The 55,565-nt window shown below is 64.1% G+C and carries 55 protein-coding genes and 1 tRNA gene (1 of these 56 cut by a window edge); 33 read left to right on the top strand and 23 right to left on the bottom strand.

All coding sequences use genetic code 11. The features are described from left to right. Together SR858_RS00500 and SR858_RS00505 are read right to left on the bottom strand one after the other, a co-directional pair. Nucleotides 1–476 carry the start of a hypothetical protein gene (locus tag SR858_RS00500; RefSeq protein ID WP_019923640.1) on the bottom strand. It extends 493 nt beyond the left edge of the window, so the window shows 476 of its 969 coding nt (coding positions 1–476); it begins with the start codon at nt 474–476; the stop codon falls past the left edge of the window. A gap of 12 nt (nt 477–488) precedes the next feature. Then, the gene (locus SR858_RS00505) at nt 489–1,436 is read right to left on the bottom strand and encodes a serine/threonine-protein kinase (protein ID WP_019923641.1); all 948 of its coding nucleotides are present in this window, start codon (nt 1,434–1,436) and stop codon (nt 489–491) included. Between the two features lie 178 nt (nt 1,437–1,614). Here SR858_RS00505 and SR858_RS00510 point away from each other — a divergent pair, with 178 nt between their 5' ends. Further along, nucleotides 1,615–2,286, top strand: a complete 672-nt coding sequence (locus SR858_RS00510) for a glutathione S-transferase family protein (protein WP_019923642.1) — start codon at nt 1,615–1,617, stop codon at nt 2,284–2,286. Nucleotides 2,287–2,298: 12 nt separating this feature from the next. Here the strand turns inward: SR858_RS00510 and SR858_RS00515 are convergent, their stop codons facing one another. Further along, nucleotides 2,299–2,694: a type II toxin-antitoxin system VapC family toxin gene (locus tag SR858_RS00515; RefSeq protein ID WP_019923643.1), complete on the bottom strand. Its 396-nt coding sequence runs from the start codon at nt 2,692–2,694 to the stop codon at nt 2,299–2,301. Continuing rightward, nucleotides 2,691–2,915, bottom strand: coding sequence for a hypothetical protein (locus SR858_RS00520; protein ID WP_019923644.1), 225 nt, complete (start codon nt 2,913–2,915; stop codon nt 2,691–2,693). The genes SR858_RS00515 and SR858_RS00520 overlap by 4 nt, the downstream gene beginning before the upstream one ends. Before the next feature lie 118 nt (nt 2,916–3,033). Between SR858_RS00520 and SR858_RS00525 the strand changes: the two genes are divergently transcribed. Continuing rightward, nucleotides 3,034–3,810: a 5'-3' exonuclease gene (locus SR858_RS00525; protein ID WP_019923645.1), complete on the top strand. Its 777-nt coding sequence runs from the start codon at nt 3,034–3,036 to the stop codon at nt 3,808–3,810. A gap of 1 nt (nt 3,811) precedes the next feature. Next, the gene (locus SR858_RS00530) at nt 3,812–4,243 is read left to right on the top strand and encodes a response regulator (RefSeq protein WP_019923646.1); all 432 of its coding nucleotides are present in this window, start codon (nt 3,812–3,814) and stop codon (nt 4,241–4,243) included. Nucleotides 4,244–4,255: 12 nt separating this feature from the next. Here the strand turns inward: SR858_RS00530 and mnmA are convergent, their stop codons facing one another. Both mnmA and SR858_RS00540 read right to left on the bottom strand, forming a co-directional pair. Then, the gene (gene mnmA / locus SR858_RS00535; protein WP_019923647.1) at nt 4,256–5,356 is read right to left on the bottom strand and encodes a tRNA 2-thiouridine(34) synthase MnmA; all 1,101 of its coding nucleotides are present in this window, start codon (nt 5,354–5,356) and stop codon (nt 4,256–4,258) included. Nucleotides 5,357–5,371: 15 nt separating this feature from the next. Beyond that, nucleotides 5,372–5,869 (bottom strand): NUDIX hydrolase, encoded by a 498-nt coding sequence (locus SR858_RS00540; RefSeq protein ID WP_019923648.1) that lies wholly within the window; start codon nt 5,867–5,869, stop codon nt 5,372–5,374. 188 nt (nt 5,870–6,057) lie between these two features. On the opposite strand from SR858_RS00540, the gene SR858_RS00545 reads away from it, so the two are divergent. From SR858_RS00545 to SR858_RS00555, 3 genes are read left to right on the top strand one after another with little or no spacing between them, the layout of a single operon-like run. Beyond that, complete coding sequence (locus SR858_RS00545; protein ID WP_026637604.1) at nt 6,058–7,170, top strand: Re/Si-specific NAD(P)(+) transhydrogenase subunit alpha; 1,113 nt, start codon at nt 6,058–6,060, stop codon at nt 7,168–7,170. A gap of 15 nt (nt 7,171–7,185) precedes the next feature. After that, a complete protein-coding gene (locus tag SR858_RS00550) occupies nt 7,186–7,500 on the top strand; it encodes an NAD(P) transhydrogenase subunit alpha (RefSeq protein WP_019923650.1) in 315 nt (104 codons plus the stop codon). After that, a complete protein-coding gene (locus SR858_RS00555; protein WP_019923651.1) occupies nt 7,497–8,966 on the top strand; it encodes an NAD(P)(+) transhydrogenase (Re/Si-specific) subunit beta in 1,470 nt (489 codons plus the stop codon). Before SR858_RS00550 ends, SR858_RS00555 begins: the two co-directional genes overlap by 4 nt. Nucleotides 8,967–8,969: 3 nt before the next feature. Here SR858_RS00555 and SR858_RS00560 read toward each other — a convergent pair whose 3' ends face one another. From SR858_RS00560 to SR858_RS00575, 4 genes are all read right to left on the bottom strand, one after another. Continuing rightward, nucleotides 8,970–10,196, bottom strand: a complete 1,227-nt coding sequence (locus SR858_RS00560) for an FAD-dependent monooxygenase (protein ID WP_019923652.1) — start codon at nt 10,194–10,196, stop codon at nt 8,970–8,972. Next, nucleotides 10,193–11,449, bottom strand: a complete 1,257-nt coding sequence (locus SR858_RS00565; RefSeq protein ID WP_084670125.1) for an aminopeptidase P N-terminal domain-containing protein — start codon at nt 11,447–11,449, stop codon at nt 10,193–10,195. Before SR858_RS00565 ends, SR858_RS00560 begins: the two co-directional genes overlap by 4 nt. 143 nt (nt 11,450–11,592) lie before the next feature. Continuing rightward, on the bottom strand, nt 11,593–12,327 hold the full coding sequence (gene murU, locus SR858_RS00570) for an N-acetylmuramate alpha-1-phosphate uridylyltransferase MurU (RefSeq protein WP_019923654.1): 735 nt from the start codon (nt 12,325–12,327) through the stop codon (nt 11,593–11,595). 10 nt (nt 12,328–12,337) lie between these two features. Continuing rightward, a complete protein-coding gene (locus SR858_RS00575) occupies nt 12,338–13,381 on the bottom strand; it encodes an aminoglycoside phosphotransferase family protein (protein WP_026637605.1) in 1,044 nt (347 codons plus the stop codon). 99 nt (nt 13,382–13,480) lie between these two features. Between SR858_RS00575 and SR858_RS00580 the strand changes: the two genes are divergently transcribed. From SR858_RS00580 to rsmA, 4 genes are all read left to right on the top strand, one after another. Continuing rightward, complete coding sequence (locus tag SR858_RS00580) at nt 13,481–15,760, top strand: LPS-assembly protein LptD (protein WP_026637606.1); 2,280 nt, start codon at nt 13,481–13,483, stop codon at nt 15,758–15,760. 143 nt (nt 15,761–15,903) lie between these two features. After that, nucleotides 15,904–17,343, top strand: a complete 1,440-nt coding sequence (locus SR858_RS00585; RefSeq protein ID WP_019923657.1) for a peptidylprolyl isomerase — start codon at nt 15,904–15,906, stop codon at nt 17,341–17,343. Between the two features lie 62 nt (nt 17,344–17,405). Continuing rightward, nucleotides 17,406–18,500: a 4-hydroxythreonine-4-phosphate dehydrogenase PdxA gene (pdxA, locus tag SR858_RS00590; protein WP_040378072.1), complete on the top strand. Its 1,095-nt coding sequence runs from the start codon at nt 17,406–17,408 to the stop codon at nt 18,498–18,500. Between the two features lie 12 nt (nt 18,501–18,512). Then, a complete protein-coding gene (gene rsmA / locus SR858_RS00595; protein WP_019923659.1) occupies nt 18,513–19,289 on the top strand; it encodes a 16S rRNA (adenine(1518)-N(6)/adenine(1519)-N(6))-dimethyltransferase RsmA in 777 nt (258 codons plus the stop codon). Between the two features lie 163 nt (nt 19,290–19,452). Here rsmA and SR858_RS00600 read toward each other — a convergent pair whose 3' ends face one another. Both SR858_RS00600 and SR858_RS00605 read right to left on the bottom strand, forming a co-directional pair. Continuing rightward, a complete protein-coding gene (locus tag SR858_RS00600) occupies nt 19,453–20,091 on the bottom strand; it encodes a hypothetical protein (RefSeq protein WP_019923660.1) in 639 nt (212 codons plus the stop codon). 42 nt (nt 20,092–20,133) lie between these two features. Beyond that, complete coding sequence (locus tag SR858_RS00605; RefSeq protein WP_019923661.1) at nt 20,134–20,754, bottom strand: hypothetical protein; 621 nt, start codon at nt 20,752–20,754, stop codon at nt 20,134–20,136. A gap of 217 nt (nt 20,755–20,971) precedes the next feature. On the opposite strand from SR858_RS00605, the gene SR858_RS00610 reads away from it, so the two are divergent. After that, nucleotides 20,972–21,706, top strand: coding sequence for an HAD family hydrolase (locus tag SR858_RS00610; RefSeq protein WP_040378055.1), 735 nt, complete (start codon nt 20,972–20,974; stop codon nt 21,704–21,706). An 11-nt stretch (nt 21,707–21,717) separates the two neighbouring features. After that, entirely contained in the window at nt 21,718–22,734 is a 1,017-nt protein-coding gene (gene hrcA, locus SR858_RS00615) for a heat-inducible transcriptional repressor HrcA (protein WP_019923663.1), read from the top strand. Here the strand turns inward: hrcA and fur are convergent, their stop codons facing one another. Continuing rightward, on the bottom strand, nt 22,735–23,166 hold the full coding sequence (fur, locus tag SR858_RS00620) for a ferric iron uptake transcriptional regulator (protein ID WP_019923664.1): 432 nt from the start codon (nt 23,164–23,166) through the stop codon (nt 22,735–22,737). Nucleotides 23,167–23,382: 216 nt separating this feature from the next. Here fur and SR858_RS00625 point away from each other — a divergent pair, with 216 nt between their 5' ends. Genes SR858_RS00625 through SR858_RS00645 form a run of 5 tightly spaced genes read left to right on the top strand, consistent with a single transcriptional unit; the run spans nt 23,383 to nt 26,275 of the window. After that, a complete protein-coding gene (locus SR858_RS00625; RefSeq protein ID WP_026637607.1) occupies nt 23,383–24,024 on the top strand; it encodes an outer membrane protein assembly factor BamE in 642 nt (213 codons plus the stop codon). Between the two features lie 13 nt (nt 24,025–24,037). Then, nucleotides 24,038–24,847 (top strand): 4-hydroxy-tetrahydrodipicolinate reductase, encoded by an 810-nt coding sequence (gene dapB / locus SR858_RS00630; protein WP_019923666.1) that lies wholly within the window; start codon nt 24,038–24,040, stop codon nt 24,845–24,847. A gap of 14 nt (nt 24,848–24,861) precedes the next feature. Next, entirely contained in the window at nt 24,862–25,521 is a 660-nt protein-coding gene (locus SR858_RS00635) for a MotA/TolQ/ExbB proton channel family protein (RefSeq protein WP_019923667.1), read from the top strand. Beyond that, nucleotides 25,518–25,949: an ExbD/TolR family protein gene (locus tag SR858_RS00640; RefSeq protein ID WP_019923668.1), complete on the top strand. Its 432-nt coding sequence runs from the start codon at nt 25,518–25,520 to the stop codon at nt 25,947–25,949. The genes SR858_RS00635 and SR858_RS00640 overlap by 4 nt, the downstream gene beginning before the upstream one ends. Next, nucleotides 25,949–26,275, top strand: coding sequence for a barstar family protein (locus tag SR858_RS00645; RefSeq protein WP_019923669.1), 327 nt, complete (start codon nt 25,949–25,951; stop codon nt 26,273–26,275). The genes SR858_RS00640 and SR858_RS00645 overlap by 1 nt, the downstream gene beginning before the upstream one ends. Nucleotides 26,276–26,422: 147 nt before the next feature. On the opposite strand, the gene map is transcribed toward SR858_RS00645, so the two are convergent. The 3 genes from map to SR858_RS00660 all read right to left on the bottom strand — a co-directional run bounded on the left by map (nt 26,423) and on the right by SR858_RS00660 (nt 28,484). After that, a complete protein-coding gene (map, locus tag SR858_RS00650; protein WP_019923670.1) occupies nt 26,423–27,232 on the bottom strand; it encodes a type I methionyl aminopeptidase in 810 nt (269 codons plus the stop codon). Between the two features lie 58 nt (nt 27,233–27,290). Further along, nucleotides 27,291–27,662, bottom strand: coding sequence for a VOC family protein (locus SR858_RS00655; RefSeq protein ID WP_019923671.1), 372 nt, complete (start codon nt 27,660–27,662; stop codon nt 27,291–27,293). Nucleotides 27,663–27,740: 78 nt separating this feature from the next. After that, nucleotides 27,741–28,484: an SDR family oxidoreductase gene (locus tag SR858_RS00660; RefSeq protein ID WP_026637608.1), complete on the bottom strand. Its 744-nt coding sequence runs from the start codon at nt 28,482–28,484 to the stop codon at nt 27,741–27,743. 105 nt (nt 28,485–28,589) lie between these two features. Between SR858_RS00660 and SR858_RS00665 the strand changes: the two genes are divergently transcribed. The 12 genes from SR858_RS00665 (at nt 28,590) to SR858_RS00720 (ending at nt 45,166) form a co-directional block, all read left to right on the top strand. After that, a complete protein-coding gene (locus SR858_RS00665) occupies nt 28,590–29,006 on the top strand; it encodes a winged helix-turn-helix transcriptional regulator (RefSeq protein ID WP_019923673.1) in 417 nt (138 codons plus the stop codon). A gap of 166 nt (nt 29,007–29,172) precedes the next feature. After that, a complete protein-coding gene (gene leuS / locus SR858_RS00670; RefSeq protein WP_019923674.1) occupies nt 29,173–31,791 on the top strand; it encodes a leucine--tRNA ligase in 2,619 nt (872 codons plus the stop codon). A 9-nt stretch (nt 31,792–31,800) separates the two neighbouring features. Beyond that, on the top strand, nt 31,801–32,403 hold the full coding sequence (locus tag SR858_RS00675) for an LPS-assembly lipoprotein LptE (RefSeq protein ID WP_026637609.1): 603 nt from the start codon (nt 31,801–31,803) through the stop codon (nt 32,401–32,403). A gap of 9 nt (nt 32,404–32,412) precedes the next feature. Then, on the top strand, nt 32,413–33,429 hold the full coding sequence (holA, locus tag SR858_RS00680; protein WP_019923676.1) for a DNA polymerase III subunit delta: 1,017 nt from the start codon (nt 32,413–32,415) through the stop codon (nt 33,427–33,429). A 39-nt stretch (nt 33,430–33,468) separates the two neighbouring features. Further along, nucleotides 33,469–34,734, top strand: a complete 1,266-nt coding sequence (locus SR858_RS00685; protein ID WP_026637610.1) for a glutamate-5-semialdehyde dehydrogenase — start codon at nt 33,469–33,471, stop codon at nt 34,732–34,734. 18 nt (nt 34,735–34,752) lie between these two features. Continuing rightward, on the top strand, nt 34,753–35,169 hold the full coding sequence (locus tag SR858_RS00690; protein ID WP_019923678.1) for a CopD family protein: 417 nt from the start codon (nt 34,753–34,755) through the stop codon (nt 35,167–35,169). Between the two features lie 41 nt (nt 35,170–35,210). Beyond that, on the top strand, nt 35,211–36,413 hold the full coding sequence (locus SR858_RS00695) for a THUMP domain-containing class I SAM-dependent RNA methyltransferase (protein WP_373922117.1): 1,203 nt from the start codon (nt 35,211–35,213) through the stop codon (nt 36,411–36,413). Between the two features lie 62 nt (nt 36,414–36,475). Next, complete coding sequence (locus SR858_RS00700; protein WP_019923680.1) at nt 36,476–37,756, top strand: multidrug effflux MFS transporter; 1,281 nt, start codon at nt 36,476–36,478, stop codon at nt 37,754–37,756. A gap of 137 nt (nt 37,757–37,893) precedes the next feature. Continuing rightward, on the top strand, nt 37,894–40,104 hold the full coding sequence (locus SR858_RS00705) for an HDOD domain-containing protein (RefSeq protein WP_051120380.1): 2,211 nt from the start codon (nt 37,894–37,896) through the stop codon (nt 40,102–40,104). A gap of 4 nt (nt 40,105–40,108) precedes the next feature. After that, nucleotides 40,109–42,349: a putative bifunctional diguanylate cyclase/phosphodiesterase gene (locus SR858_RS00710; RefSeq protein WP_019923682.1), complete on the top strand. Its 2,241-nt coding sequence runs from the start codon at nt 40,109–40,111 to the stop codon at nt 42,347–42,349. A 10-nt stretch (nt 42,350–42,359) separates the two neighbouring features. After that, nucleotides 42,360–44,000, top strand: a complete 1,641-nt coding sequence (locus tag SR858_RS00715) for a tetratricopeptide repeat protein (protein ID WP_019923683.1) — start codon at nt 42,360–42,362, stop codon at nt 43,998–44,000. 110 nt (nt 44,001–44,110) lie between these two features. After that, the gene (locus tag SR858_RS00720) at nt 44,111–45,166 is read left to right on the top strand and encodes a TraB/GumN family protein (RefSeq protein ID WP_019923684.1); all 1,056 of its coding nucleotides are present in this window, start codon (nt 44,111–44,113) and stop codon (nt 45,164–45,166) included. Between the two features lie 2 nt (nt 45,167–45,168). Here SR858_RS00720 and SR858_RS00725 read toward each other — a convergent pair whose 3' ends face one another. Both SR858_RS00725 and SR858_RS00730 read right to left on the bottom strand, forming a co-directional pair. Next, nucleotides 45,169–46,452 (bottom strand): M28 family peptidase, encoded by a 1,284-nt coding sequence (locus SR858_RS00725; protein WP_019923685.1) that lies wholly within the window; start codon nt 46,450–46,452, stop codon nt 45,169–45,171. Between the two features lie 80 nt (nt 46,453–46,532). Then, complete coding sequence (locus SR858_RS00730) at nt 46,533–46,943, bottom strand: tautomerase family protein (protein ID WP_019923686.1); 411 nt, start codon at nt 46,941–46,943, stop codon at nt 46,533–46,535. Nucleotides 46,944–47,042: 99 nt separating this feature from the next. On the opposite strand from SR858_RS00730, the gene SR858_RS00735 reads away from it, so the two are divergent. Continuing rightward, entirely contained in the window at nt 47,043–47,978 is a 936-nt protein-coding gene (locus tag SR858_RS00735) for a LysR substrate-binding domain-containing protein (protein WP_040378074.1), read from the top strand. On the opposite strand, the gene SR858_RS00740 is transcribed toward SR858_RS00735, so the two are convergent. Further along, complete coding sequence (locus SR858_RS00740) at nt 47,966–49,093, bottom strand: glycosyl hydrolase (RefSeq protein ID WP_019923688.1); 1,128 nt, start codon at nt 49,091–49,093, stop codon at nt 47,966–47,968. The genes SR858_RS00735 and SR858_RS00740 overlap by 13 nt on opposite strands. Before the next feature lie 136 nt (nt 49,094–49,229). On the opposite strand from SR858_RS00740, the gene SR858_RS00745 reads away from it, so the two are divergent. Beyond that, nucleotides 49,230–49,303: transfer RNA gene (locus SR858_RS00745), tRNA-Gly, on the top strand. Nucleotides 49,304–49,393: 90 nt separating this feature from the next. After that, a complete protein-coding gene (locus SR858_RS00750; RefSeq protein ID WP_019923689.1) occupies nt 49,394–50,014 on the top strand; it encodes a nucleotidyltransferase domain-containing protein in 621 nt (206 codons plus the stop codon). A gap of 549 nt (nt 50,015–50,563) precedes the next feature. Here the strand turns inward: SR858_RS00750 and SR858_RS00755 are convergent. From SR858_RS00755 to SR858_RS00770, 4 genes are all read right to left on the bottom strand, one after another. Further along, the gene (locus tag SR858_RS00755; protein ID WP_051120375.1) at nt 50,564–51,457 is read right to left on the bottom strand and encodes a hypothetical protein; all 894 of its coding nucleotides are present in this window, start codon (nt 51,455–51,457) and stop codon (nt 50,564–50,566) included. A 108-nt stretch (nt 51,458–51,565) separates the two neighbouring features. After that, on the bottom strand, nt 51,566–52,264 hold the full coding sequence (locus SR858_RS00760; protein ID WP_019923692.1) for a helix-turn-helix transcriptional regulator: 699 nt from the start codon (nt 52,262–52,264) through the stop codon (nt 51,566–51,568). After that, nucleotides 52,261–53,202 (bottom strand): NAD(P)-dependent alcohol dehydrogenase, encoded by a 942-nt coding sequence (locus SR858_RS00765; RefSeq protein ID WP_322534258.1) that lies wholly within the window; start codon nt 53,200–53,202, stop codon nt 52,261–52,263. The genes SR858_RS00760 and SR858_RS00765 overlap by 4 nt, the downstream gene beginning before the upstream one ends. Nucleotides 53,203–53,286: 84 nt before the next feature. After that, nucleotides 53,287–54,021 (bottom strand): SDR family oxidoreductase, encoded by a 735-nt coding sequence (locus SR858_RS00770; RefSeq protein ID WP_019923694.1) that lies wholly within the window; start codon nt 54,019–54,021, stop codon nt 53,287–53,289. A 269-nt stretch (nt 54,022–54,290) separates the two neighbouring features. On the opposite strand from SR858_RS00770, the gene SR858_RS00775 reads away from it, so the two are divergent. Continuing rightward, nucleotides 54,291–55,430 carry an MFS transporter gene (locus SR858_RS00775; RefSeq protein WP_019923695.1) on the top strand — a complete coding sequence of 380 codons (1,140 nt, stop codon included), beginning with the start codon at nt 54,291–54,293 and terminating at the stop codon, nt 55,428–55,430. Nucleotides 55,431–55,565 lie beyond the last annotated feature (135 nt).

The following is a 55,565-nucleotide window of genomic DNA, read 5'->3' on the forward strand; positions in this document are numbered from 1 at the left end:
TCCATTTCCATGTGCTGCGCCGCCACGTAGAACGCCAGCTCGTAGCTTTCTTCGCCGGTGCCACCGCCGCCGCCTTCGAGATAGCTCCAGGTCAGCCATTGGTCCATCAGCTGCGCGGTCGATTCGAACTGGCCCACTTGCAGCGCGGCGTCGTCGGACGTGGCGTCGCCAATTGCCATGAACAGCAGTTGCGGGTCGCGTACGCCGCACGCGGTAAGCAAGGCCATGAAGGTGGGCAGCTCGCGGGTGGCCAGGCTGTTGGGAATCGCACCCATCGACCCGGTGACGTCCAGCGCGAACACAATGCCGAGCGAGTGCGGGTGGTCGGCGCTGTCGCGCGCCTCGCGCACGCCCATGCCGTGCGGATTCATCAGCGGGTGGCACTGGCGCTGGGTAAATACTTCGCGGTGCGCGTCGTTGGCGCGGTCGGCGATGATGGCGGCGTGGGCCGCCTGCGAATAATTTCCGTGTCCCATGGAAGCTCCTTGTCAGCGAGGGGTGGGGGTAAAGTGGAGAAACCGCGGCGGGCCAAACGCGGCCACGGCGGCGGTCTTGAGCGCCTGGTCGATGCCGGCGGCGCCGTGCCGCGCGCACCAGTGGGCGTCTTCGCTGGCGCGGCGCAGCAGCGTGGCCAGCGGCGCCGGTACGGCGGCGGCAATCGGCGGCTCATTGCCATCGTCGCCGCTACCGTCAAGCAGGCTGCGGATCGACCACGCAGCCTGCATCAGGTCGCGCGCTGCCGTGGCTTTGACGCTTAGCCGCTGTGCGCCTGCCCAGCCGATGATCAGGATGCCGTGATCGGCGGGATGGACCAGCAGGTGTTCCGGGGCCAGGCGGCCATGCGCCCAGCCAGCGGCGTGCACATAGCCCAGCACTTCGAGCATGCGGCGCCACATCCACACGGCGTGGCGCGGGTCGATGCCGCCCGGGTAATGGCGCCGCACGTCGGCCAGGCTGCCCCAGTATCCGACCGGGTGGCGCAGCACCAGCGCCTGCGCGCCCGCTGCCACGTTGCCGGTGGCTGCGCCTTGCGCGACCAGTTGCGGCAGGCGCTGTGAAAAATACGCGGCGCCGGGAATGGCCGCAGCTTGCAGCTGGTGCAGGATCGCTGCTTCGTGTTGCAAGGCGTGCGGTGACTGCGACAGTTTGATCACGACCCGCTCCGGGCCGGCGCCGATACGCTGTGCCAGCAGCACGCTGGCGCTGGACGTCAGGGGAGTGATGATGCGGTAGCGCTGGCCGGCGCAGACGATGTGGCTGGCAGCGTTGTCGTCCGCCAGCGAACGCTCGTACGCGGCGCGGAAATCGGCCGCCAGGATGGTGCGGACCTGGGGCGAGACGATGGCCGAACAGTACAGGCATTGCACGGTGCGCCAGCGCGCCGAGGACGGCAACGAGGCGCCGCACTGCGGGCAATTGAGGGAGACAAAGATCATGCGACAACCCGGTACTGGATCACTGGTCGATCATACCTTGTTTTATCGGAAAGGGTTGCTCGTTTGCCAATCATCGGCCCGGAGCGCTGCATATTCTCCCGATCGGCCAGCAGTGCAATCGTGCCAGAAATGCTAAGCTAGGCATATCGCGGCACGGCCGTTCTTTTTTGGAATCCACATGATCGTCGTTCACCACCTCAATAATTCGCGCTCGCAGCGCGTGCTCTGGCTGCTGGAAGAACTGGGACTGGACTACGAGATCGTGCGCTACCAGCGCGACGCCAAGACCATGCTGGCACCGCCCGAACTGCGGGCCATCCACCCGCTGGGCAAGTCGCCGGTGATTGTCGACAACGGCGTGGTGGTGGCCGAATCGGGCGCCATCGTCGAGTACCTGGTCGATACCTACGGCAACGGCCGCCTGGTGCCGCCTGCCGGCACCGAGGATCGCCGCCGCTGGACCTATTTCCTCCACTACGCCGAAGGCTCGGCCATGGCGCCGCTGTTGATGAAGCTGGTGTTTGATCGCGTGGAAACCAGCCCGGCGCCGTTTTTTGTGAAGCCGATCACGCGCGGCATCGCCCGCAAGGTCAAGGGCACGTATATCGAACCGCAAATCGCTTCTCACCTCGACTACCTCGAAGCCGAACTGGCCAGGTCGCCATGGTTTGCCGGCGCCGAATTCACCGCCGCCGACATCCAGATGAGCTTCCCGCTGGAAGCAGCCGCCGCCCGCGCCGGCCTCGACAGCAGTCGCCCCCGGTTGATGAGCTTTCTCGAGCGCATTCATGCGCGTCCTGCCTATAAGCGGGCGATTGAGCGTGGTGGAGAGTATGCGTTGCTGAAGTAACTCGGGGTGTTATTACCAGATGGTGCGCACGTGAGGGTAGGCGCGGATTTTCTGATCGATTGTGACCAGTGGAATATTCATCGTCAGCGCGGTGGCGACGATGATGCGGTCGGCGGGATCTTTGTGAAACTGGCCTGGCAGTTCAACTGAGGCCACGGCGATGTGGTTGTCCACGGGAATGAAACGAACCCGTCGAAGCTTTTGGATCGCCTTAATCCAGTTGTGCAATTCGGTCGATAAATGGATTCTTCCGTGCGCGTTCAGTAGCGCAATTTCCCAGCACGATAGCGACGAAATCGTGACCCGGCTGAGCCGCTGGGCATTTTCAATCGCCGCTTTGGCGGCGAGAGAAAGCTTGGGGCTGCCTTCAAACCACCAAATCAACGCGTGAGTATCGAGCAGTATCATCGGAAGGGCGCATAGCCGTCAGCTTCAATCGGCGACACGATGTTGCCTTCGGCCAATACGCTGCCGCGCATTTTTTCGTTTGGCACCGAGCGGAAGGGACGGATATCGAGTATCGGCTTGCCGTTTTCGGTAATGAAATAGATGTCGCTGGACGCCGCGATTTTTTTAAGCGCCTTCTGCGGGTCTGCCAGAAACTCTTCCAAAGCAATGGTGGGCCACATGATCGCCTCCGTAGGATAGGTTGATGTTACGCTATCTGTCACCGATTTCAAGCAAGCGCTACCGCACCCCGCTCGGTTAAAATGGCGGCTTCACCAAGTAGCCCGGACCACGTTTAACATGGGTAGACTCCTTGCCATCGACGGCCTCAATATCGTGCGCCGTGTCTATGAAGCCAGCCCCGAACCTGACAGCCCCGAGAAGGCCGAGATCGCGCTGCGCCACGCGTTTTCTTCGCTGCGCAACCTGATCAACGACCACCAGCCCACCCACGTGCTGCCCGCGTTCGACTTCGGCGGACGCACCTGGCGCCACGACCTGTTTGCCGGCTACCGCGCGGGCCGGGCGCCGATGCCCGAGCCGCTGCGCGCGGCGCTGCCGGCGTTTTACGACAAGCTGCGCGGCATCGGCATGCACGTGGTGTGCGTACCCGAGGTGGAGGCCGACGACGTGATCGGCACCGTGGTGCTGCGCTGGCTGGCCGACAGCCGCGGCGACGCCACCGTCGCCAGCACCGACAAGGACCTGCACGGCCTGATCGCACACGGCGCCCGCGTGTGGGACCATTTCAAGGGCGAGTGGCACGACCACGCCTGGGTCGAGCGCAAGTGGGGCGTGCCGCCCGAGCAATTGCCCGATCTGCTGGCGCTGATGGGCGATGTCACCGATTCGATTCCCGGCGTGTCGAAGGTGGGCGTGAAAACCGCTGCCCGCCTGTTGCGTACTTACGGCACCCTGGACGCCATCATGGCCGGCGCCGGCATCCTTAAAGATTCTCTGGGTGAAACTTTACGAAAAGAACGTGAAATGCTGTATCTTTCTCGACAGTTGGTGGCGCTGAAAACCGACGTAACGGTCGGCGTCACCTGGAATATGCTGGCCTGGGAGCAGTTTTAAGATGTTAAAAGCGATAATTATCGATTCGAGCGCGGTCGCGCGCGGCCTGCTCAATACGGTGTTGCAGGATGGCGGTTACGACGTGGCGGGGCAGGCCCACACGTGCGCGGCCGGCGTGGCCTTGATGATCAAGCACAATCCGCACATCGTGTGCATCGCGCTGGAACAGGTGGAAAACGATCTCGACGGCATGCGCGAGATCAAGGCCAAGTGGCCCAAGGCGCTGGTATTCATGGTCTCGAGCCAGCTCGACGCGGCCACCATCCAGTCCGCCCACGCGATGGGCGTCAACGGCTTCATCGTCAAGCCGTTCAAGGCCGACACGGTCCTCAATACCATACGCAACGTGGTGATCGCGATGGTCAAGCGCCAGCGCGCCGCGATGGCAGCCCTGGCGCCCAAGCCGGAAGAAGACAGCGCCGCTACCGAATAACCAGAGGACGCTTTAAGTGGTGGAGCTGTCGATGATGCCGCCCCCGAGGCAAACATCGCCGTCATACAGCACGGCCGACTGCCCCGGCGTGACCGCCCACTGGGCTTCCATGAACCGCAACGCAAAGTCCGAGTCGCCCTCGGGCGCGACTTCGCACGCCACGTCGGCCTGGCGATAGCGGGTCTTGGCAGACAGCGCGCGCGGGGAGGGCACCTCGCCGGCAATCCAGCTGGCCTGGTCGGCGCGCAGCGTGGACGACAGCAGCCACGGATGGTCGTGGCCCTGCACGATGTACAGCGTGTTCTCGGCCACGTCCTTGCGCGCCACGTACCAGGCGTCGCTGCTGCCGTCGGGATTCTTGTACGCCTTCATGCCGCCCACGCCGATGCCCTTGCGCTGGCCCAGCGTGTAGAACGACAGGCCCACGTGTTCGCCCACCACCTTGCCGTCCGGGGTTTTCATCGGGCCCGGTTTGTACGACAGGTAGCGGTTCAGAAATTCGCGGAACGGGCGCTCGCCGATAAAACAGATACCGGTCGAATCCTTCTTGGCGGCGTTGGGCAGGGCCAGCTTTTCGGCGATCTGGCGCACTTCGGTTTTCGGGATTTCGCCAAGCGGGAACAGGGTGCGCGACAGCTGCGACTGGTTCAGACGATGCAGGAAGTAGCTCTGGTCCTTGGTGTGATCGACGGCTTTCAATAACTCGAACTTCTCGCCGTTCTGGCGCACGCGCGCATAGTGGCCGGTGGCGATCAGGTCCGCGCCGAGGTGCATGGCGTGATCGAGAAAAGCCTTGAACTTGATTTCGGCGTTGCACAGCACATCGGGATTCGGCGTGCGGCCGGCCTGGTATTCGCGCAGGAAGTCGGCGAACACGCGGTCCTTGTATTCGGCGGCGAAGTTGACCGCTTCGATGTCCACGCCGATCACGTCGGCCACGCTGGCCGCGTCGATCCAGTCCTGGCGCGTGGAGCAGTATTCGGAATCGTCGTCGTCTTCCCAGTTCTTCATGAACAGGCCCACCACGTCGTAGCCCTGCTCCTTGAGCATCCACGCCGCGACCGAGGAATCGACCCCGCCCGACATACCGATCACGACTTTTTTCTTGCTCATTACATCAATCCTTGTCTATCCAATAGCGGTACTCACGGCTTCTTTGTACACGGAAGCGTGGGTCTGTATCAATTCAAGCGGTGCGCGGATGCCGGCCAGGTATTCGTCCACGCATTGCAGTACCGTGGGGCTGCGGTGACGGTCGGCGCAGGCGGCCAGTTCGTCGCGCGTGAGCCACATGGTGCGCAGAATGCCTTCGTCGAGCGGGCGGTCGTGCTGCGCGCCCGGCACGCCGCAGAAGGTAAAGCGCAGGTACGTTACTTCCTCGCCGGTGCGGTTGGAGGTGTAGCGCGACATATACATGCCCACCAGCGCGGTGGGTGTGAAGTCGTACGCGGTTTCCTCCAGCGTCTCGCGGATCACGGCCTGTTCCAGCGATTCGTAGGGGTCGAGATGGCCGGCAGGCTGGTTGATGCGGATGCCGTCGCTGGTCTCTTCTTCGATCAGCAGGAACTTGCCGTCTTTTTCGACGATGGCGGCAACAGTAACAGAGGGTTTCCAGATACGCGGCATGAGTCATCCTTGAAAAGAGCCGACATTTTAGCCTGTTCCGCCGATTTGGTTTGAAACCACTGTCGTTAAAAACAGCATTTGCTTTGAACTTACGCAACGTTTCATGTGATAAACAACGCCAGATAACGACTTTTGCGCAAAAAACCGTGTTAGATTGGCTAGTCAGTTTATTAATCATTGGGGGCACCATGAGAATAGGCATACCGGCCGAGACCAGGCCGGGGGAGACCCGGGTGGCAGCAACCCCTGAAACCATCAAGAAGTTATCTGCGAAACATCAACTGATCGTGCAGGCGGGTGCCGGTCTGGCCGCCTCCATCACCGACGACGCCTACGCGGCGGCTGGCGCGCAAATCGCTGGCGCGGCCGAGGCCTTCGGCGCCGACGTGGTGCTCAAGGTACGCGCGCCCAGCGAGGAAGAGCGCGCGCTGATCAAGCCCGGCACGGTCGTCATCGGCATGCTCAACCCTTTTGACGCGGCCAACAATGCCGCCATGGCGTCCGCCGGCCTGCGCGCGCTGGCACTGGAAGCCGTGCCGCGCATCACGCGCGCGCAGTCGATGGACGTGCTGTCGTCGCAGGCGAACATCGCCGGCTACAAGGCGGTGATGATCGCGGCCAATACATACCAGCGCTTCATGCCCATGCTGATGACGGCCGCCGGCACGGTCAAGGCGGCGCGCGTGTTGATCATGGGCGTGGGCGTGGCCGGCCTGCAGGCGATTGCCACGGCCAAGCGCCTGGGCGCCGTGATCGAGGCGTCCGATGTGCGTCCGCCGGTGAAAGAGCAGGTGGAGTCGCTCGGCGCCAAGTTCATCGACGTGCCCTTTCTCACCGACGAGGAGCGCGAAATCGCCAAGGGCGTGGGCGGCTACGCGCGGTCAATGCCGCCCGACTGGATGGCGCGCCAGTCCGCATTGGTGCATGAACGCGCCAAGCTGGCCGACATCATCATCACCACCGCGCTGATCCCCGGTCGCCCGGCGCCGGTACTCATTTCCGAAGACACGGTCAAGGCGATGAAGCCCGGTTCCGTGATCGTCGATCTGGCGGTATCCCAGGGCGGCAACTGCCCGCTGTCGGAGCTGAACAAAACCGTGATCAAACACGGCGTGCACATCGTCGGCGAACCCGACCTGGCCACGCTGGTGGCGGCCGATGCCTCGGCGCTGTACGCGCGCAATGTGCTCGACTTCCTCAAGCTGATCATCGACAAGGACGATCAACTGGTCATCGACCGCGAGGACGAGATCATCAAGGCCACGCTGCTGTGCGCGGACGGCCAGCTGCTCAGAACATAACAAAGGGGACACGCCATGGAAGTGAGCCACACCATCATCAACCTGATTATCTTCGTGCTGGCCATCTATGTCGGCTACCACGTGGTCTGGACCGTGACCCCGGCGCTGCATACGCCGCTCATGGCGGTGACCAACGCCGTCTCGGCGATCATCATCGTCGGCGCCATGCTGGCCGCGGCGCTCACCGAAGGCATCGTGGGCCAGGTGGCCGGCACGGTGGCGGTGGCGCTGGCCGCTGTCAATGTGTTCGGCGGCTTCCTGGTCACGCAGCGCATGCTCGAGATGTTCCGCAAAAAAGAGCCGAAGGTGAAGAAGGGAGACCAGCCATGAGCTTCATCACCATGAACCTGGTGACGATGCTGTACCTGGTCGCCTCGGTGTGCTTCATCCAGGCGCTGAAAGGGCTGTCGTCGCCGGCCACGGCGCGTTCCGGTAATGCCTTCGGCATGGCCGGCATGGCCATCGCCTTTATTACCACCATCGCCCTGATACTCAAGCTGCGCGAGGAAGCCATGCAAGCCGGCCTCAATGGCGGCATGGGGCTGGCGCTGGTGGCCGTTGGCGTGGTGGTGGGCGGCGCGATTGGCGCCATCCTGGCGAAAAAAGTCGAGATGACCAAGATGCCGGAACTGGTGGCGGCAATGCACTCGCTGATCGGTCTCGCTGCCGTGTGCATCGCGGTTGCTGCCGTGTCGGAGCCGCACGCGTTCGGGATCGCCGCCGTGGGCGAGGCGCTGCCATTCGGTAACCGCATCGAACTGTTCATCGGCACCTTCGTGGGCGCCATCACGTTCTCGGGATCGGTGATCGCGTTCGGCAAGCTGTCGGGCAAATACAAATTCCGGCTGTTCCAGGGCGCGCCGGTCAGCTTCGCCGGCCAGCATGTGCTCAACCTGGTGCTGGCGCTGATCATGGTGGGCCTGGGCCTGGCATTCTGCTTGGCCGACGGCGTGGCGCCCGCGTGGACGCCGTTCCTGGTCATGACCGCGATCGCTTTCGTACTCGGCGTGTTGATCATCATCCCGATCGGCGGCGCCGACATGCCGGTGGTGGTGTCGATGCTGAACTCGTACTCCGGCTGGGCGGCGGCCGGTATCGGCTTCTCGCTCAACAATGCCATGCTGATCATCGCCGGCTCGCTGGTGGGTTCCTCGGGCGCGATCCTGTCGTACATCATGTGCAAGGCGATGAACCGCTCGTTCTTCAACGTCATCCTGGGCGGCTTTGGCGGTGCGCCAGCGGACGCCGGCGCCGGCGGCGCCAAGGAGCAGCGGCCTGTCAAATCCGGCTCGGCCGACGACGCGGCCTTCATCATGGCCAATGCCGAGAGCGTGATCATCGTGCCGGGCTACGGCCTGGCCGTCGCGCGCGCCCAGCACTCGTTGAAGGAACTGGTGGAAAAACTGACGCACAAGGGCGTGACCGTGAAGTATGCGATCCACCCGGTGGCCGGACGCATGCCGGGCCACATGAACGTGCTGCTGGCCGAAGCCGAGGTGCCGTACGACCAGGTATTCGAGATGGAGGACATCAACGGCGAATTCGGCCAGGCCGACGTCGCGCTGATCCTGGGCGCCAACGACGTGGTCAATCCGGCGGCCAAGGACCCGGGTTCGCCGATTGCCGGCATGCCGATCCTGGAAGCCTATAAAGCCAAGAGCATCATCGTCAACAAGCGGTCGATGGCGTCGGGGTACGCGGGGCTCGACAACGAGTTGTTTTACCAGCCTAATACCATGATGGTGTTTGGCGACGCCAAGAAGGTCATCGAGGATATGGTGAAGGCGGTCGAGTAAAGCCTAGCGCCGGCCGTACATCATCAATTCCGCCAGAACGCTGCGCGCCGGTCCCACCACGTCGATTGCCGCCAGCGACAGCCCCAGCAGTGCCTGCGCCGGCGAGTTGTTGGCAAATACGCGCGCCATGGTGTCGGTCAGGCGCACGGTGGTGCTGCGGTCTTGCTGGCGTGCGGCGGTGAACTGCGCCAGCATCTGCGGCGTGGCGCCTTGCGCCAGCAGGCGCGCCAGCACCGTCACGTCGCGCAGGCCCAGGTTCAGGCCCTGGCCCGCCACCGGGTGCAGCGTCTGCGCGGCATTGCCGATGGCGACCGTGCGGGCCGTGGTCCTTGCATCGGCATTCAGGCCGAGCGGGAAACCGAGGCGCGGCGAGGCGTACGTAAAACGTCCCACGCGGTCGCCGAATGCTTCGCCCAGTTGCGCCAGAAACGCCTGGTCGTCCAGTGCCAGCAATTGTTCGGCGCGGGCCGGCCGCACGCACCATACCAGCGAATACTCCCCCAGCCGGGCACCCGAATGCGCACCCACCTGCGCACTCAAATGAGCACCCAACTGCGGCTCGCCCTGCGGCAGCAGCGCCAGCGGGCCTTCGTCGGTGAAGCGTTCGTAGGCGCGGTGCGCGGTGGCGCGGCTGCTGCGCACCTGGGCGATGATCGCGGTCTGGCCGTAGTCGCGGCGCTGGGCGCGGTCCTGCTGTTCGTTGAACAGGCCGCCCTCGGCCTGCACCACCACGCCCGCGTGAAGCGAGCGCGCCGCGCCCGTCGCCAGGTCGGTAATGGTGAGCACCACCTCGTTATCGAGTTCGTCGAGCGCATCGACCCGCGCCGGGCGCTGGGTGGCGATGCCGGCCGCATCCACCACGGCGCCCAGCGCCTTGACGATGTCGCCGTAGCGGGTGACATAGCCGAGCGCCGGCACGCCTTGCTCGGTGCTGGTGATCATGCTGCGGCCGAACTGGCCGCGCCGCGAGACGTGGATTTCGTTGATTGCCGTGCCGGCGACGGGCCAGGCGCCTATGTCTTCCAGAATCTGGCGGCTGCCCCACGACAGCGCCAGCGAGCGCGGATCGGCGCTGGCCTGGGCCAGGGTCTTGGCGTCGATCAGGGCGATGCGGTGGGCAGGGATGCCGCGCTTGGCCAGCAGGGCGGCCAGCGCCATGCCGGCCGGGCCGGCGCCGCAAATGGCCACATCGCAGGACAGGGTAACGGGCGGGGTATCGTGGTCGGTCATGGCATCAGCTTTTCGATGTCGGCCACCGATTTGGGCGCGGCTGCGCTCAATACCGTGTGGCCGGTGGCGGTGACCAGCACATCGTCTTCGATGCGGATCCCCGTGTTCCAGAATTGTTCGGGCACACCGGCAGCAGGGCGCACGTAGATGCCCGGTTCCACCGTCAGCACCATGCCCGCCTGAAGCGCGCGCGAAGGTTGGTCGGCGGCGCCCAGGTCGCGGTAGGCCCCCACGTCGTGCACGTCCAGGCCCAGCCAGTGGCCGGTGCCGTGCATGTAGAACTGCAGGTGGCGCTTGTCGGCAATCACGTCGGCGGCGCTGCCGCAGGTGTTTTTATCGAGCAGGCCCAGGTCCAGCATGCCCTGCGCCAGCACATTCAATGCTGCCGCATGGATGCCGGCGTACGGGCGGCCCGGCGCCACGGCGTCCAGGGCGGCGCTTTGCGCGGCCAGCACCAGTTCGTACAGCTGGCGCTGGGACGCGGCAAAGCGGCCATTGACGGGCCAGGTACGGGTAATGTCCGAGGCATAGCCATCGAGCTCGCAGCCGGCGTCGATCAGTACCAGGTCGCCGTCGCGGGCCAGGGCGTTGTTGGCGCTGTAGTGCAGCACGCAGGCGTTGGCGCCGGCGGCCACGATCGGCGGATACGCCTGGCCCTGGGCGCCATGGCGGCGGAACTCGTACAGCAGTTCCGCTTCGATTTCATACTCGTGCATGCCCGCGCGCGCGTGTTGCATGGCCCGCACGTGGGCCAGCGCCGAGATGGTGGCGGCGCGCTGCATGATGGCTTGTTCGCTGTCGTCTTTCAGCAGGCGCATGTCGGCCAGCAGCGGCAGCAAGTCAACCGGCGCGGCCGCCGCACCAGCGCGCAGCTGTGCCAGTACGCCGTCGAGGTCCTCGATCGGGTATGCCTCGGCGAAACCGAAGGCGGCACGCGCGGCTTCCGGTCCATAACGAAAGCCATCCCAGATCTCGCGGTCAGGATTTTTTGCGCGGCAGAACAGCAGACTTCGGGCTGGCGCATCGCCGTGCGCGGCGACGAGCACCAGCGCGCTTTCCGGCTCCGTAAAACCGGTCAGGTAATAGAAATGGCTGTCGTGGCGGTAAGGGTAGTGGCTGTCGCCGTTGCGTACCACCTCGGGCGCCGTGTGCAGCACCGCCACCGCGCCCGGTGGCAGTTGCGCCAGCAGGCGCGTGCGCCTACTGGCGCAAGCTGCACGGACTTGATCGCCTGCGCCAGTGGAGGATGCAATCTGCCGACCGGCGCAAGCTGCGCGGACTTGATCGCCTGCGCCAGTGGAGGATGCAATCTGCCGATCGGCGCAAGCTGCGCCGACTTGAGCGCCCGCGCCGTCATCAGCGCCGCAGTCCGTGCGACGAGCAGCTGCCCCCCTGGTCACTGCGCAGCCCTGGGCCCCGGCGCCAGCGCGGCGCGCGGTGCGTTGAGCAACTCGAGCTGCTGCACCGTGCCCACGTTGTGCCACTCGCCCTCGTACACTTCGCCACCGACGAGTTTTTTGTCGATGAAGGCGCGCAGCAGCGGGCCCAGCTTGGCGTGGTCGCCCGGCGTGATGGCGTCGAACATTTCGGGCCGGTACACACCGATATTGCCGAACGTGAATTTCGGCGTACCGTCGTTGTTCAGCGTGTACATCGACAAGCCGAAGTCGCCTTCCGGGTGGAAGTCGGGATTCGGCACCAGGTACAGCCAGCAGATGTCGCGCTGGTCGGCCGGGTACGGGTTGCCCCACATGTCTTCGTCGTGCAGCACGTCCTTGACCTGCTCGAAGTCGAAATGCGGGCAGTAGATGTCGCCCGAGATCGCCACGAACGGCTCGTCGCCGAGCAGGTGGCGGGCGTTGGCGATGCCGCCGGCCGTCTCCAGCGCGGTGTCTTCGCGCGAGTACAGCAGTTTGGCGCCGTACTTGCTGCCGTCGCCGAGCGTCGCTTCGATCTGGTCGCCCAGGTGGGCATGGTTGATCACGATCTCGGTGATGCCGGCGCGCACCAGGCCGAGAATGTGCCAGACGATCAGCGGGCGGCCGCGCACCTTCAGTAGCGGCTTGGGGCAGGTGTCCGTTAACGGACGCATGCGCTCGCCGCGTCCGGCGGCAAAGATCATCGCCTTCATGGTCCCGGCCTCAGAACGTGTAGCCGACTTGCGGCTGCACGTCTTCAAGCAGGTCGAGCAGGCGCACCAGCGGTTTCAGGTCGCGGTAGCGGCCGGCCGTCTTGCGCACGTAGTCCATCACCGTGGGCAGGTCGGCCAGGTACTGGTCCTTGCCGTCGCGGTAGTGCAGGCGGCAGAAGATGCCGAGGATTTTCAGGTGGCGCTGCAAGCCCATGTACTCGAAGTCCTGGTAGAAACTGTCGATGTCCTTGTTGACCGGCAGGCCCAGCGACTTGGCGTGCTGCCAGTAGCGGATGGCCCAGTCCAGCACCAGTTCTTCGTCCCATTGCACGTAGGCGTCGCGCAGCAGCGAGACGACGTCGTAGGTGATCGGGCCGTACAGTGCATCCTGGAAGTCCAGCACGCCGGGGTTGCCGGCATCGATCTGCATCAGGTTGCGCGAATGGAAGTCGCGGTGCACATACACCTGCTGCTGGGCCGTGACGTTGGCCAGTATGGCGTCGAACACGGCTTTCAGCTCGGCCTGTTGTTTGTCGTTGAGCGTGGCCTTCAGGTGGCGGCCCAGGTACCACTCGGTGAAGATGCCCAGCTCGCGTTCCATGAAGGCGCGGTCGTACTCGGGCAGCACGTCCGGTTCGCTGGTGAGCTGGAACTTGACCAGCGCTTCCAGTGCGTCGGCGTACATGGCCGAGGCGTTGTCGTGGTCGAGCACCTGCAAATACGTGGTGTTGCCGAGGTCGGACATCAGCATGAAGCCGCGTTCGTAATCGGTGGCCACGATGCGCGGCACGGAAACGCCGGCATGAATGAGCATTTCGTCAACTTTGACGAAGCCCAGCACGTTTTCGCGCTCGGGCGGGGCGTCCATCACGATCAGGGTGGCGCCCAGGCTGGCCTGGTGTTCCGGCAAAACGTTGACACGGAAATAACGGCGGAAGCTGGCGTCGCTCGACGCGGGGCGTGCCGAGGCGGTATCGACGACGTTAAGAGTGGCCAGCCAGGCGGTCAGCGCCTCCAGGCGAACATCTGGCGTTAAATTCTGTAATAAAGACATGAAGCGAGCGGTTGAAACCGGCGTTGAGGATAGATTCCCATATAATAAGGGATTATTTTCAAATCGCCCGGTGTTTCCACCCTTCTTTTCATGAGTTGCATGCGCTGGCTTCTGCCCCCCACACCCTCGCACCGCTGGGCCACTGCCCTGACTGCCATCGTCACTGCTTCGGCAGTGCCCAGTTACGCCCAGACCCAGGTCCTGGTACCAGCCCAGGCTCCCGTGCCGGGCAAGCAGCGCGCACCCCGGATGGAGGACGTCAACGCGCCCACCGTCGTCAAGGCCGAGGAAATCAATGGCCGCCCCGAGCGTGAACTGAACCTGGTGCGCGACGCCGAGATCGTCAAGGACCAGACCAGGGTGCAATCGGACTCGGCCTGCTTCCGCCAGGTGGAGAATGAAGTCGAAGCCGATGGCAACGTCAAAATCTGGCGCTTCGGCGACTATTTCACCGGCGACCAGCTCAAGCTGAACATGGACAGCGGCAAGGGCTATATGCTCAACCCGACCTACAAGATGGAAGCAAACAATGCGCAGGGCAAGGCCGAGCGCATCAACTTCATCAACGCGGACGAGGCCCAGGTCATCAACGGCACGTACAGCACCTGCCAGGGTTCCGACCCCGACTGGTACTTGCGCTCGAACACGCTCAACCTCGATTCCGGCCGCGACGTGGGCACCGCCGGCCAGACCGTCATCTATTTCAAGGATGTGCCGATCCTGGGCACGCCGGCGCTGTCGTTCTCGCTGTCGGGCGCGCGCCGCTCGGGCTGGCTGTCGCCCACGCCGGGCTTCGGCTCCAAGGGTGAGGCCGAGCTGCTGGTGCCGTACTACGTCAACATTGCGCCGAACCGCGACCTGACCCTGTATCCGAAAGTGATCCTGCGCCGTGGCCTGCAAATGGGCGCCAAGGGCCGCTACATGGGCGAGACCGATGGTGGCCTGTACGCTGGTGAAACCTATCTGGAATACCTGCCGCACGACAAGAAATACGTGCCGGCGTCGCCAGGCGATTCGACTGACCGCTGGACCGTCAAGTCGGTGCACAAGCAGGCGCTGTCGGAAGACTGGTCGTATGGCTGGAATGTGCGCGCCTCGTCGGATAACAACTATCCCAACGATTTCTCCAAGACGGTGTCGAGCTCGACCGAGCGGCAACTGCTGCGCGAACTGCGCACCGACTACCACGGCGAATTCTGGACATTGACCGCGCGCGTGCAAAAATACCAGGTGCTGCAAGACCCGGAGGCGGCCACCGACAGCTCGCTGTTCGTCTCGCGGCCGTACGATCGCCTGCCGGCGATCAATTTCCACGCCGCGCAGTACGATGTGCTGGGTGGCTTCGACTGGGCGTTCGACAGCGAGCTCACGCGTTTCCACCATCCGACCCTGCTCAACGGCACCCGCCTGGTGGGCATTCCGCAACTGAGCTATCCGATCATCGGACCGAGTTACTTCATCACCCCCAAGGTGATGCTGAACGCGGCCAGCTACCAGCTCGACGGCCAGAGCGGCGGCGGTTCGAAAAACCTGTCGCGCGCGATTCCCACGGTGTCGATCGATTCGGGCCTGGTGTTCGAGCGCGACGCCAACTACCTTGGCAAGGAAATGACCCAGACGCTGGAGCCGCGCCTGTTCTACGTGCGCACGCCGTACCGCGACCAGACCCAGTTCCCCACCTTCGATACCGACGCGGCCACGTTCAACTTCAGCCAGATCTTCAGCGAAAACCGCTTCGTCGGCTCCGACCGTATCGGCGACGCCAACCAGCTGACCGCCGCACTGGTGTCGCGCTTCCTCGACAGTTCGGGCGCCGAGCAGTTGCGCCTGTCGTTCGGCCAGCGCTTCTACTTCGACGACCAGCGCGTGCAGCTCGATTCCTCCACGCCGGTGGTTGATGCCCACTCCGATATCTTGCTGGCCGCCAGCGGCCGCATTTCCGAGCACTGGACCTTCGACAGCGCGGTGCAATACAATCCGAGCGAAAGCCAGGTGTCGTCGCAAAGCTATACGTTCCAGTGGACGCCGGCGCAAAAGAAAGTGCTCAACCTCGGTTACCGCTACCTGCGCAACAGCTTCAAGAATATCGAGCTGTCGAGCCAGTGGCCGCTGTTCAAGCGCTGGTACGGCGTGGGCCGCGTCAGCTACTCGGCCCAGGACAAGAAGATCCTCGAAAGCCTGATCGGCCTCGAGTACAGCCATGATTGCTGGGTGTTCCGGATGGGCGCGCAGCGCTTCGTGACTACCTCGACCAAGGCATCCACGCCGATCTTCTTCCAGCTCGAACTCAACGGCCTGTCGCACCTGGGCGTGGGTAGTCCGCTCGATGCAATGAAGAACAGTATTCCCGGCTACCAACGCCTGAACGAAGGCCGTTAAGCGGCATTAAGCAGATGTAACAAAGCGCCCGCTACCTGGCGCTTTGCGATATTTTCCAGCAAGGCACACGGTGCGCGTTGTTCATGCCGTGTGATTTTTACTACCTGACTCATGAGCGTTCCACCATGCGTAATGCGTACCAAATGAAAGTCCTCGCCGTCTTGCTGTGCAGCGTAGCCCTGAGCGGTTGCAGCCTGTTCTCGAAAAAGCCTGAACCCGCAGCGCCAGCCGCACCGGCAGCCGCCGCCGCGCCCGTCGCCAAGCCGGCCGCCAAACCGGTGGCCAAGGCCGACGGTTCCGGCTTCGTGCCGCCTGGTTCGTCGAGCAATGTGGCGATCGATTCGATCGTGGTGGTGGTCAACGACGACGTCATCACCCGCCGTGAGCTGAACAACCGCATCAAGACCGTGACTGCCCGCATGAAGCAGCAGAACGTGCAGATGCCTCCGGCAGTCGACCTCGAGCGCCAGCTGCTCGAGCGCATGATCGTCGAACGCGCGCAAATGCAACTGGCCAAGGAAATGGGCGTGCGCGTCGATGACAACCAGCTCGACCGCGCCATCGCCCGCATCGCCGAGGCGCAAAAAGCCACGGTGCAGGACTTGCGCAACCAGATGGAAAAGGACGGCACGCCGTTCGCCGCATTCCGCGAAGAGATCCGCGAAGAAATCATCATGCAGCGCTTGCGCGAGCACGAGGTCGATGCCAAGATCCAGATTTCGGACGCCGAAGTGGACAGCTACCTGGCCGCCCAGAAGGCTGCCGCTGCCGAGCAGTACGAGATTAACATCTCGCAAATCATGATCCGCATCCCGGACAACGCCACCGCCGAAATCATCGCCCAGCGCCGCGCGCGTGCCGAAGACGTCATGCGCCAGCTGCGCACCGGCGCCGATTTCGCCAAGACCGCCGCCACGTATTCCGATGCCAGCGACGCGCTGCAAGGCGGCGCGGTCGGCTGGCGCCAGCCCGAGCGCCTGCCGCCGGTGTTTGCCGAAGCGCTGTCCAAGCTCAGCGCTGGCCAGGTCACGCCGATCATCAAGAGCGTGGGCGCGTTCCACATCCTGAAGGCCGTCGATCGCCGCAGCGTGGCCGAAGCGCAGGCCGCCGCCGTCGTCCAGCAAACCCATGCACGCCACATCCTGATCAAGGTCACGCCCACCATGAGCGCGGCCGACGCCAAGCGCAAGCTGGCCGAACTCAAGGAGCGCCTGGTCAACAAGGGCGCCACCTTTGAGGAACTGGCGCGCCTGTTCTCCAACGACAGCTCGGCGTCCAAGGGCGGCGACATCGGCTGGCTCTACCCGGGCGACCTGACGCCGGAATTCGAATCTGCCATGAACGGCCTGAAAATCGGCGAGATCAGCGACCCGGTGGAAACCAGTTTCGGTGTCCACCTGATCGAAGTGCTCGAGCGTAAGTCGGACGACGCTTCCAAGGAACGCGAACGCAATATGGCCCGCCAGGCCCTGCGCGACCAGAAGCTGGAAGAAGCGACCGAAAGCTGGCAGCGCGAAGTGCGCGACCGCGCCTTCGTCGAGTTCCGCAACGAAGACGGCACCGTCGCCACCCCGCCGAAGTAAACTACTGACCTGGAGCATCCGTGAGCGCACATGCGAACACCGCGCATACTGCGCACACCGGCCTGCCGTCCACTACCCAGCCACGGCGCAGCCGTCCGGCGATTGCCGTGACGGTGGGCGAACCCGCCGGCATCGGTCCCGAAATCTCGCTGCGCGCCGCCTGGGCGCGCCGGCACGAAGTCAATTGCGTGCTGCTGGGCGATGCCGCTTTCCTGTCCATGACGGCCGCCGCCATCGATCCCGCCATCCGCGTCTCGGCGCTGTCCCTGATGGCGGTGCGTAATGGCGGCCTGCCGCATTTCGGTCCCGAGCGTATCAGCGTGATCGATGTGCCGCTCGGCGCCCACGTAGTGCCGGGCACGCTGGACAAGGACAATGGGCGCGCCGTGCTGGCCACGCTCGACGCCGCCATCGAAGGCGTCCAGGCCGGCTGGTTCGAAGCCGTCGTGACCGCGCCACTGCAAAAAAGCACCATCAACGATGCCGGCGTGGCGTTTTCAGGCCATACCGAATATTTTGCCGAGCACACCGGGACCGACCAGGTGGTGATGATGCTGGCCGGACCGATGCCGGCCGCGTTCAACGCCGCCGATGAACCGGCCCGGCAGTTCCGGGTAGCGCTGGCCACCACCCACCTGGCCTTGAAAGATGTGCCGGCCGCAGTGAGCCAGGAAGGTCTTGCCCGCATCCTCGACATCATCGACCATGATTTAAAGACCAAGTTCGGCATCGCCGCGCCGCGCATCCTGGTGTGCGGCCTGAACCCGCACGCGGGCGAGGGCGGCTACCTGGGCCGCGAGGAAATCGACACCATCACCCCGGCGCTGGACGCGGCGCGCGCGCGCGGCATCGACGCCCTCGGTCCGTACCCGGCCGATACCCTGTTCCAGCCCAAATACCTGCGCGGTGCCGACTGCGTGCTGGCCATGTACCACGACCAGGGCCTGCCGGTGCTCAAGTTCGCCACCTTTGGCCACGGCATCAACATCACCCTGGGCCTGCCGCTGATCCGCACCTCGGTCGATCACGGCACCGCGCTCGACCTGGCCGCACGCGGCCTCGGCCACGCCGACTGCGGCAGCATGGACGCGGCCATTACGGCCGCACTCGGCATGGCCGACGCGGTCCGCAATGCCCGCCCCCACACTTCGACTTAAAGATAGAAAAATATGAAACACGTAGCCCGCAAACGCTTTGGCCAGAATTTCCTGCACGATAAATATGTACTGGAAGACATCACCTCGGCGATCGGTCCCGCACCGGACGATACAATGGTCGAGATCGGCCCCGGCCTGGCCGCCATGACCCGTGGACTGCTGCGCACGCTCAAGCACATGCACGTGGTGGAGCTGGACCGCGACCTGGTCGCCCGCCTGGAGAAGGATTTTCCGCGCGAACAACTGACGATCCACGCTGGCGACGCGCTGAAATTCGATTTCGGCGCAATCCCGGTGCCGGCCGGCAAAAAACTGCGCATCGTCGGCAACTTGCCGTACAACATTTCCAGCCCCTTGCTGTTCCACCTGGCGACGTTTGCCAGCCAGGTCGAGGACCAGCACTTCATGCTGCAAAAAGAGGTGGTGGAGCGCATGGTGGCCGAACCGGGCAGCAAGACCTTCGGCCGCCTGTCGGTGATGCTGCAATGGCGCTACGACATGAAGCTGCTGTTCGTGGTGCCGCCGGAAGCGTTCGACCCACCGCCGAAAGTGGAATCGGCCATCGTGCGCATGGTGCCGGTCGCTAACCAGCTGCCGTGCGACGGCGAGACCCTGGAAGCGGTCGTGCAAAAAGCGTTTTCGCAACGCCGCAAGGTGATCCGCAACTGCCTGGCCGGCATGTTCACGGAAGAACAGATCGTCGCCGCCGGCATCGATCCTACCCACCGCCCGGAAGTGGTGGGCCTGGCGCAGTACGTGGCGCTGGCGAATATCCTCAAGCCAGTCTAGACAGGCAAAAAAAAGCCCGCTCAGGGAGCGGGCTAAATCCAATTCCTTTGCAAGAAGTGGAGGAGACAAGTGCAGTATGCTGCGTCGCGGCATATCACGCCACTTTATTTTTCACATATCCAACATCATCAATGTGAATGTCGCCTCTCCACTGCCGACCAGTTCAGGTCGAAGGTACGCAAGTGAGGGTCAGGTTGGTCACCGAATTGGGGGCGCGTATCACGCCGTTCGGGTTCGTCAGGGAACAGGTCAGTTTATTCGGCTGCTTCAGGATGCTGATACTGTAAACTTCGCCGTTGGTCAGGCTTGCTGCGGTGAACGTGCCGCTGGTGGCAGTAGCACTGCTGAGCTCGACCTGGCTGCCGCTGCCGTTGATCAGAGTCACTTTGTTCGCGACGTCAGTTTCTGCAGTTGCGCCCGGCAGCAGTTCCTTTGCCACCGACACCAGGCCCGAATACGTGCCACCCACGGTATAGGAGTTAGGCGTGCAGCTGACCGCAGCGCCGATGCTGACCGTGTAGCCGGCCGAACCCGTGCCACCGGACACGCCACAGGTGAAGTAATCCGGATTTCGGGTAATCGTGATGTCGTACTCGGTGCCGTAGTCGATCTGCTGGGGGAAAGCAAACGACGAGGCGCCCTTGGGCACATCGATCGTATTGCCACCATTGCTAAGTTGCAAGCCATCCACGGTCAGGCCCGACACCGAACCTTGCACCGTGTATTGGGCTTTGCCGCCGCATGCCGACAGCAGACTGGCCAGGGTCAGCGCGACCAGCGCGCCTGCGTACGAAAATTTCATGTATTTCTCCGGAGTTTATCGAGGACGTGTTGAGCGTATTGATCAGGTGGCTGGAACGTCAGCGCAGGTGAGGGTGACGGCCGGGCTGGTGGTGGCGCCAACGATCAAGTCCTGGTTGCCAATCGTGCCCACGGCGTTGCCGGTAACGGTACAGCGCTGCGTCTTGGGTTGCTCGAGTATATTGATGCCATAGGCCGAACCATCGCCGATCGTGTGCGGGAACACGAACGAGGCCGCGCCTGCGGGGACGCTCACGGTATCGGCGCCATTGGCCATGACCAGGCCGTCCGATTTGAGGTTCACTACCGCGCCGCCAAGCTTGCGCGGATCGTTGGTGCAGACAACCTGCACGTTATAGGCGTTATAGACATTGGCCTTGCCCGAGCCACCGCTGACCGCGCAGGTGGCGCCGACCGGTCCGGGCGACTTGACGGTGACGTTGAAGTTGTCATCGACCGACACCGGTTTGGTGAAAACAAAAGTGCTCTGTCCGGCGGCGATCTCGAGGGTGTCACCGTTGCCTTCGTTGACCAGCACCAGCCCGGCCTTGGTCAATCCGGTAATGTTGCCAGCAATTTGCAGGCTGCCGTCGCTGCCGCCGCAGGCGCTCAGGATGGCGCCGCACAGCAGGGCCACGCTTGAGCGCAGAGTCATATTTTTCATCAGAACTTTCTCCAAAACGAATAGGGGCCGGCAGCATGCACAGGGCTAGCGCGGGTGCAGCATCTTACACGGGTTTGAGCGGTATTTTAGTGCATTTGGTAACAGCGGTCGCCGCCACGGATGTAACAGCGTGTTAGTGCCGCATGCGGCGCCAGAGGCAGGCCGGCCGCGATCGGTGCGACAATGGTGGCTTCTGCCGACTCATAACGATGCCACCATGACCACTCGTACCCCGCAAGCCTTGCTGTTCGACCTCGACGACACCCTGTGGCCGATCGGCCCCGTGATCGCGGCGGCCGAACTGGGCTGGCACGCCTGGCTGGCCGAACGCGCGCCGCTGGTGACCGACAAGTATACAGTGGAGCAATTGCGCGCGCTGCGCATGGCGCTGCTCGAGCGCCAGCCGGAGATGGTGGCCGACCTGTACCAGTTGCGCCGCGCCGCACTGGAAGCCGTGTTTCTCGAAACCGGCGCCGATGTTGCCCATATCGACGGCGCCATGGCCCATTTCCACACCCTGCGCAACGCCGTCACCGTGTTCGACGACGTGCTGCCCGCACTGGAAGAGCTGCGCACCATGTTGCGCCTCGGCGTGATCACCAACGGCAACGCCGACCTTGAAGTCATCGGTCTGCACCACCACTTTGAAGTGGCGCTGGCCTCGCACAGTTTCGGCCGCGCCAAGCCCGCGCCGGAAATTTTCCTGGCCGCCTGTACGGCGATGGGCGTGGCGCCCGAGCACGCCATCTACGTGGGCGACGACTTGCGGCTCGACGTGCAGGGCGCGCAGGCGGTCGGCATGCGCGCGGTGTGGATCAACCGCAGCGGCAGCACCGCCCATCTCGACGCCGGCATCGTGCCTGACGCCATCTGCGCCAGTTTCGACGAACTGCTGGTGTGGGTGAAGGACCAGATGCGGCATAATAAGCAGGACCAACCCCAGGGACACTGAAGATAATCACCATGCAACTCGACACACGCGCCCAAACCCTGCTCAAAGCCCTGGTAGAACGCTATATTGCGGACGGCCAGCCGGTGGGCTCGCGCGCCTTGTCCAAGATCTCCGGTCTCGACCTGTCGCCGGCCACCATCCGCAACATCATGGCCGACCTGGAAGACCTCGGCTACGTGGCCAGTCCGCACACGTCGGCCGGGCGCGTGCCCACGCCGCGCGGCTACCGGATTTTTGTCGATACCCTGCTCACGGTGCAGCCGTTCGACGAGCAGTCGGTGGAGTCGCGCATGCGCCTGCAGGCGCCGCAGCCGCAAAAAATGATTTCCAATGCCGCGCAGATGCTGTCGTCGCTGTCGCAGTTTGCCGGCGTGGTACTGAGCCCGCGCCGCGAATCGGTGTTCCAGCAGATCGAATTCCTGCGCCTGGGCGAAAAACGCATTTTGCTGGTCATTGTCGGCCCTACCGGCGACGTCCAGAACCGCATGCTGCTCACCGATGTCGATTACAGCCCGTCGCAGCTGGTGCAGTCGGCCAATTACATCAACCAGAACTACGGTGGCCTGTCGCTCGACGACGTGCACCGCCGCCTGGCAGGCGAAGTGCGCCAGTTGCGCGACGATATGAGCAGGTTGATGCAGGTGGCGGTAGAGGCGGGCAGCGAGGCGATGGCCGACGACAAGGACGACATGGTGATCTCGGGCGAGCGCAACCTGCTGTCGGTCAGCGACTTGTCGAGCAATATGTCGTCGCTGCGGCAAATGTTCGACATGTTCGAGCAAAAGACCGGCTTGCTGCAACTGCTCGACATGTCGAGCAAGGCCAGTGGCGTGCAGATCTATATCGGCGGCGAATCGAGCCTGGTGCCGATGGACGAGATGAGCGTGGTGACGGCGCCGTACACGGCCAACGGCAAGATCGTCGGCACGCTGGGAGTGATCGGCCCCACCCGCATGGCGTACGAGCGGGTGATACCGATTGTGGATATTACGGCCAAGCTGCTATCGAACGCGCTCAGCCATAATTGATCAGGCAGGTTTGTGGGGGCAGGCGACCTTGGTGCAGTTGCCGTAGATGGCCAGGGCGTGCTCTGCAATGCTGAAACCGCGCTCCTTGGCAATCGCGTTCTGGCGCTCTTCGATGGCTTCGTCGTAAAACTCTTCCACGCGGCCGCAGTCGAGGCACACCAGGTGGTCGTGGTGCGAACCGGCGTTCAGCTCGAAGATCGCCTTGCCGGTTTCGAAATGATTGCGGTTGAGCAAGCCGGCTTGCTCGAACTGGGTCAGCACGCGGTAGACGGTGGCCAGGCCCACGTCCATATTGTCGGCCAGCAGGATTTTATAAACATCCTCGGCGGTCAGGTGGCGGACGTCGCTGGTCTGGAAGATGTCCAGGATTTTAAGGCGAGGCAGCGTGGCTTTCAGGCCGCTGGCCTTCAGATCGGTTGGATTATTTCCCATGGTGGACACTCTTATTCTGGTTGGCGATTAGCTAGCCCACAGTTTAACGCACTCCGCGCCGCGCCGCACACAATCTACCGCCGTCTTGCACCGTTGGCGGTTTTTTGGCATTTGCAAACTTTTACACTTGCGCCTTGCAAAACAAGGACATATCAGGGATTGTGCTTTATGATATGGCGTTTTTTGGCATTCCGCTTGACCAGATTGAGGACATTTATGCGCGTCACCCAGGCTTTATCGCAGTCGTTGTTGCACGGTTCTACTTCCAAGGTGGTCGCATGTGTAGTGCTGGCCGCAGCGCTGGGTGGCTGCGCTTCCAAAACCACGCTGGGCGAGAGATCGAACCAGGTCAAGGACGCCGAGCCGACGCTGGACGCCAGCAAGGGCGCACAGACCACCACCATCACCAAGCTGCAACGCTTCATGTGGTTCTTCTCGCCGTACCGTCCCGACATCCAGCAAGGTAACTTCGTCTCGGAAGAAATGCTGAACCAGCTCAAGGTGGGCATGACGCGCGACCAGGTCCGCTTCATCTTCGGCACCGCGCTGCTGGCCGACCCGTTCCACGCCAACCGCTGGGACTACGCGTTTCGCATGGCCAAGGGCAGCGGCGAAATCACCACCAGCCGCGTGATCGTGTTCTTCGACAAGGACGGCAAGGTCGAGCGCTGGGAAGGTGGCAACCTGCCGACCGAAAAGGAATACATTGCCCGCATCGCCGGTCCGGCGCCGAAGATCAAGAAGAACCAGGACGCGCCCGAAAACAAGCCGGCCCCGTCCACCGCGCCACTGCCAGCGGGCAGCGACAAGGCCAATGCTGCGCCGGTTGGCGTGGGCGTGAGTACTGAAACGAAATAAGCAAGGAAACAGCATGACCGAGATGAATATCGCCATTGCCGGCGCCGGTGGCCGCATGGGCCGCATCCTGATCGAATCCGTCCAGCAGGCCGACGATGCCCGCCTGGCCGGCGCCCTCAACCACGCCGGTGCACCCGGGGTGGGCGAAGATGCCGCCGCCTTCCTCGGCCAGCCGGCCGGCGTGATCGTGGAATCGGACCTGGCCCGTGGCCTGGCCGATGCCCAATACCTGATCGACTTTACCCGTCCCGAAGGCACGCTCGAACACCTGGCCTACTGCGCCGAACACGGCATCAAGCTGGTGATCGGCACCACCGGTTTCGATGAAGCCGGCAAGGCCGCGATTGCCGAGGCGGCCAAGAAAACCGCGATCGTGTTCTCGCCCAACTTCAGCGTGGGCGTCAACGTCACCATGAAGCTGCTCGAGCAGGCCGCCAAGGCGCTGTCCACTGGCTACGACATCGAAGTGGTCGAAGCCCACCACCGTTTTAAAGTGGACGCACCTTCTGGCACCGCGCTGAAAATGGGCGAAGTGATTGCCGATGCACTGGGCCGCGACCTGAAAGAATGCGGCGTGTTCGCGCGCGAAGGCGTGACCGGCGAGCGCGACCCGTCGTCGATCGGCTTTGCCACCATCCGTGGCGGCGATATCGTCGGTGACCACACCGTGCTGTTTGCCGGCATCGGCGAGCGCATCGAGATCAGCCATAAATCGAGCAGCCGCGTCACCTACGCCCACGGCGCGTTGCGTGCCTGCCGCTTCCTGGCGGACAAGCCGACCGGCCTGTTCGACATGTACGACGTGCTGTCCCTTAACGGTTAAGCGGGTAAGTCTCCGTGGCCGGCAACTTCTCGCTCTCGCATTTCTGGGCGCAAGCCGATGCGGTCAGCCACGCGGTCGCGTTGGTGCTGCTGGCGATGTCGCTGGTGAGCTGGTTCTTCATCCTGGCCAAGCTGTATGGCGCGGTGCGCATCCGCCGCAGCGCGCCGGCCGTGCAGGCGTTCTGGGACGCGCCCACCATGGCCGACGGCGTCGCGACGCTGGCGCTGGCCGACCCCGAAAACATCTTCGTGCCGCTGGCCCGGCAGGGTGCGGCGCAGCTGGTCGTGCCCGACCATCCCACCCTAGGTGGCGAAATGGACCGTTCGGCGCAGATCACGCGCGTGCTGCGCGCGGCGATCCAGCACTCCACCAACCGCCTCGAAGGCGGCCTGACCCTGCTGGCGTCGATCGGCGCGACCGCGCCGTTTGTCGGCCTGCTGGGGACGGTGTGGGGGATTTACCATGCGCTGGCCAATATCTCGACCAGCGGCGCCATGCAGCTCGACAAGGTGGCCGGTCCGGTGGGCGAAGCGCTGGTGATGACGGCCGTGGGCCTGACGGTGGCCATTCCTGCCGTGCTGGCGTATAACGCCTTCAACCGCGTCAACCGCCTGACCCTGGCCGAGCTTGACGCGTTCGCCCACGACCTGCACGCGTACCTGGTCAAAAAATGAGCTTCGGCGCCTTCAACCACCACCGCCAGCCCGGCCCCATGGCCGACATCAACGTCACGCCGATGGTGGACGTGATGCTGGTGCTGCTGGTGATTTTCATCCTCGGTGCGCCGGTGTGGACCAGTTCGGTTCAACTGGAGCTGCCCAAGGCGCAGGCGCCAGCCGCCCCGCCCGCGCCGGCCACGACCGTGACGGTAGCGATCGACGCCAAGGGGCAGGTGTACTGGAACAACGAGGCGGTGGCACCCAAGGTGCTCGAGCAGCGCCTGGTGGAGGCCGCCAAGCTGGACGTACAGCCCGAGCTGCAACTGCGCGCCGACAAGGACACCCGTTACGAGGTGGTGGCGCAGGTGATGGCTGCCGCGCAAACGCACGGATTAACCAAATTGGGTTTCGTTACCGATCCCGGAAAAACAGAGAGTAAATAATGGCAACCGCACAACTGAACGGCGCAGCAATCCTTGATGCCGCAAGCTTCCATGCGGCCTGCAAAGCAGCACTGGGTTTTCCCGACAGCTACGGCAACACCATGGATGCCTGGATCGATTGCCTGAGCTACCTGCGTGACGACGACAACATGAGCAAATTCAAGCTCAAGCCCAACGAAGTGCTGGACATCGTCATCACCGACTCGGCCGCCCTGACGGCCGCCGCGCCCGATCTGCTGGAAGAAGTCAGCTACTGCGTGGCCGGCATCAACGACCGGTATGACGACTACGGCGAGAAGCCGGCCTTGAAGCTGACCTTGAAATAAACTAGCCCGACCGTACCGGCGGCTGCCTTATGGGACCTCGAAAAACCGTAGCGAGCCGCTATCGTCTTGAGTAGCGCAAGCGTACGCAGGTACGCTGAGCAACGGAGAGGCAATAGCGGGTCGCGCAGCAGGTTTTTCGAGGTCCCCTCAACCGACGATCGGAATGTCGGCTTTGGCGCCAGTCTCGCCCGGCGCCAGCGTCAGCACCTCGAAGCCGGTCTCGGTCACCGTCACCATGTGTTCCCACTGCGCCGACAGCGACTGGTCGCGCGTTTCCACGGTCCAGCCGTCATCGAGCTCCTTGGTGGCGGCGCGGCCGGCATTGATCATCGGCTCGATGGTAAACAGCATGCCCGGTTTCAGGATCAGTCCCTGGCCGGGACGGCCGTAATGCGTCACTTGCGGATCTTCGTGGTAGGTCATGCCGATGCCGTGGCCGCAATAATCGAGCACCACGCTGAAGCCCGCTTTTTCTGCCACGGTCTGGATCGCAAAGCCGACGTCGCCGAGCGTTGCCCGTGGTTTGACGGCGCGGATGCCGGCCCACATTGCTGCGTACGTCGTTTCCACCAGCTTGCGCGCAGCCTTGGACGGTTCGCCCACGTAGTACATGCGGCTGGTGTCGCCGTGCCAGCCATCCTTGATGACGGCCACGTCGATGTTGATGATGTCGCCATCTTTCAAAATTTCGGTCGCGGACGGAATGCCGTGGCACACCACCTGGTTGACCGAACTGCACACGGTGGCCGGAAAACCGCCGTAGCCGACATTGGCCGGCGTAACTTTCTGCACATTGACGATGTAATCGTTGCACAGCTGGTCGAGGTAGGCCGTGGTCACGCCGGGTTTGATGTGTGGCCCGATCATCGTCAGCACGTCGGCCGCCAGTTGGGCGGCGACGCGCGCCAGGACGATTTGTTCGGGCGACTTGATCAGATTGGCGTTGCGGCGGGACATGACTACCTCTTTCTTAGGGCAAAGGGGCGTAGTTTGCCACAAACAGAGGTCATCAGTCTCAGCGAACGGCAGCCAGGTCGAAGTGCGGGTTATAAATCAGGCACAGCAAATTGCCGAACGGGTCGGCCAGTTCCACCGTCTTGATGCCTTCTCCCACTTCCTCGATGGCGCCGTGCACGGTGGCGCCGAGCGCCACCAGGCGGTCGGTTTCAGCCTCGATATCGTCCACGCCCCAATAGACCATGCTGCCCGCGTGGGCGGCGGTGAATTTCTCGGCCGGAATAAGGCCCAGTTCAAAACCGCCAATGGCAAAACCCACGTAAAACGGCTGGTCGAAATACGCTGCCGTCTCGAATGCCTGGGCGTACCAGTCGCGGGCGGCGGCCAGGTCGGCCACCGGGTACACCACCGTGCGCAGTCCCTTGATCATGTTTGTCTCCTCGTCGATGTTAAAAACACCATCTTGACATGAAAAAGAGACCGCTGATTGGAAAAATGGAAGGTCGTTTTAGTGGCTGTTGAGCGCAGCCAGCGTCTGCGCGTAACGATCTTCCTTTTCCGCGTTGCGCAAGAACAGCACGCGCTGCACCAGCACTTCGGCCGGCGTGGGGCTGGCTGTGAGCAGGGTGATCACCTCATCGATATAGTCGGCCAGCGGCAGGTAGCCCTCGCGCGTGGCCTGGCCCGGGGTCAGGTCGGTTTGCACGGCCGGCGGCGCCAGTTCGATCACTTCCACCGAGTCTTTCAGGATTTCGCGCAGCGCCACCGTGTACGAGTGCAGCGCCGCCTTGGTGGCGTTGTAGGTGGGCGTGGCCAGCAGCGGCACGAACGCCAGGCCCGACGTGGTGTTGATGATGGCGGCATCGGCCTGCTGGCGCAGGTGATCGGTCAGCGCGTTGATCAGGCGGATCGGCCCCAGCAGGTTGGTGGTAATCGTCGCCTCGGCATCGGCCAGGTCGCGCCGCTTGCTGGCATCCTCGAAGCGCATGATGCCGGCGTTGTTGATCAGGACATTGAGGGCAGGGTGGTCGGCCACGACCTGGCGGGCGAAAGCATCGATGGCATCGGCGTTGTCGGCGTCGAATTGCACCGGCACGATGTTGGCGCGGCCGGCGGCCGCTTGTTGCAGCACATCGAGCCGGCGGCCGGCGATGATGACGGTATTGCCCAGGTCGTGCAAGCGATGGGCCAGCGCCTCGCCGATGCCGCTGCCGCCGCCGGTGATCAAGATGGTGTTTCCAGTCGATTTCATGGTCAGTCCTCCTGTGAATGTGGGACCAGTGTACAAAGGACAGGCGCGATGATAAAGTAGGCACCCAAAAGATTTATACATACCCAAAAGAGAGTGTAGATGCCCATGCGTAAAGCCGAACCCGATGCACTGATTGAAATGCGCCGGCACGAGCCGGTTCCCGTCAGTCTCGACCCCGTGATCGAAGCGCTGGTGCAGGACATCATCGGCCAGGTGGCCGACCGCTGGACCATGCTGATCCTCGAAGCGCTCGAAGCGGGCGGCACCCTGCGCTACACCCAGTTGCGCAAGGCCGTGCCCGGCATCAGCCAGAAAATGCTCACGCAAACCGTGCGCCAGATGGAGCGCGACGGCCTGGTGCGCCGCACCGTGCACCCGGTAATTCCGCCCCACGTCGACTACGTGCTCACACCGCTGGGCCACAGCCTGGGCGCAGCGTTTTGCGGCGTCTGGGTATGGGCCGAAACCCACCATGCGGAAATCATGCGCGCCCGGGCGGCGTTTGCGCAGCGTTCTTCGTAAAGAGGCAGGGTCAGTGCCGACATTCGGACACAAGCTCATCCGATAATGGCTCAGTTCGTGTCCAAATGTCGGCACTGACCCCGAAGTGGGGGGGAGGTGGCGTGCGTTTGGGGCGTTTCAAACGGTATAATGTCCGGTTCATAGTCAACTCTGGCCGCACACCATCATGCAAGATAAATATAGTCACGCCGACGTAGAAACCGCAGCGCAATCCCACTGGAAAGCCATCGACGCCTACAAGGCGGTCGAGCACGACCCGCGTTTCCCCAAGGGTAAGTATTACGCCTGTTCGATGCTGCCTTACCCTTCGGGCAAGCTGCACATGGGGCACGTGCGCAACTATACGATCAACGACGTGATGTACCGCTACCTGCGCATGAACGGCTACAACGTGCTGATGCCGATGGGCTGGGATGCGTTCGGCATGCCGGCGGAAAATGCGGCCATGGCCAACAACGTGCCGCCGGCGCAGTGGACCTACTCGAACATCGCCCACATGCGCTCGCAGATGGAGCTGATGGGCCTGGCCATCGACTGGTCGCGTGAAATGACCGCGTGCAAGCCCGAGTACTACAAGTGGAACCAGTGGATGTTCCTCAAGATGCTGGAAAAAGGCATCATCTACAAGAAGACCGGTACCGTGAACTGGGACCCGATCGACCAGACCGTGCTGGCCAACGAGCAAGTCATCGACGGCAAGGGCTGGCGCTCGGGCGCGCCGATTGAAAAACGCGAAATCCCGATGTACTACGCGCGCATCACCGAATACGCCGACGAACTGCTCGGCTACGTCGACGACAAGCTGCCGGGCTGGCCCGAGCGCGTGCGCATCATGCAAGCGAACTGGATCGGCAAATCGACCGGCGTGCGCTTTGCCTTCCCGCACCAGATCAAGGACGCCGACGGCGCCCTGATCGGCGACGGCAAGCTGTACGTGTTCACCACCCGCCCCGACACCGTGATGGGCGTGACCTTCTGCGCCGTCGCTGCCGAGCACCCGCTGGCCGTGCATGCCGCACAGGACAACCCGGAGCTGGCCGCGTTCAATGCCGAGTGCAAACTGGGTTCCGTGATCGAAGCCGACATGGCCACGATGGAAAAGAAGGGCATGCCGACCGGCTTGTTCGTCACCCATCCGCTGACCGGCGAGCAAGTCGAAGTGTGGGTCGGTAACTACGTCCTGATGACCTACGGCGACGGCGCCGTGATGGGCGTGCCCGCGCACGACGAGCGCGATTTCGCGTTTGCCAAAAAATACAACCTGGCCATCAAGCAGGTGATCCGCGCCGAAGGCCAGGAATTCTCCGACGCTGCCTGGCAGGAGTGGTACGGCGACAAGACGATTTCCATCGTCACCAACTCGGGCAAGTACGACGGCCTGAACTACGCCGACGCCGTGGAAGCGGTCGCTGCCGACATGACCGCAAAGGGCCTGGGCGAGAAGAAAATCACGTTCCGCCTGCGCGACTGGGGTATTTCGCGCCAGCGCTACTGGGGCACGCCGATCCCGATGATCAACTGCCCGGACTGCGGTTCGGTGCCGGTGCCGGAAAAAGATCTGCCGGTGGTGCTGCCGGAAGACTGCGTACCGGACGGCAGCGGCAACCCGCTCAACAAGTACGAAGCATTCCTGCAATGCGACTGCCCGCAGTGCGGCAAGCCAGCGCGCCGCGAAACCGACACCATGGACACCTTCGTCGATTCGTCGTGGTACTACATGCGCTATACCTCGCCAGGCGCCAACGCCATGGTCGATGAACGCAACGACTACTGGATGCCGATGGACCAGTACATCGGCGGCATCGAACACGCTGTGCTGCACCTGCTGTACGCGCGCTTCTGGACCAAGGTCATGCGCGACTTCGGCCTGGTGAAGTTCGACGAGCCGTTTACGAACCTGCTCACGCAAGGCATGGTGCTGAACGAAACCTATTACCGCGAAGACGCGGCCGGCAAAAAGACCTGGTTCAACCCGGCCGACGTCGATCTGACGGTCGATGACAAGGGCCGCCCGCAAGCGGCGATCCTGCGCGACGACCAGCAGCCGGTGCACATCGGCGGCACGGAAAAAATGTCGAAGTCGAAAAACAACGGCATCGACCCGCAAGCGCAGATCGAACAATACGGCGCCGACACCGCGCGCCTGTTCACCATGTTCGCCTCGCCGCCGGAGCAGACCTTGGAATGGTCGGGCAGCGGCGTGGAAGGCGCCAACCGCTTCCTGCGCCGCGTGTGGGCATTCGGCTATGCGCAGCAAGCTGCCATCGTCGCCGCCGGTTCGCCATTGACGGCAACGGCCACCACCGACGCCGGCAAAACCCTGCGCCGCGAGCTGCACAAGCTGCTGCAACAGGCCGACTACGACATCAAGCGCATCCAGTACAACACCGTGGTATCGGCTTGCATGAAGATGCTCAACACGATCGAAGCGGCCAAGGACGTGGAAGCTGGCGTGCTGGCCGAAGGCTACGCGATCTTCCTGCGCTTGCTGAACCCGGTCGCGCCGCACATCACCCACGTGCTGTGGGCCGAACTCGGGTATGCCGGCGACATCCTCAACGCGCCATGGCCGCAAGTGGATCCGGCCGCGCTCGAGCAGTCCGAGATCGAAATGATGATCCAGGTGAACGGCAAGCTGCGCGGCAGCGTGGTCGTGGCCAAGGGCGCCGACAAGGCCAGCATCGAAGCGCTGGCGCTGGCCAACGAAGCGGTGCAAAAGTTCATCGAAGGCACGCCGAAGAAGATCATCGTCGTCCCGGGCAAACTGATCAACATCGTGGTGTAAAGGTATCCAATGACGACTACTTCCGGATTGTTCCGACGCACCCGCGCGGCCGGCATGGCGCTGCTGCTCACTGCCACGCTGTCCGCCTGCGGCTTCCACCTGCGCGGCGACGGCGGCCATTACACGCTGCCGTTCCCGACCATGTACATCGGACTGCCGGAGTCGTCGCCATTGGCGATCGACTTGAAGCGCAATATCCGCGTCAATGGCAACACCACGGTGGTCAATAGCCCCAAAGATGCCGATGGCGTGGTCGAAGTGCTGTCCAACCCGGAAACCACCAAGACCAAGACCATCCTGTCGCTGAACAGCAATGGCCGCGTGCGCCAGTACCTGCTGCAATACACCATCGTGTTCCGCGTGCTCGACCGTCAAGGTAACGAGCTGCTGGGGCCGACGACGATTTCGCTGAGCCGCCCGATCGACTTCAACGAAACCCAGTTGCTGGCCAAGGAGCAGGAAGAGGCGCTGCTGTACAAGGACATGCAAACCGACCTGGTGCAGCAGATGATGCGCCGCATGGCGGCCGTGAAAACCACGCGCATGTCGGTGCCCGGTCCGGGACCGGCACCGCAGGATCCGTCCGCCGCGCCGGCCGTGCCGATCCTGTAAGGCGACACCATGCAATTGCGCCTGGACGCGCTCGACGGCCACCTGAACAAGTCGCTGTCGCAGCTGTATGTGATCACCAGCGACGAGCATTTGCTGGCGCTGGAGGCGGCCGACAAAATCCGCCGCACCGCGCGCGCGCAAGGCTATTCCGAACGCGACGTGCTGACGGTGGAGCGCAGCTTCAAGTGGGGCGAACTGCTGGCCGCCAACCAGGCGCTGTCGCTGTTCGGCGATAAAAAGCTCATCGAATTGCGCATCCCCACCGGCAAGCCGGGCAAGGACGGCGGCGCCGCGCTGCAAGCGTACGTGAAAGACCTGAGCCCCGACAATCTGACATTGATTACCCTGCCCAAGCTCGACTGGCAAACCCAGAAGGCGGCGTGGGTGGGGGCGTTGCAACAGGCGGCGGTGTACATCGACATCCCGCAAATCGAACGGGCGCAATTGCCCAACTGGATAGGCCAGCGCCTTGCCGCACAAGGGCAAAGCGCGGACCGGCAAAGTATCGACTTCATCGCCGATCGCGTGGAAGGCAATCTGCTGGCGGCGCACCAGGAAATACAAAAACTCGCCCTGCTGCACGAACCTGGCAAGCTCACCTACGAGCAAGTGCACGACGCCGTACTCAATGTGGCCCGCTACGACGTCTTCAAACTCAGCGAAGCGATGCTGATGGGCGACCCGGCGCGGCTGGTGCGCATGCTCGAGGGGCTGAAAGGCGAGGGCGAAGCGCTGCCGCTGGTGCTGTGGGCCGTGTCGGAAGAAATCCGCACGCTGCTCAAGCTCAAGGCGGGCATGGCGCAGGGCCGGCCGCTCGGTGCGCTGCTCAAGGAATACCGCATCTGGGGGCCGAAAGAGCGCATGATGGACCCGGCGCTGCGGCGTATTTCACTGGCCACCCTGGAAGCGGCCATGAAAGACGCCGCGCAAGTGGACAAGATGATCAAGGGCCTGCGCGCCAAAGCCTACAGCGGCGATGCATGGGATGCCATGCTGCAGCTGGGGCTTAAAGTGGCGCGCGGGTAAGCAGCCCTGTAAAGAATCGAGACGATAATGGACACGAAGTTGGATATCAAGCAGTACATGGAACAACTGGGCCAGCAGGCGCGCAAGGCGTCGCGCGCCATGGCCCGTGCCGACAGCGCCACCCGCAACCGCGCGCTCACGCTGATCGCCGACGGCATCGAGCGCGAGGCCGACGCCCTGCGCGCCGCCAACCGGCTTGACATGGATGCCGCAGCCGCCAACGGCCTGGCGCCGGCCATGCTGGACCGCCTGGCGCTGTCCGACAAGGCGATTGCCACCATGGTCGAAGGCCTGCGCCAGATCGTCGCGCTGCCTGATCCCATCGGTGAAATCTCGGGCCTGAAATTCCGCCCGAGCGGCATCCAGGTGGGCCAGATGCGCGTGCCGCTCGGCGTGATCGGCATCATCTACGAGTCGCGCCCCAACGTCACCGTTGACGCGGCGGGCCTGTGCATCAAGAGCGGCAACGCCACCATCCTGCGCGGCGGGTCGGAAGCGATCCACTGCAACCGCGCGCTGGCGCAACTGGTCAAGGAAGGCCTGCTGGGCGCCGGCCTGCCGGAAAACGCCGTGCAGGTGGTCGATACCACCGACCGCGCCGCCGTCGGCGCCCTGATCACCATGCCGCAATACGTGGACGTGATCGTGCCGCGCGGCGGCAAGGGCCTGATCGCGCGCCTGATGGAAGAAGCCACGGTACCGATGATCAAGCACCTCGACGGCATCTGCCACGTGTACATCGACGACATGGCCGACCTGCAAAAGGCGGTCGCTATCGGCTTCAATGCCAAGTGCCACCGCTACGGCACCTGCAACACCATGGAAACCTTGCTGCTCGCGCGCCCGATCGCGGCCAAGGTGCTGCCGGAACTGGCCAAACTGTACGCGACCAAAGAGGTGGAACTGCGCGCCGACGCCGAAGCTGCTGCGATTTTGGCCGGCTACCCGCACCTCGCTGCTGCCACCGAAGAAGACTGGTCCACCGAATACCTGGCCGCGATCCTGGCCGTGAAAATTGTCGATGGCATCGACGAAGCGATGGACCATATCAACCAGTACTCGTCCAAGCACACGGAATCTATCATCACCGAAGACTACAGCGCCGGCATGCGCTTCCTGCGCGAAGTCGATTCGGCGTCGGTGATGATCAACGCGTCCACCCGCTTTGCGGACGGCTTCGAGTACGGCCTCGGTGCCGAGATCGGCATCTCCAACGACAAGCTGCACGCGCGCGGCCCGGTGGGCCTCGAAGGCCTCACCTCACTCAAGTACGTCGTGTTCGGTCACGGCGAAATTCGCCAGTAATTCCACTAAAGGATCGCCATGCTCTGGATTAAATCGCTGCACATCTTCTTCGTCATCGCCTGGATGGCGGGCGTGTTTTACCTGCCGCGTATTTTCGTCAACCTGGCCATGGAGACCAACACCGCCGTCACCGAACGCCTGCTGATCATGGCGCGCAAGCTGTATCGTTTTTCGCTGTGGATTTCGGTGCTGGCGATCGTGTTCGGCGCGATCCTCGTGTACATGCTGTATGGTCCGCGCATGCCGGGCTTCATGCATGCCAAGCTGCTGTTCGTGGTGCTGATCGTCGGCTACCACCATGCGTGCGGCAGCATCCTGAAAAAATTCGAGAAGGGCGTCAATACGCGCAGCCATAAATGGTTCCGCGTGTTTAACGAAGTGCCGGTGTTCCTGCTGCTGGCAATTATCGTACTCGTGGTGGTCAAACCCTTCTGACCAAGCACCCCGTACTTAACTAACGGATAAAAGGTTCTCCTGTGGCTTCATATTTTTGCCCATGCCCGCGCGGCATGGAAGCGGCGCTGGCCGAAGAGCTGGGCGAAATCGCCCAGCAAAGCACCACCATGAAAGTGCACAACCAGGTTCCTGGCGGCGTGCACTGCTCGGGTGAGCTGATTGATTCGTACCGCATCAACCTGCACTCGCGCATCGCCTCGCGCGTGCTGATGCGCATGGCCGTTACCGGCTACAAGACCGAGAACGACATCTACGACCTGGTGCTGGCGCAATCGTGGGAAGACTGGTTCACGTACGACCACACCATCCGCGTGGACGTAACCGCCGTCAAGTCGCCATTGAAAAGCCTGGAATTCACCACGCTGAAAATCAAGGATGCGATCTGCGACCGCTTCCGCGACATGTACAGCAAGCGCCCGTCGGTCGATACCCGCGAGCCCGACATGCGCATCGTCGGTTTCCTCGACGCCCACCAGTTCATCATCTACCTCGACACGTCCGGCGAAGCGCTGTTCAAGCGCGGCTGGCGCGAAGAAACCGGCGACGCGCCGCTGCGCGAAAACCTGGCCGCCGGCTTGCTGCGCGTGGCCGGCTGGAAGCCGGGCATGCCGCTGTTCGACCCGATGTGCGGTTCCGGCACCATCCTGTGCGAAGCGGCGCAGATGGTGCAGGGCGTGCCGCCGGGCGCCCGTCGCCGTTTCGCTTTCGAAGCCTTCAACGACTTCGATCCTGCCCCGTGGCAGGAAATGAAAAACGCCATCAAGCCGAACCCGCTGCCGAGCGAACCGACCATCTTCGGTTCCGACATCTCGGGCGACATGGTGGCCATGACGCGCCACAACCTGCGCGCGGCCGGCATCATGTTCGACGTGCCGCTCAAGCAGATCGAAGCGCAGGAAGTCAAGGCGCCGACCGAACAGCCGGGCATCATGCTGACCAACCCGCCGTACGGCGAGCGGATCGGCGTGCGCGGCGACAGCTCGCTGGGCGAGGACGAACTGGCCAAGAGTTTTTACTCGGACTTCAGCGGCACCCTCAAGCAGCGCTTCGCCGGCTGGACCGTGTACCTGTTCACGGCCGACCTGGGCCTGCCCAAGATGCTGCGCCTGAAAGAATCGCGCAAGACGCCGTTCTTCAACGGCGCGCTCGAATGCCGCCTGTTCCGCTTCGACATGGTGGCCGGTTTCAACCGCCGCGAAGCTGCCAAGCCCAAAGAAGCTTAACCACCTGCTGCGCCGCCGGACCCCGCAGCACCGGGCGGGGACGGACCCCAGTCAAGGAACATATGTACCCGACCCCGCCCGACAACGTTCTCCCCGATCCCGTCAAGGACGTACCCCCACCGCCGCCATCGACCCCCAAGGTGCTCAGCGCCACCGCGCTGGCGGTGATCCTGGCCCTGCTGTCGATGCTCGGGCCGTTCTCGATCGACGCCTATTTGCCGGCGTTCCCCAACATCCAGGCCACGCTGGGCGCCACCCCGCTCGAAGTACAGCAAAGCCTCACCTTCTACATGCTGGCCTTTGCCGGCATGGTGCTGTGGCACGGCGCGCTGTCCGATGCGTTCGGCCGGCGCAACGTCATCCTGGTCTCGCTGGTGATGTTCGCGATCGGTACCCTCGGCTGCGCGTCGGTGCACTCGGTGCCGTACCTGTGGGCGTTCCGCGTGATGCAGGGCATCTCGGCCGGCGCCGGCGTGGTGGTGGGGCGCGCCATCATCCGCGACCTGTATTCCGATGCGGCGGCCGCGCGCCTGCTGTCGCTGGTGACCATGATCTTTTCGATCGCCCCGGCGATTGCGCCTATCCTCGGCGGCTGGATCGTCACGCTGTTCGACTGGCGCGCGATTTTCCTGTCGCTGCTGGCTTACAGCGTGCTGCTGTTCATCTATTGCTACCGCAACCTGCCCGAGACCCTGCCGGTCCACAAGCGCCAGCCGTTCAACCCGCGCCACCTGGCGCGCAACTACGGCGAGATCATGCGCTCCAAGCTGTTCCACCTGAAGTCGGGCGTGGTGGCGCTCAATTTCGGCGGCCTGTTCCTGTTCATCGCGGCGGCGCCCGAATTCCTGCCCAATTCGCTGGGGCTGGGCGCGAGCCAGTTCGGCTGGCTGTTCATTCCGTCGGTGAGCGGAATTTTCCTCGGTGCGCTGGTGGCCAACCGCATCGCCGGCAAGATCTCGTTCTCGCGCCAGATCGGCATCGGCTTCTGCTTCCTGATCGCCGCCGCCGTGTGCAATACGCTGTACCACGTGTTCCTGCCGCCGGCGCTGCCGTGGACCGTGCTGCCGATGCTGTTCTACACCTTCGGCATGTCGATCGTGGCGCCGGGCGCCACGCTGCTCGCGCTCGACCTGTTCCCGCACATCCGCGGCACGGTAGCGTCGTGCCAGTCGTTCGCCACCACCATGATGGGCGCCATCGTGGCCGGCGTGCTGGCGCCGGCGCTGTCGCACTCGGTGTTGTCTTTAGCCCTCGGACAACTGGTACTTACAGGCTCCGCGCTGGTTTTATGGTTGACCGCGCGCCATTACCGGCGCATTCTATTACCCCATCCGGGACAATAAATCTTTACATCAGGAAATGCGCGCGACCCCTGCACGATTGGCTTGCACGTGCTAAGTTGCTATCATACTTTATGCTAATATAAGTTCTTTCTCGGCATTATTCGTTTCCGGTCTGACTTGATTATTGGTATATGACGATGCTGCAACCTGACCTTGATATCCGCCACCGGCTGCTGATCGCGCGCCTGCCCGCCATGCCGCAGATCCTGATCAAACTGATCGAGCATCTGCAGGCCGACGACGCCGGCATGCCGGAACTGGCCGCGCTGATCGCCAAGGATCCGGCCATGGCCAGCAAGATTTTCTCGGTCGCCAGCAGCTCGGCTTTTCACCGCAATAGCGGCGCGCGTGCCGTGGGACTGGAGCAGTCGCTGGTTGCACTCGGCACCGACATGATCAAGACCCTGGTCATCAGCGAATCGGTATTCCAGACCTTCAGCAGCTTCCCCCATTCCGCCAGCACCGACCTGCGCGCTTTCTGGAAAAGTTCGCTCACCACGGCGGTCATCGCGCGCGAGCTGGCCCGCAAGATGGACTACCCGCATGTCGAGGAAGCCTACCTGGCGGGCCTGCTGCACAACGTCGGCCGCCTGGCCCTGCTGGCCACCGCGCCGCGCGAATACGCCATCAACTTCATGGCGCGCGACGACGAAGACCTGTGCGCGGTAGAGCAGCGCACCCTGCAAATCACCCATGCCGAGGCGGGCGCCTGGCTGATCGAACGCTGGCAGCTCGACTCCTTCCTGGCCGACAGCGTGCTGTATCACCACGAGCCGGTCGCGCGCCTGGCCTCCGCCCATCCCCTGATCCGCATGGTGCGCCTGGCGCACCTGCTGTGCGGCCACGGCGACGAGCCTGACGCCATCGAAGACGCGGCCCAACTGTGTGGCCTCGACGGCGCGGCGCTCGAACCTATCCTCGCCAACGCCGCTCGCCAGGTGGAAAAATCGGCCGGGTACCTGGGCATCGACCTGGCTGGCGCCGACGATATCGTGGCGCCATCGGCGTACGTGCCGCCACCGCCGGTCGATCCGGTGCAGCAGCGCCTGTCGGAAGAAGTGCGCAACATGATGCTGGTGTCGGAGATGGCGCAGACGTTTGCGCGCCAGGATGGCGAAACGGGCCTGCTCGACGCCATGACGCGCTCCGCGCGCATCCTGTTCGATTTCGAAAACCTGCTGGTGATGCTGGAAAATCCCACCGGCCAGGCGCTGCTGGGCACCGCCACCGGCAACCAGCCCGGGCGCCTGGCTGAATTCATGCTGTCTCTGGACCCGGAGCAGGGCGGCCAGGTGGCGCTGTCGGCGCGCACGCGCAAACCCGTGTATGCCAGCCGCGCCGGCATGAACGCGCAGGCCGGCGCGCCGCTGTCGGTGGCCGAAGAGCAGCTGTTCCGCATCCTCGGCAGCGAAGCGCTGGTATGCCTGCCGCTGGTGGCGAATCAACGTTGCCTGGGTGTGCTGATTGGCGGCGTCCCTGCCTGGCAACTGGCCGGTTGCCAGCAGCGCGAGCGCTTCCTGCAATCGTTCGCCACCCAGGCGGCGGGCGCGCTGGAGACCGCGCTCAGTGAGCGCGGTCACGCCCGGCGCCAGCTGGCGCAGGTGGCGGAGGAATACCGCGACGCGTCGCGCCGCGTGGTTCACGAGGTGAACAACCCGCTGTCGATCATCAAGAACTACCTGTCCATCCTCGACAGCAAGCTGGCGCGGCGCGAGCCGGTGGTGGGCGAACTGTCGATCCTCAACGAAGAAATCGACCGCGTGGGCCAGTTGCTCAACGGCCTGGCCGACCTGCAGCCGGGCGAACCGTCGCGCATGGGCAAGGCCACCGAGGTGGCCCGCGTGGTGGACGACGTGCTGCGCCTGTTCCGCGCTACCGGTTTCGTGCCGGCCTCGGTGCAGACGGTGGTGCGCATGCAGGAAGGTCCGGGCGCTATCGAGGGCGACGCCGACCTGCTCAAGCAGGTGCTGGTCAACCTGGTCAAGAACGCGGTGGAAGCCATGCCGGAGGGCGGGCGCATCGAGATCGCCAACCGTGGCCTGGTCAACCGTGAGCGCAAGCTGTACCTGGAGCTGGTGGTGGCCGACACCGGCCCGGGCCTGTCGGCCGAGCTGCTGGCCAACCTGTTCGCACCGGTGAAAAGTACCAAGGAAGGCCCCCATCACGGCATGGGACTGTCGATCGTCCACAGCCTGGTGAGCAAGATGGGCGGTCTGATCGCCTGCCGTTCCGGCAAAACCGGCACCACGTTCGAAATCCTGCTGCCGGCCGCCGGCAGCAACACTCAAGCAAGCCCCCCCGCAAGTTCCAGCGCCGGCCAAACCCCCCGGTTGATGGATTCCGTTTAAGGCCATGATGAACCTGAACTACCAGGACGACCCTACCCCCGTCGTCCATCTCCATGATTCGCGGCCGCGCCTGCTGCTGGTGGACGACGAGCCGCGCCTGCTGTCGTCGCTGTACGAACTACTGCGCAGTCACGACGGTCACGACTACCTGCTGTGCACCGCCGCCACCGGCGCCGAGGCGCTGGCGCACCTGGCGCAGCAACCGTTCGACCTGGTGCTGCTCGACCTGCGCCTGCCCGACATGAGCGGCCACGACATCATGGACTTCATGAACGCGCGCGGTATCGACGGCGACGTGGTGGTGATGAGCGGCGAGGTGGGCATCGACGCCGCCATCGGCGCCTTGAAGCGCGGCGCCTACGACTACCTGCGCAAGCCGTACGGCCGCGAAGAGTTGCTCAAGACGGTGGGCAACGTGCTGCAAAAGCGCCGTCTGGCGATCGACAACGAGCGCATCGCCGCGCAGCTGGAAACGTCGGAAAAAATGTACCGCTACCTGGTGGACAGCTCGCCCGACATCATCTACACGCTGGCCCACGATGGCCGCATCACGTTTGTCAACGACCGCGTGCAGCACCTGCTCGGATTCGACCGCGACGAGGTGGTGGGGCGCCACTACTCGGTGCTGGTGCACGACGAGGACCAGGACCGCGCCCGTTACGCCTTCGGCGAACGCCAGGGACAGGGCCAGGGCAGGACGCGGGTAAGCGATGCCGGCGGTCGCACCGCCGAGCTGCGGCTCAAGTGCAAGAGCGGCATCGAGCGCACCTTCAGCATCACGCTCACCTCGATGGCGCCCAACGCCATCGGCCCGCACGACTTTTACGGTACCTACGGCGTGGCGCGCGACATCACCGACCGCAAGCGCGCCGAGGAGATGATTTCGTACCAGGCCTACCACGACATCCTCACCGACCTGCCCAACCGCATGCTGTTCAAGGACCGCCTGGGCCTGGCCGTGATCCAGGCCCGGCGCAAGCAGGCCGAATTGGCGGTGATGTTCATCGACCTCGATCGCTTCAAGCTGGTGAACGACACGCTGGGCCACGTCAAGGGCGACGAGCTGCTGCAACAGGTGGCACGTCGCCTCAAGGACTGCCTGCGCCGCGGCGATACGCTGGCGCGCCAGGGCGGCGACGAATTCACCATCGTGCTGCCGGAATTGCAGGACCGCCAGGAAGCCCGGGGCGTGGCCGAGAAATTCATCGAGAGCCTGGCAGCGCCGTTCGACCTCGATGGCCACCAGGTGCACATCTCTGCCTCGATCGGCATCGCCATCTACCCGCACGATGGCGACGGCATCGACGAACTGCTGCGCCACGCGGACATCGCCATGTACCAGGTGAAGGCGCTGGGCAAGAACGGCCACACCTTCTATCACCCGTCGATGCAGGAAGTGTCGCACCAGAAGATCGTGCTCGAGCGCAGCCTGCGCCAGGCGCTGGAACTGAACCAGCTGGAAATGTACTACCAGCCGCAGATCGACATCGTCACCGGCCGCATCGTCGGCGCCGAGGGGCTGATGCGCTGGAACCATCCGCAGCGCGGCGTGCTGTCGGCCGGCGAATTCCTGCCGTTCGCCGAAGACAACGGCCTGATGCTGCCGATCTCCGACTGGATGCTGGGCGCCCTGTGCCGCGACCTGGTGCGCTGGAATGCCGTCGGCGGCGAGCCGGTACGGCTGTCGCTCAATCTGTCGCCGCAGTATCTCGATCGTGGCGACTTCTTCGACAAGATGCGCGGTGCGCTCACCCGGTACGGCATCGCGCCCGCGCAGATCGAGGTGGAGATCACCGAGAACATCTGCATCCGCAACCCGCAGGACGCGATCGAACAGCTCAACAAACTGTGCGAACTCGGGGTGTCGGTGGCGATCGACGATTTCGGCACCGGCTACTCGTCGCTGTCGTACCTGCACCGCTTCCCGATCCACACCATCAAGATCGACCAGTCGTTCGTCAAGGAGATCCACGACGAAAACGGCCACTACCCGGTGATCCTGGCGATCATCTCCATCGCGCGCGGCCTGGGGCTGCACCTGGTGGCCGAGGGCGTGGAAACTGCCGTGCAGGCCCGCTACCTGCAAGCGAACGGCTGCACCACCATGCAGGGCTACCTGTACCACCGGCCGATTCCGCTGTCGCAGTTTATGGCCGTGCTGGAAAACCAGGTTGGCCCGGCACCGCTGCCCGGCGTGCCGCCCATGCTGCATGCGCAGCCGTTTCTGATGGCGGTGCAGGCGTGAAAAGCGACCGATGCGCATGACCACTCCTACCAAGCCACCCGCTGCCGCGCAGCAGGCGCCGACGGCCGAATTCCTGCGCGCCAAGGCCCAGGCCGAACGCGGCGTGGCCGGCGCCCAGCACAGCCTGGGTTTCATGTATTTCAACGGCCAGGGCGTGGCGCCCAGCTACGAGCTGGCCGTGGTGTGGTACCGCCAGGCCGCGTTACAAGGCATGCCGCAGGCGCAGTACAACCTGGGCGTGATGTTCCAGAAGGGGCAGGGCGTGGCGCAGGACTTCCAGGAAGCCGCCGCCTGGTACCAGCTGGCGGCAAGCCAGGGCTATGCCGCCGCCCAGTACAACCTCGGCTGGCTGTACGCCAGGGGGCAGGGCGTGGCCGCCGACACGCGCCAGGCCATGCACTGGTTCAGCAAGGCCGCCAGCCAGGGCGACGCCGGCGCCCAGAACAACCTGGCCATGATGTACGACACCGGCAAGGGCGTGCCGCAAGACCCGGTGCAGGCGCTGCACTGGTACCGCAAGGCCGCCGAGCAGGGGTATGCGCGCGCGCAGTACCAGCTGGGGCTGCGCTACGAAAACAGCCAGGGCCTGACCCCGGAGATGGCCGACGTGGGGCAGGCCATGTCGTGGTACCGCAAGGCGGCCGAGCAGGGCTACGCGCCGGCGCAGTTCAACCTTGCGCTGCGCTTCGACAAGGGCGACGGCGTGGCGCAGGACAGCCAGAAGGCTATCCTCTGGTATCGCCGCGCGGCCGAGCAGGACCACGCCAGTTCGCAGTTCAACCTGGGCCTGATCTACGATAACGGCCAGGGCGTACCGCGCGACGAACAGAAGGCGCTCGACTGGTATCGCAAGGCCGCCGCCAAGGGCCACGCGGGCGCGCAGAACAACCTCGGGCTGCGCTACTACCATGGCCAGGGCGTGGCGCAGGACTACGTGGAAGCGCACGCCTGGTACGGCAAGGCAGCCGCGCAGAACTTCCCTGGCGCCCAGTACCACCTGGGCCAGTTGCACGACGCCGGCCATGGCGTGCCGGCCGATGCGCAAGCGGCGACCGACTGGTACCGCAAGGCTGCCGAGCAGGGCCACCTGCGCGCCCAGTTCGACCTGGGCCTGCGCTACGAGACGGCACGCGGCGCGCCGCACGACTTGCGCCAGGCGCAGGCTTGGTACCGCCGCGCCGCCGAGCAGGATTACGCGGCCGCCCAGTACCACCTCGGCCTGCTGTACGACCGCGCCGACGGTCCGCAACCTGGCCCGCTTTCCGGCCTGCAGCCAGACCCGCAACAGGCCGGCCACTGGTATGCCCGCGCGGCGCGCCAGGGCCACACGCTGGCGCAGTTCGCGCTCGGTCTGCGCTACGACAACGGCCAGGGCGTGGCGCAGGATTACGCCCAGGCGCTGCACTGGTATGCGCTGGCCGCCGCGCAGGGCCACGCGCGCGCGCAGTTCAACCTGGGGCTGATGTACCTGGCCGGTCAGGGTGCCCGCGCCGACGCCGCCCAGGCCTGGACCTGGCTGGCGCTGGCCCACCGCGGCGGCCACGCGGCCGCCGCCCGCTACCTGGCCAGCGCCGCCGCCCGGCTCGATGCCGCGCAGTTGGCGCAGGCGCACGCCCGGCTCGACAACCTGCCCGCGATCGCCAGCGCCTGAGCCGGAAAACGCTACGCGCGGTAGCGGCGGGCAATACTTTACGTCCTCTATCGCCTGGTTGCCATATTGAAATATACAATCAGCAACATCATCGTTCCTGAAAGGACAATATGTTGCGCTTGTCATCGTGGCCCCGCCTGATCCTCATGGTTTCCCTGTCGCTGGCGGGGCTGCCGGCCCGGGCGCAGACCGAAGCACCGCCGGCGCCGGCGGCCAATGTTATCCCCGAGGTTGCCGCCGACACCTACGCCGGCCAGGCGCCATTGCTCGACACCATCCTGGTCACCGGCCAGCGCCCGGGCCCCGGCCTGTGGAAAGTGAGCAAGGGCGACCACGTGCTGTGGGTGTTCGGCACCTATGGTCCGCTGCCCAAGAACATGGAATGGCGCTCGCAGCAGGTGGAATCGATCCTGGCGCAGTCGCAGGAATACCTGCAACCGCCGGGCGCGCACGCGGAAGTGGGCTGGCTTAAGCAAGCGGCGATGCTGCCGTTCGCCATCGGCTTCAAGAAAAGCCCCGACGGCGCCCGGTTGAAAGACCTGGTGCCGGAGCCGGTGTATGCGCGCTGGCTGGTGCTCAAGGCGAAGTACCTCGGCGACGACGATGGCGTCGAGCGCGAACGGCCGATCTTTGCCGCGGCAACGCTGTACGACAAGGCGATCAAGCAGGCCGGCCTGTACGAAGGAGAGCTGAGCAGGTCACTGGGCAAGTTGATCAAGCAAAGCGGCATCAAGCAAACCAGCACCCAGGTCCAGCTCGAGGTGGACGATCCGGTCACCATGCTGCGCGAGTTCAAGAAGACGCCGCTGGAAGACGCCACCTGTTTTTCCAACACGCTGGCGCGGCTCGAGGAGGACATCGACGCCATGCGCGTGCGCGCCAATGCCTGGGCCAGGGGCGACCTGGCCGCCATCGAAAAGCTCAGCTATGCAGACCGTCGCGGCGCCTGCAATGCGGCCGTCCTCAACAGCGCGGTGATGCAAAGCCGCGCCGGCATGCGCTCGATCGAGGCGCGCATGCAGGAGCGCTGGCTGGCCGCCGCCGAAAAATCGCTGGCGGCCAATACCTCGACCTTCGCCACGCTGTCGCTGAACGACCTGCTCGACCCAAAAGGCTATATGGCGGCCTTGCAGGCCAGGGGCTACGTGGTGGAAAAGCCGGAATAACCTTACTGCTTGATGCGCACGCCGGCCAGCTGCGCCACGCCTGACAGCGTGGTCTGGGCGGCGTTCAGTCCCAGCATGAAGTCCTTGTCCGAGAAGTTTTTATACAGGTCGCTCGGCTGGTGCCAGTGCGGATTCCAGCCGGCGCCGATCTGTTGTCCGCGTTCGTTCTCGCGCAGTGAAATCGATGGCACCAGGTCCATGAACGGCGTCGAATCGGTGTTGGTCATGTGGAAGCCGACCGCTGCCGGGTAGTGCGTGGCGTACTTGTCGTTGGCGCTGCGGAAGTGCCAGGCCAGCTTGGCCGAGCCTTCGGCCTGCTTCGACTGCGACTGGTATTCGATGTTGACATCGGCTTCCAGGCGCTGCTCCGGCGGCGCCACGAACACCGGCGCGCCGTGTTCATCGACCACCGGCTTGCCGTAGCCGTCGATCTTCTGGAACGGCATGCCATGGTCGAACAACATCATGTCGTGTTGGATCATGCCCAGCCATTTCGGCTCCGGGTACTTGCCCGAGCCTTGCGGCGACTCCTTCCCCTGCAACCCTTTGCGCTGCTCGACGTAAGCGGCGGCGCCGTTCAAGCCGGTTTCCTCGTTGTTCCACAGGATGAAGCGGATCGAGCGGTCGGTTTCCACGCCCGGTGCGCTGAAGATGCGCGCCAGTTCCATCACCAGCGCCGTGCCCGAGCCATCGTCGTTGGCGGCCTCGCCGAAGCCGATGCCGTCCATGTGCGCGCTGACGATATACATTTCCTCGGGATGCTTGCTGCCCACCTTGGTGCAATAGACGTTCTCGCGCAGCGAGGTGCCCACCGGCGTTTGCTCGGCGTTCAGCGCCCGCAGTTTTTCATCGGGCTGCTGCATCGGATCGTTATTCACGCCGGTCTTGATGCGGTTGCCGAACAGCGTGCTGCCGCCCTGGCCCGGCGGACCGCCGGCGCCGCCGCTGGCAATGCCCGGCGCGCGCTTGGGACGCGGCGCGTCCTTGGCCAGTTCCGTGTACTGGTATTGCAGCCGTTCAGTGTTGGTGCAGCCGTAGGATTTCAGTTGCGCCTCGATCCAGTCGAGTGCGTCGCGGTTGCGCTGGGTGCCCTGGCGGCGGTCGCCGAACAGGGTCAGGCTCTTGATGGTGGCCTTGTATTTTTCCAGTTCCAGCTGGCCGACCAGGGTGGCGATCGGGTCAACGGGCGCAGCAGTTTGAACCGGAGCCTGGGAGGTGGGGGCCTGGGCCAGTGCCAGCGGTGCGGCAAATGCCAGCGCAACACTGAGCGAAACAACTGATTTCATGGAAAGTCCTCTGGTCGATGGTGGAAGCTTTGCCATTTTGCATCAGTGTGGCACGCTTGAACAGTTCAAGCGTGCGCGGCCTATGAGCCGGCCACCGGTCCCAGCGAACTGGCCGGCGCGCCATCGGCAAACGACCAGTCCTCGGGCTGGGCGGGCAGGATGGTGACCATCACATCCTGCGGCCGCACGCCCGGCGACTGTGCCAGCTTTTCCACCAGCTTGCGGTAGAACGCCTGCTTGACGGCTGCCGTGCGGGGCTTGCCGATGGTAATTGCAAACACCAGCCAGTCGGCCGAACGCTGCCCACCATCGGCCACCTCGTAATGGGGATCGCAACTCATCTCGTGCGCCTCGTGCTGGTGGAACAGCTGGAAGCGGTCGGTGGGCGGCACGTTGAATGCTTCCACCAGTGCGGCGTGCAAGCTGTCGCCGACGGCGCGCAGGTAGGCGGGGGATTGACCTTTTAAAAGCGAAATACGGGCGAGGGGCATGATGGATTCTCCGTTGGTTGACAGGCCCACGATAGCGCACTAACTTGATACCGAAAATCGGGAAGTTTGAAACCGACGATTCGATAAATCGGGATGGTCATGCGGAAAATCACACTGGAACTCGATGTGCTGCGCACCTTTGTGGCTGGCGTGGAACTGGGCAGTTTTGCCCGTGCGGCAGATCGCCTCGGGCGTTCGACCTCGGCTGTCAGCGCGCAACTGAAGAAGATCGAGCAGCAGCTCGAAACGCCGGTGCTGCGCAAGGCCGGGCGCGGCATGGCGCTCACGCCCGCCGGCGAAACCTTGCTGGCCTACGCGCGCCGCTTGCTGGCGCTCAACGACGAGGCGGTGACGGCGCTGCGCGGCGCCACGCTGGCGGGCAGCGTGCGGCTCGGCATGCAGCAAGACTTCGGCGAACACCTGCTCAGCGACGTGCTGGGGCGCTTCGCCCGCGCCCATCCCCAGGTGTGCATCGACGCCCGGGTTGCGCGCAACGTCCAGTTGCTGGAACAGATCACGGCCGGCCAGCTCGACCTGGCGCTGGCCTGGGATAACGGCGGGGTGACATGGCCGCACGCGGCCGCGCTGGGCCGGTTGCCGCTGCGTTGGCTGGCGGCCGCCAGCGAGCCTTTGCTGCTGCCCCAAACGCAAACACAGCCGGGCCCGGCGCCATTGCCATTGGTGGTGCTCGAGGTGCCGTGCCTGATGCGGGCGGCCGCCATCGACGCGCTGGACCGGGCCGGCATCGCCTGGCGCATCGCGTTCACCAGCACCAGCTTGTCCGGGGTGTGGGCAGCGGTGGCCGCCGGCCTTGGCGTGACGGTGCGCACGGCGGTGGGCGTGCCGGCCACCGTGCGCTTGCTGCCGCCATCCGCCTTGCCGCCGTTGCCGACCATCGGCATCACGCTGTTGCAAGCGGAAGCGCAGCCGGCGCCGGTGACGCAGCGCCTGCGAGACATCGTGCTGGAGGCGGTGGCGCCCACGCTGGCGGCGGCGGGCAGCATACCGCCGGCCTGGACGACTCAGGGATACTGAAAGCGCGGCAGTTTGTCGAGCGTGATCACATGCGGATGCCGGTACACCTCGCGCTTGTGGGCACTGGTGTTGTACTGCTCGCCGGTCCAGAAGTTGTTCGCATTGGTCACGCCTGCCGGCCCGCCGCCATCGTTCCACACCATGAACCACAACCACCACGCGCCATCTTTCGCCATCGCGTCCGGATCGGGTATGTAGCTCGTTTCAGTCAGCGCCACCGGCTTGGGCTCGCCCGTCATGGCGGCGGTCTTGCGGTAGGTGTCGATCTGCGAGCGGTAGGTGCGGTTGTCGGTAGTGTCATAGACGTCGTAGCCGACGATATCGACCACGTCGTCACCGGGATACCACGCTGCGTGTTGCCCGTTCCATACCCAGATCAGGTTGTGCAAGCCGTGCACGCGCACCAGCCGGTCGTACATATGGCGCCATAGCGCGATATGGGCCGTGGCGGCGGACTGGCCATCGGTGCGCACGCGGCCCCACCAGAACCAGCCCTCTCCATGGCTGCCGGCCGCTTCGTGCAGCGGGCGCCACAGCACGGTGACGCCGGCATCCTGCAGGCGCTTGAGCTGGACGGCCACCAGGTCGATACCGTCGTTGAGCTGCCCGAACGCCGGGCTGCTCCGATCGAGCTTGCCATCGGCCATGGGAATGGTGAAGTTGGTGCGCCGCGCCGGATCATCGCCGCCGGCATAGAAATTCGCCTGGTTCACCTGCGCCGTCCCGAGCAGCGCCGGATCGCGCCAGTGCCAGTGAAAACTCACCAGGCCGCCCCTGGCGGCAAAGGCGATTGCCTCCTCCACCTGGTGCTGGCCCGATTGGCCGGGACCGGTCTTGCCATAGTCCATGAAGTCGTAGCCCATCAGGGCCGGGTATTTGCCCGTGTCCGCATGCACGCGCTCGGCCATGTCGATGCTGTCGTCCCAGCTCAGGTCGGACTGGCCGGCGATGACGGCACGGCCCCAGGTGTTGCGCAAGTACGTGTAGATGGCGCGGGTTTTCGGTGTGGCGGCCGGATCGGCCGGTGCGGTGCGCAGCGGGGCGGCGGCAGCGCAAATAGTGAATAGTGCCGAGAGGGTGAACATGCCGGCGGCCAGCTGGGTGGTGAAGCGCATAGGGGGGATCCGCTTGAGGTGAATTGCGCACAATGTAGCGGGTGGGGGCGGGGTGTTCAAGCGATCGGTTCGCCTGGCGCCCATGTTTAGCGGTGATGCTGGTGTTGTTTACCGCCAGCGCGTAAAATGCGGGCACGCGGGTGTAGTTCAATGGTAGAACGGCAGCTTCCCAAGCTTCATACGAGGGTTCGATTCCCTTCACCCGCTCCAACGTTCATGTGTCCATATAAGCTGCATTAGGCAGTCTGCCAGATGATTCCAAATGAGAGACAATCGTCTCCCATTGTGATACATTTTCGCATGCTTGCAAATTTCCTCCTCGGCCCTTTCCGTACCCGCGTCTTGTCTGCGCTGCTGTTGCATCCCGATTCCGCCTGGCATTCCAGGGAGCTGGCCCGTCGCATTGGTGCCTTGCCAGGTAGTGCCAACCGGGAACTGGTCAAGCTGGCTGATGCAGGTATCTTGTTGCGTGAGCATATCGGCAATCAAATTCACTATCGGGCCAATCGTGACTGTCCAGTCTTCGAGGAATTGGCCGGTATGCTGAGAAAGACTTCCGGGCTAGCTACCGTGCTGACCGATGCACTTCTGCCACTGGCTGATGACATCGAATGCGCACTGATCTTTGGTTCGGTAGCGCGCGGGCAAGAGACAGTCTATTCGGACATCGATATACTGGTTTTAGGGAGCGTCGGTTTTGCGGACGTGATCGAGGCGCTGCATCCTGCGCAAGGTGAACTCCACCGCGAAATTAATCCTGTCGTCTATCGCGTGGACGACTTCCGCTCCAAGCTGGCGTCTGACAATGGCTGGGCGCGAGAAGTTGTAGAGAAGCCCAAGCTCTTATTGGTGGGTGACGAGGATGACTTTAGAAAACTTGTTGAAGATCCAAAGTCTGGTAGCGTTCCAAACAAAGCGTGACGACGTCCAGCGCCTGCTCGCTGCAGCAGAGCGCAATTTGAATGATGCAGCCATCACTGCCATCAGCGATGAAAATCGCTGCGATGCGGCCTACAAATGCGTGATGCAGTGTGCAATGGCGAGCTTGCTCGCTCACGGGTACCGCACGTCGAAAAGCAAACCTGGACATCACCAAACCGCCATTCAGGCTTTGCCTTTAACTGTGGGCCTCGCCCCCCCAAGACCATGGTGGTGCTTGACGGTCTGCGCAAGCAACGCAACATCGCCGACTATGACGGCGATCCCATCAGCCCTACAGCGTTGGCTGAATGCCTCGCCCAAGCCGAGAGACTCCTTTGCCATGTACGAGCATGGCTTGCTGAGCATCATCCAGCGTTCTGTCAACCGCACAACGCCCCCGCAGTCCAAAGAACCACGAGGGCGCCGCTTGCATTCCTGAGTTACGTCGTCAGCAAAAAATCAATGCACGAACAACGCAATCAGAATCACGATGGGCAGTGGAATGCCGATCAGCAGTAACAATATCGAGCGCATGGTGTTCTCCTTCGATTAAATGGTGGTGCGTACGTACACGCGGGCGTGATCGCGGTGGCGGCCGCCGATGGTGGCCAGCAGGCTGGCAACGAAGGCGCCCAGCAGCAGGGCCACGAACATCCACAGGGCCGAGTGGGCGGCGGCTTTGCGCGCTTCTTCAGCCGCAGCCTTGGCTTTGGCCTTGACGTCGGCAGCAGCCTGCTTGGCCTGGGCGTAGATCAGGTCCACGCGCTGTTCGGCTTCGGCCTGGGTCAGACCGGTGCGCTTGGCGATGGTTTGCGCCAGGTAGTTGCGGTCGTCGGCGTTGATTTTGCCGTTGGCCAGGTCGGCCAGCAGGATGCGGTTGATCTCGGCGCGTTCGGCGTCGGTCGCTGGCGTGCCGTTTGGCGAGCGCAGCACCATGTCGGAGAAGTAGTTGGTACCGTCGTCGTTGGCACCGGCAGCTGCAACACCGGCCGTCACGGCTGGTGCGGCGGCGCCGGCGGTGTCGATGGCGCCGCCGATGGCAGCGCGCATGCCGCCAGCGAGTACGGCAACGGTCACCAGCGTGGCCACGGCCCAGGCCAGCAGGCCGTGGGCGGTGTCGCGGAAGTGCACTTCATCGCTTTGCACGCCGGCCCACTTGGCGCGCAGGCGGCCGGCCATGTAGCCGCCGATGCCGGCAGCGGCAAGTTGGGTGAAGGCGATCCAGACGATGGCGGCAGTGCCGAGTGCGCCGCCGTTGTTGTATTCGTACGGCGACACCGACGACAGGCCGAGGCCCATGCCGAGTATCAGCAGGATGAACGACAGGGCCGCGGCCGCTGCGGCGCCGGCCAGGATGGCCCCCCACGAGACGCCCGAAGATAAATTGTCACTGGATTCACGGCTGACCACCGTGGTCCCTGGTCCTGCGGGTTGTGCTTGCATGATTGCTCCTTATGATTGTGTTATCAGGCAGGACCGATCATGGGGCAAGGATGACCCATCGTATGTTCGCGCACCAACTTTGGGCGAAGTTAGTTTGACAACACAACATCAACCGCAATCGCGCCGGGTGCATGGGTTGTTGACGTCCGTACGCCATTGCTTGACCAGCTGGCGCCGGTGGCCCGGGTAGCACTCGTCGAGAAACTCGAGCGTGGCGATGCGGTCCACGCGCAGCACGCGGAATGCGCCGCTGGTTTCGCACCACGCCGCCACCGACCAGCGCGCTTCCACGAAACCCAGCATCACCGGCCAGAGCACGGTGGCGGTGCGCGGCGCGGCATCGTCGAGCGAACTGATGAGTACCTTGCGCTGTTCGCGCACCGCGCGCCGCAGGCGGCCCAGGTCCACGCTGGCATGGTCCTGGTGGCGGCTGATGTAGAGCGCGTTGTCGTCGAGGGTGCGGCGCAGCTCGGGCGTGAGCACGGCGTCGATCTTGGCCAGCGCGTTGTGCACCGCGCGCGCCAGGCCCTCGTCGGTGTGGCGGCTTACCCATTGCGCGCCCGCTACCAGCGCCTGCAGTTCTTCTTCGGTAAAGGTGAGCGGCGGCAGGGTGTAGCCGGGTTTTAGCAGGTAGCCCACGCCCGCTTCGCCGGCGATATCGGCGCCCATGGTTTGCAGGGTGGCGATGTCGCGCCGCAGCGTGCGCAGCGACACGCCGGTCTCGCGCGCCAGCACCGCGCCCGCCACCGTGCCGCGATGGCGTCGCATCACCTGCATCAGGTCCTGCAAGCGGTGGCTGCGCGTCATGGTCGATCCATCCTGATGACGGCCTTGCCGCCCAGCCGTTGCCCCTGTTCCAGTGCCGTGATCATGGCGATGGCGTCATCGAGCGGTGCGACCTTGCCGATTGTCAGGCGCAGCGCGCCGTCGCCGGCCTTGCGCGCCAGCTGGTCGAGCAATTCGGCGCGCGGCGTGCACAGCACCAGTTTCAATCTGCGGTTGAACACGGCGCGCAGGAACTTGCCCGGCGTGGGATGCAGGTCCAGCAGCACGCCGCCCGGCTTGAGCAGGCCGAAGCCGACCGCACCGGTCAGATTGGCGGCGGTGTCGAACACGGCGTCGTAGCGGGTGGCAATGCCGGTCAAATCGGTGCGGCGGTAATCGTACACCTGCTCGACACCGAGCGCGCGCGCCCGTTCCATGTCGGCCTCGCTGCACGTGCCCGCGACGCGCACGCCGGCGCTGCGCGCCAGTTGCACCGCCGCTTCACCCACCGCACCCATGCAGCCGTTGATGAACACCTGCTGGCCGGCGGTCAGGCCGGCCTTGTCGAACAGCGCATTCCAGGCCGTGATGCCGGGGGAACCGAGGCAGGCGGCCTGGTCGAAGTCGAGGCCGGCGGGCTTGCGCGCCAGCGCGTTTTGGTTGGCGATGACGGCCGTGCCCAGCGCGCCGCATTCCTTGAAGCGCGACTGGCCGAACACTGCGTCGCCAACCTGGAAGCGGGTCACGCCCGGCCCCACCGCCAGCACCGTGCCGGCCAGGTCCATGCCCATGGCGCGCGGGAAGCGCTTGCCGGTGACGATTTTCATGTCGCCCTGGCGCATTTTCCAGTCGATCGGGTTGATGGCGGCAGAGGTGATGCGCACCGCCACCTGGCCCTTGCCGGGGACATCCAGGGTGAATGGGGCCACGCGCATCACTTGCGGGCCGCCGTATTGCTGGTACTCGAGTCGTTTCATCATGGTCATGCTCACTGTTGGGCTGGTAAGGCTTCAATGTAGCGCACGCTGGTGCCAGTTCCTGTCACCAGCGCGCGTCCATTTGCCTCACGCCCCGTTCATGCGCGCAAACAGCGCCTCGCCCATCTTGCGCGAACCGGCCGACAGGCCCACCAGCACCTCGTCCTGGCCGGTGGCCAGTTGCGCCAGCGCGTCGGCAGCGAAGTCGCCGGCCGACATCATCGGCGCGCTGGCCGTGCCGCTGCTGCGCGCGCCGCCGCCCAGTCCGGTATCGACGATGGGCGGGGCCATTTCCACCACCCGCACGCTGGTGCGACGCAACTGGTGGCGCAGGCTCAGCGTGTACGAGTGCAGCGCAGCCTTGGTCGCGCAATATACGGGCACGTCGGCCATTGGCGCAAACGCCAGGCCCGAACTGACATTGATGATCACCGACGGGTGGCGTTGCAGCGTTGGCAGCAGGGCGCCGATCAGGAGCACCGGCGCGGTGAAGTTGGTGGCCACTTCCAGCTCCAGGCCATCGAGCGCATCGGGCTCGACCAGCTGGCGCCGGTATTGCACGCCGGCGTTGTTGACCAGCACATTGAGGTCGGGGTGGGCGGCGCGCAGCCACCCGACCAGCGCGTCCCGGCTGGCGCTGTCGTTGAGGTCGCATATGCGCGTGACCAGTTCCGGTACCTGCGCCTGGGCCGAGTCCAGCGCCGCCTGGTTGCGGCCGCAGATGATCACGCGGTTGCCGCGCAGTGCCAGGGCGCGGGCCAGCGCAAAGCCAATACCGGCAGCGCCGCCGGTGATGAGAATGGTGTTATTGGTCAGATTCATGTCGCTGTCTTTCTCAAAGTTTAAGAAAGGCGTGCCTACACAAGGACGGATGCCGCAGGCACACCTGGACTACCGGCAAAAGCCGGATCAGGTGTCGCGGATACCCTGTAGGGAAAAGCTGCCACCCCGGGGCGGGGCGGTGACCGGGCTACCATCTGGTCTGCGCTCTTTCGACAGCGCAGTTATAGCAGGTTCCTTGCCACGTTGCACGCCCCAAGCGATGTTGCCGTATACTTCATGGTTCACCTCGCTCACCTCCCGGAATCCCCATGCACGTCGGTCCCCAGCAACGCCTGTCCACCCGCCTCGCCTTTCTCGCGTCCGGCCTTGCCATGGCGGCGTGGGCGCCGCTGGTGCCGTTCGCCAAGGCGCGGCTGGGACTCGGTGAGGCGGACCTCGGCCTGTTGCTGCTGTGCCTGGGCGCGGGGTCGCTGATGGCGATGCCGGCCATCGGCCTGATGACGTCGCGCTACGGCTGCCGCATCGTGATGCTGGTGGCGGGCTTGTGCGTGTGCCTGATCCTGCCCGCGCTGGCGTTCGCGCCCACGCCGCTGGCGCTCGGTTGCGCGCTGTTCGGCTTTGGCGCCTCGCTCGGTGCGCTGGACGTGGCCATGAATGTGCAGGCCGTGATCGTCGAACGCGAGAGCGGCGGACGGTTGATGTCGGGCTTCCACGGCCTGTTCAGCGTCGGTGGTTTTGTCGGCGCCGGCCTGATGGCGGCGATGCTATGGCTGGGCTTGAGCCCGGTGCTGGCCACGGTGATCGTGGCGGCGCTGGTGGCGCTGTCGCTGCTGTTCGGTGCGCCGCATTTCCTGCGCGAGCCGGAAGCCGCCGACCGCGAGGCGCCGGTGTTCGTGGTGCCGCACGGCGCGGTGATTTTCATCGGCGTGCTGTGTTTCTTGTGCTTCCTGGCCGAAGGCGCCATCCTCGACTGGAGCGCGCTGCTGCTCACCGCCGAGCAGGGCATGGATGCGGCACGCGCCGGCCTCGGTTATGCCGCGTTCGCGGTGGCCATGACCATCGGCCGCCTGACCGGCGACCGCGTGGTGGCACGGCTCGGCGGCAAGCGGGTGCTGCTGTTGGGCGGCCTGTGCGGCGCGCTTGGCTTCTTCACGGCCGTGATGGCCAGTTCGGTGCCGCTGGCGCTGCTGGGCTTTTTGCTGGTGGGCCTGGGCGCCTCGAACGTGGTGCCGATCCTGTTTACCGCCGCCGGCAACCAGCGGGCCATGCCGGCCGGACTGGCGATTGGCGCCATTACCACGCTCGGCTACGCCGGCATCCTGGCCGGACCGGCAGTGATCGGTTTCGTGGCCCACGCGTCGAGCCTGAACCTGGCGTTTGCGGGCCTCGGCTGCGCGATGCTGGTGATTGCCGCCAGCGCGCGCCTGGGCGCAACGGCAAAAAGCTGACCACCAAACAACATTGTCACCAAACTGACGTTGACAGCCTTAACCGATACTCGGTAGTATGAAAACGATTTCATGGCTTATGCATGTCATGTGATCCAGTGTTGTCTGTGGTCTTCAGCCCTTGCGGTTTGCCGT

Source organism: Duganella zoogloeoides (genome assembly GCF_034479515.1).
GTDB lineage: Bacteria > Pseudomonadota > Gammaproteobacteria > Burkholderiales > Burkholderiaceae_D > Rugamonas > Rugamonas zoogloeoides.

What these genes read in the sequence shown, in the direction of transcription:
- fur (WP_019923664.1), bottom strand. Translation starts at nt 23,166, where the DNA reads ATGGGAAATAATCCAACCGATCTGAAGGCCAGCGGCCTGAAAGCCACG.
- SR858_RS00690 (WP_019923678.1), top strand. Translation starts at nt 34,753, where the DNA reads ATGCTCTGGATTAAATCGCTGCACATCTTCTTCGTCATCGCCTGGATG.
- SR858_RS00710 (WP_019923682.1), top strand. Translation starts at nt 40,109, where the DNA reads ATGATGAACCTGAACTACCAGGACGACCCTACCCCCGTCGTCCATCTC.
- SR858_RS00705 (WP_051120380.1), top strand. Translation starts at nt 37,894, where the DNA reads ATGCTGCAACCTGACCTTGATATCCGCCACCGGCTGCTGATCGCGCGC.
- SR858_RS00720 (WP_019923684.1), top strand. Translation starts at nt 44,111, where the DNA reads ATGTTGCGCTTGTCATCGTGGCCCCGCCTGATCCTCATGGTTTCCCTG.
- SR858_RS00545 (WP_026637604.1), top strand. Translation starts at nt 6,058, where the DNA reads ATGAGAATAGGCATACCGGCCGAGACCAGGCCGGGGGAGACCCGGGTG.
- SR858_RS00600 (WP_019923660.1), bottom strand. Translation starts at nt 20,091, where the DNA reads ATGAAATTTTCGTACGCAGGCGCGCTGGTCGCGCTGACCCTGGCCAGT.
- SR858_RS00660 (WP_026637608.1), bottom strand. Translation starts at nt 28,484, where the DNA reads ATGAAATCGACTGGAAACACCATCTTGATCACCGGCGGCGGCAGCGGC.
- dapB (WP_019923666.1), top strand. Translation starts at nt 24,038, where the DNA reads ATGACCGAGATGAATATCGCCATTGCCGGCGCCGGTGGCCGCATGGGC.
- SR858_RS00540 (WP_019923648.1), bottom strand. Translation starts at nt 5,869, where the DNA reads ATGCCGCGTATCTGGAAACCCTCTGTTACTGTTGCCGCCATCGTCGAA.
- SR858_RS00585 (WP_019923657.1), top strand. Translation starts at nt 15,904, where the DNA reads ATGAAAGTCCTCGCCGTCTTGCTGTGCAGCGTAGCCCTGAGCGGTTGC.
- SR858_RS00510 (WP_019923642.1), top strand. Translation starts at nt 1,615, where the DNA reads ATGATCGTCGTTCACCACCTCAATAATTCGCGCTCGCAGCGCGTGCTC.
- SR858_RS00640 (WP_019923668.1), top strand. Translation starts at nt 25,518, where the DNA reads ATGAGCTTCGGCGCCTTCAACCACCACCGCCAGCCCGGCCCCATGGCC.
- SR858_RS00750 (WP_019923689.1), top strand. Translation starts at nt 49,394, where the DNA reads ATGCTTGCAAATTTCCTCCTCGGCCCTTTCCGTACCCGCGTCTTGTCT.
- map (WP_019923670.1), bottom strand. Translation starts at nt 27,232, where the DNA reads ATGTCCCGCCGCAACGCCAATCTGATCAAGTCGCCCGAACAAATCGTC.
- SR858_RS00760 (WP_019923692.1), bottom strand. Translation starts at nt 52,264, where the DNA reads ATGACGCGCAGCCACCGCTTGCAGGACCTGATGCAGGTGATGCGACGC.
- SR858_RS00645 (WP_019923669.1), top strand. Translation starts at nt 25,949, where the DNA reads ATGGCAACCGCACAACTGAACGGCGCAGCAATCCTTGATGCCGCAAGC.
- SR858_RS00505 (WP_019923641.1), bottom strand. Translation starts at nt 1,436, where the DNA reads ATGATCTTTGTCTCCCTCAATTGCCCGCAGTGCGGCGCCTCGTTGCCG.
- SR858_RS00665 (WP_019923673.1), top strand. Translation starts at nt 28,590, where the DNA reads ATGCGTAAAGCCGAACCCGATGCACTGATTGAAATGCGCCGGCACGAG.
- leuS (WP_019923674.1), top strand. Translation starts at nt 29,173, where the DNA reads ATGCAAGATAAATATAGTCACGCCGACGTAGAAACCGCAGCGCAATCC.
- SR858_RS00770 (WP_019923694.1), bottom strand. Translation starts at nt 54,021, where the DNA reads ATGAATCTGACCAATAACACCATTCTCATCACCGGCGGCGCTGCCGGT.
- SR858_RS00550 (WP_019923650.1), top strand. Translation starts at nt 7,186, where the DNA reads ATGGAAGTGAGCCACACCATCATCAACCTGATTATCTTCGTGCTGGCC.
- SR858_RS00530 (WP_019923646.1), top strand. Translation starts at nt 3,812, where the DNA reads ATGTTAAAAGCGATAATTATCGATTCGAGCGCGGTCGCGCGCGGCCTG.
- SR858_RS00715 (WP_019923683.1), top strand. Translation starts at nt 42,360, where the DNA reads ATGCGCATGACCACTCCTACCAAGCCACCCGCTGCCGCGCAGCAGGCG.
- SR858_RS00605 (WP_019923661.1), bottom strand. Translation starts at nt 20,754, where the DNA reads ATGAAAAATATGACTCTGCGCTCAAGCGTGGCCCTGCTGTGCGGCGCC.
- SR858_RS00740 (WP_019923688.1), bottom strand. Translation starts at nt 49,093, where the DNA reads ATGCGCTTCACCACCCAGCTGGCCGCCGGCATGTTCACCCTCTCGGCA.
- SR858_RS00655 (WP_019923671.1), bottom strand. Translation starts at nt 27,662, where the DNA reads ATGATCAAGGGACTGCGCACGGTGGTGTACCCGGTGGCCGACCTGGCC.
- SR858_RS00610 (WP_040378055.1), top strand. Translation starts at nt 20,972, where the DNA reads ATGACCACTCGTACCCCGCAAGCCTTGCTGTTCGACCTCGACGACACC.
- hrcA (WP_019923663.1), top strand. Translation starts at nt 21,718, where the DNA reads ATGCAACTCGACACACGCGCCCAAACCCTGCTCAAAGCCCTGGTAGAA.
- SR858_RS00520 (WP_019923644.1), bottom strand. Translation starts at nt 2,915, where the DNA reads ATGTGGCCCACCATTGCTTTGGAAGAGTTTCTGGCAGACCCGCAGAAG.
- SR858_RS00775 (WP_019923695.1), top strand. Translation starts at nt 54,291, where the DNA reads ATGCACGTCGGTCCCCAGCAACGCCTGTCCACCCGCCTCGCCTTTCTC.
- SR858_RS00555 (WP_019923651.1), top strand. Translation starts at nt 7,497, where the DNA reads ATGAGCTTCATCACCATGAACCTGGTGACGATGCTGTACCTGGTCGCC.
- mnmA (WP_019923647.1), bottom strand. Translation starts at nt 5,356, where the DNA reads ATGAGCAAGAAAAAAGTCGTGATCGGTATGTCGGGCGGGGTCGATTCC.
- SR858_RS00515 (WP_019923643.1), bottom strand. Translation starts at nt 2,694, where the DNA reads ATGATACTGCTCGATACTCACGCGTTGATTTGGTGGTTTGAAGGCAGC.
- SR858_RS00575 (WP_026637605.1), bottom strand. Translation starts at nt 13,381, where the DNA reads ATGTCTTTATTACAGAATTTAACGCCAGATGTTCGCCTGGAGGCGCTG.
- SR858_RS00765 (WP_322534258.1), bottom strand. Translation starts at nt 53,202, where the DNA reads ATGATGAAACGACTCGAGTACCAGCAATACGGCGGCCCGCAAGTGATG.
- SR858_RS00625 (WP_026637607.1), top strand. Translation starts at nt 23,383, where the DNA reads ATGCGCGTCACCCAGGCTTTATCGCAGTCGTTGTTGCACGGTTCTACT.
- SR858_RS00730 (WP_019923686.1), bottom strand. Translation starts at nt 46,943, where the DNA reads ATGCCCCTCGCCCGTATTTCGCTTTTAAAAGGTCAATCCCCCGCCTAC.
- SR858_RS00735 (WP_040378074.1), top strand. Translation starts at nt 47,043, where the DNA reads ATGCGGAAAATCACACTGGAACTCGATGTGCTGCGCACCTTTGTGGCT.
- SR858_RS00675 (WP_026637609.1), top strand. Translation starts at nt 31,801, where the DNA reads ATGACGACTACTTCCGGATTGTTCCGACGCACCCGCGCGGCCGGCATG.
- SR858_RS00755 (WP_051120375.1), bottom strand. Translation starts at nt 51,457, where the DNA reads ATGCAAGCACAACCCGCAGGACCAGGGACCACGGTGGTCAGCCGTGAA.
- SR858_RS00725 (WP_019923685.1), bottom strand. Translation starts at nt 46,452, where the DNA reads ATGAAATCAGTTGTTTCGCTCAGTGTTGCGCTGGCATTTGCCGCACCG.
- SR858_RS00525 (WP_019923645.1), top strand. Translation starts at nt 3,034, where the DNA reads ATGGGTAGACTCCTTGCCATCGACGGCCTCAATATCGTGCGCCGTGTC.
- murU (WP_019923654.1), bottom strand. Translation starts at nt 12,327, where the DNA reads ATGAAGGCGATGATCTTTGCCGCCGGACGCGGCGAGCGCATGCGTCCG.
- SR858_RS00580 (WP_026637606.1), top strand. Translation starts at nt 13,481, where the DNA reads ATGCGCTGGCTTCTGCCCCCCACACCCTCGCACCGCTGGGCCACTGCC.
- SR858_RS00700 (WP_019923680.1), top strand. Translation starts at nt 36,476, where the DNA reads ATGTACCCGACCCCGCCCGACAACGTTCTCCCCGATCCCGTCAAGGAC.
- SR858_RS00560 (WP_019923652.1), bottom strand. Translation starts at nt 10,196, where the DNA reads ATGACCGACCACGATACCCCGCCCGTTACCCTGTCCTGCGATGTGGCC.
- holA (WP_019923676.1), top strand. Translation starts at nt 32,413, where the DNA reads ATGCAATTGCGCCTGGACGCGCTCGACGGCCACCTGAACAAGTCGCTG.
- rsmA (WP_019923659.1), top strand. Translation starts at nt 18,513, where the DNA reads ATGAAACACGTAGCCCGCAAACGCTTTGGCCAGAATTTCCTGCACGAT.